At 32.9% G+C, this 57,671-nt stretch carries 50 protein-coding genes and 1 pseudogene (1 of these 51 running past the window's edge); 19 read left to right on the forward strand and 32 right to left on the reverse strand.

Going from position 1 to position 57,671, the window contains the following annotated elements; genetic code table 11:
* The 5 genes from B3R94_RS12935 to B3R94_RS12955 form a co-directional block, all read left to right on the forward strand.
* Nucleotides 1-547, forward strand: a 547-nt coding sequence (locus B3R94_RS12935; protein WP_291101315.1) for a hypothetical protein, incomplete at its 5' end; no start/stop codon positions are given.
* Between the two features lie 519 nt (nt 548-1,066).
* Entirely contained in the window at nt 1,067-2,422 is a 1,356-nt protein-coding gene (locus B3R94_RS12940; protein ID WP_180905449.1) for a hydroxymethylglutaryl-CoA reductase, read from the forward strand.
* Nucleotides 2,423-2,430: 8 nt separating this feature from the next.
* Entirely contained in the window at nt 2,431-2,862 is a 432-nt protein-coding gene (locus B3R94_RS12945; protein WP_180905450.1) for a pyrimidine dimer DNA glycosylase/endonuclease V, read from the forward strand.
* A complete protein-coding gene (locus B3R94_RS12950; protein ID WP_291101318.1) occupies nt 2,844-3,341 on the forward strand; it encodes a YkgJ family cysteine cluster protein in 498 nt (165 codons plus the stop codon). The genes B3R94_RS12945 and B3R94_RS12950 overlap by 19 nt, the downstream gene beginning before the upstream one ends.
* Nucleotides 3,342-3,629 carry a hypothetical protein gene (locus B3R94_RS12955; RefSeq protein WP_125348911.1) on the forward strand — a complete coding sequence of 96 codons (288 nt, stop codon included), beginning with the start codon at nt 3,342-3,344 and terminating at the stop codon, nt 3,627-3,629.
* A 30-nt stretch (nt 3,630-3,659) separates the two neighbouring features.
* Here B3R94_RS12955 and B3R94_RS12960 read toward each other — a convergent pair whose 3' ends face one another.
* From B3R94_RS12960 to mfd, 22 genes are all read right to left on the reverse strand, one after another.
* Nucleotides 3,660-4,148, reverse strand: a complete 489-nt coding sequence (locus B3R94_RS12960) for a hypothetical protein (RefSeq protein ID WP_221854702.1) — start codon at nt 4,146-4,148, stop codon at nt 3,660-3,662.
* Complete coding sequence (locus B3R94_RS12965; protein WP_221854703.1) at nt 4,148-4,597, reverse strand: hypothetical protein; 450 nt, start codon at nt 4,595-4,597, stop codon at nt 4,148-4,150. The genes B3R94_RS12960 and B3R94_RS12965 overlap by 1 nt, the downstream gene beginning before the upstream one ends.
* 154 nt (nt 4,598-4,751) lie before the next feature.
* Nucleotides 4,752-5,792 carry a PorT family protein gene (locus tag B3R94_RS12970; RefSeq protein WP_291101321.1) on the reverse strand — a complete coding sequence of 347 codons (1,041 nt, stop codon included), beginning with the start codon at nt 5,790-5,792 and terminating at the stop codon, nt 4,752-4,754.
* A gap of 29 nt (nt 5,793-5,821) precedes the next feature.
* A complete protein-coding gene (locus B3R94_RS12975) occupies nt 5,822-6,481 on the reverse strand; it encodes a hypothetical protein (RefSeq protein WP_125348908.1) in 660 nt (219 codons plus the stop codon).
* A complete protein-coding gene (locus tag B3R94_RS12980; protein WP_125348907.1) occupies nt 6,465-7,040 on the reverse strand; it encodes an RNA polymerase sigma factor in 576 nt (191 codons plus the stop codon). Before B3R94_RS12980 ends, B3R94_RS12975 begins: the two co-directional genes overlap by 17 nt.
* Before the next feature lie 144 nt (nt 7,041-7,184).
* The gene (locus B3R94_RS12985; protein WP_291101324.1) at nt 7,185-7,958 is read right to left on the reverse strand and encodes a type III pantothenate kinase; all 774 of its coding nucleotides are present in this window, start codon (nt 7,956-7,958) and stop codon (nt 7,185-7,187) included.
* Complete coding sequence (locus B3R94_RS12990; RefSeq protein ID WP_291101327.1) at nt 7,958-9,811, reverse strand: M1 family metallopeptidase; 1,854 nt, start codon at nt 9,809-9,811, stop codon at nt 7,958-7,960. Before B3R94_RS12990 ends, B3R94_RS12985 begins: the two co-directional genes overlap by 1 nt.
* Nucleotides 9,812-10,401: 590 nt before the next feature.
* Nucleotides 10,402-11,790, reverse strand: a complete 1,389-nt coding sequence (locus B3R94_RS12995; RefSeq protein WP_291101330.1) for an NADH-quinone oxidoreductase subunit N — start codon at nt 11,788-11,790, stop codon at nt 10,402-10,404.
* Between the two features lie 20 nt (nt 11,791-11,810).
* Nucleotides 11,811-13,229 (reverse strand): complex I subunit 4 family protein, encoded by a 1,419-nt coding sequence (locus B3R94_RS13000; protein ID WP_125348902.1) that lies wholly within the window; start codon nt 13,227-13,229, stop codon nt 11,811-11,813.
* A gap of 7 nt (nt 13,230-13,236) precedes the next feature.
* Nucleotides 13,237-15,129: an NADH-quinone oxidoreductase subunit L gene (gene nuoL, locus B3R94_RS13005; RefSeq protein WP_125348901.1), complete on the reverse strand. Its 1,893-nt coding sequence runs from the start codon at nt 15,127-15,129 to the stop codon at nt 13,237-13,239.
* A gap of 2 nt (nt 15,130-15,131) precedes the next feature.
* Complete coding sequence (gene nuoK / locus B3R94_RS13010) at nt 15,132-15,458, reverse strand: NADH-quinone oxidoreductase subunit NuoK (RefSeq protein WP_219034517.1); 327 nt, start codon at nt 15,456-15,458, stop codon at nt 15,132-15,134.
* Nucleotides 15,459-15,474: 16 nt separating this feature from the next.
* Nucleotides 15,475-15,993, reverse strand: a complete 519-nt coding sequence (locus B3R94_RS13015; protein WP_038333350.1) for an NADH-quinone oxidoreductase subunit J — start codon at nt 15,991-15,993, stop codon at nt 15,475-15,477.
* The gene (nuoI, locus tag B3R94_RS13020; RefSeq protein WP_038333352.1) at nt 15,993-16,493 is read right to left on the reverse strand and encodes an NADH-quinone oxidoreductase subunit NuoI; all 501 of its coding nucleotides are present in this window, start codon (nt 16,491-16,493) and stop codon (nt 15,993-15,995) included. The genes B3R94_RS13015 and nuoI overlap by 1 nt, the downstream gene beginning before the upstream one ends.
* 22 nt (nt 16,494-16,515) lie before the next feature.
* A complete protein-coding gene (gene nuoH / locus B3R94_RS13025; RefSeq protein WP_038333358.1) occupies nt 16,516-17,565 on the reverse strand; it encodes an NADH-quinone oxidoreductase subunit NuoH in 1,050 nt (349 codons plus the stop codon).
* 24 nt (nt 17,566-17,589) lie between these two features.
* On the reverse strand, nt 17,590-18,672 hold the full coding sequence (locus B3R94_RS13030; protein ID WP_115002357.1) for a 2Fe-2S iron-sulfur cluster-binding protein: 1,083 nt from the start codon (nt 18,670-18,672) through the stop codon (nt 17,590-17,592).
* A gap of 7 nt (nt 18,673-18,679) precedes the next feature.
* The gene (nuoF, locus tag B3R94_RS13035; protein WP_115002289.1) at nt 18,680-20,038 is read right to left on the reverse strand and encodes an NADH-quinone oxidoreductase subunit NuoF; all 1,359 of its coding nucleotides are present in this window, start codon (nt 20,036-20,038) and stop codon (nt 18,680-18,682) included.
* A complete protein-coding gene (gene nuoE, locus B3R94_RS13040) occupies nt 20,038-20,529 on the reverse strand; it encodes a complex I 24 kDa subunit family protein (RefSeq protein WP_115002287.1) in 492 nt (163 codons plus the stop codon). Before nuoE ends, nuoF begins: the two co-directional genes overlap by 1 nt.
* A 15-nt stretch (nt 20,530-20,544) precedes the next feature.
* The gene (locus tag B3R94_RS13045; RefSeq protein ID WP_038333370.1) at nt 20,545-21,786 is read right to left on the reverse strand and encodes an NADH-quinone oxidoreductase subunit D; all 1,242 of its coding nucleotides are present in this window, start codon (nt 21,784-21,786) and stop codon (nt 20,545-20,547) included.
* 2 nt (nt 21,787-21,788) lie between these two features.
* Nucleotides 21,789-22,328: an NADH-quinone oxidoreductase subunit C gene (locus B3R94_RS13050; RefSeq protein WP_038333373.1), complete on the reverse strand. Its 540-nt coding sequence runs from the start codon at nt 22,326-22,328 to the stop codon at nt 21,789-21,791.
* A 9-nt stretch (nt 22,329-22,337) separates the two neighbouring features.
* Entirely contained in the window at nt 22,338-22,910 is a 573-nt protein-coding gene (locus B3R94_RS13055; protein WP_038333376.1) for an NADH-quinone oxidoreductase subunit B, read from the reverse strand.
* A 29-nt stretch (nt 22,911-22,939) separates the two neighbouring features.
* Complete coding sequence (locus B3R94_RS13060; RefSeq protein ID WP_115002285.1) at nt 22,940-23,305, reverse strand: NADH-quinone oxidoreductase subunit A; 366 nt, start codon at nt 23,303-23,305, stop codon at nt 22,940-22,942.
* A 227-nt stretch (nt 23,306-23,532) separates the two neighbouring features.
* Nucleotides 23,533-26,901, reverse strand: a complete 3,369-nt coding sequence (gene mfd, locus B3R94_RS13065; RefSeq protein WP_291101334.1) for a transcription-repair coupling factor — start codon at nt 26,899-26,901, stop codon at nt 23,533-23,535.
* A 482-nt stretch (nt 26,902-27,383) separates the two neighbouring features.
* Here mfd and ilvD point away from each other — a divergent pair, with 482 nt between their 5' ends.
* The 5 genes from ilvD (at nt 27,384) to ilvA (ending at nt 34,403) form a co-directional block, all read left to right on the forward strand.
* Nucleotides 27,384-29,075, forward strand: a complete 1,692-nt coding sequence (gene ilvD / locus B3R94_RS13070; RefSeq protein WP_291101337.1) for a dihydroxy-acid dehydratase — start codon at nt 27,384-27,386, stop codon at nt 29,073-29,075.
* Nucleotides 29,008-30,768 carry a biosynthetic-type acetolactate synthase large subunit gene (gene ilvB / locus B3R94_RS13075; protein WP_291101340.1) on the forward strand — a complete coding sequence of 587 codons (1,761 nt, stop codon included), beginning with the start codon at nt 29,008-29,010 and terminating at the stop codon, nt 30,766-30,768. Before ilvD ends, ilvB begins: the two co-directional genes overlap by 68 nt.
* Before the next feature lie 6 nt (nt 30,769-30,774).
* Nucleotides 30,775-31,368, forward strand: coding sequence for an acetolactate synthase small subunit (ilvN, locus tag B3R94_RS13080; protein WP_260509569.1), 594 nt, complete (start codon nt 30,775-30,777; stop codon nt 31,366-31,368).
* A 42-nt stretch (nt 31,369-31,410) separates the two neighbouring features.
* A complete protein-coding gene (gene ilvC / locus B3R94_RS13085; protein WP_291101343.1) occupies nt 31,411-32,892 on the forward strand; it encodes a ketol-acid reductoisomerase in 1,482 nt (493 codons plus the stop codon).
* A 227-nt stretch (nt 32,893-33,119) separates the two neighbouring features.
* Entirely contained in the window at nt 33,120-34,403 is a 1,284-nt protein-coding gene (gene ilvA, locus B3R94_RS13090) for a threonine ammonia-lyase IlvA (RefSeq protein WP_291101346.1), read from the forward strand.
* A gap of 73 nt (nt 34,404-34,476) precedes the next feature.
* Here ilvA and thrC read toward each other — a convergent pair whose 3' ends face one another.
* The 5 genes from thrC to B3R94_RS13115 all read right to left on the reverse strand — a co-directional run bounded on the left by thrC (nt 34,477) and on the right by B3R94_RS13115 (nt 40,817).
* Nucleotides 34,477-35,784, reverse strand: coding sequence for a threonine synthase (gene thrC / locus B3R94_RS13095; RefSeq protein WP_125348892.1), 1,308 nt, complete (start codon nt 35,782-35,784; stop codon nt 34,477-34,479).
* A 2-nt stretch (nt 35,785-35,786) separates the two neighbouring features.
* Nucleotides 35,787-36,770 (reverse strand): homoserine kinase, encoded by a 984-nt coding sequence (locus B3R94_RS13100; protein ID WP_125348891.1) that lies wholly within the window; start codon nt 36,768-36,770, stop codon nt 35,787-35,789.
* Nucleotides 36,771-36,773: 3 nt separating this feature from the next.
* Nucleotides 36,774-39,227, reverse strand: a complete 2,454-nt coding sequence (gene thrA, locus B3R94_RS13105) for a bifunctional aspartate kinase/homoserine dehydrogenase I (protein WP_291101349.1) — start codon at nt 39,225-39,227, stop codon at nt 36,774-36,776.
* 216 nt (nt 39,228-39,443) lie between these two features.
* Complete coding sequence (locus B3R94_RS13110; protein WP_291101352.1) at nt 39,444-39,872, reverse strand: hypothetical protein; 429 nt, start codon at nt 39,870-39,872, stop codon at nt 39,444-39,446.
* A gap of 153 nt (nt 39,873-40,025) precedes the next feature.
* Complete coding sequence (locus tag B3R94_RS13115; protein WP_291101355.1) at nt 40,026-40,817, reverse strand: DUF2797 domain-containing protein; 792 nt, start codon at nt 40,815-40,817, stop codon at nt 40,026-40,028.
* A 52-nt stretch (nt 40,818-40,869) separates the two neighbouring features.
* Here B3R94_RS13115 and B3R94_RS13120 point away from each other — a divergent pair, with 52 nt between their 5' ends.
* The 4 genes and pseudogenes from B3R94_RS13120 (at nt 40,870) to B3R94_RS13135 (ending at nt 46,674) form a co-directional block, all read left to right on the forward strand.
* On the forward strand, nt 40,870-42,381 hold the full coding sequence (locus tag B3R94_RS13120) for a GH3 auxin-responsive promoter family protein (protein WP_291101358.1): 1,512 nt from the start codon (nt 40,870-40,872) through the stop codon (nt 42,379-42,381).
* Nucleotides 42,382-42,482: 101 nt separating this feature from the next.
* Nucleotides 42,483-44,982 (forward strand): annotated as a pseudogene (locus tag B3R94_RS13125) (phosphoenolpyruvate carboxylase).
* Nucleotides 44,983-45,012: 30 nt separating this feature from the next.
* Nucleotides 45,013-45,561 (forward strand): crossover junction endodeoxyribonuclease RuvC, encoded by a 549-nt coding sequence (ruvC, locus tag B3R94_RS13130; RefSeq protein WP_291101361.1) that lies wholly within the window; start codon nt 45,013-45,015, stop codon nt 45,559-45,561.
* A 54-nt stretch (nt 45,562-45,615) separates the two neighbouring features.
* Nucleotides 45,616-46,674 carry a glutaminyl-peptide cyclotransferase gene (locus tag B3R94_RS13135; protein ID WP_291101364.1) on the forward strand — a complete coding sequence of 353 codons (1,059 nt, stop codon included), beginning with the start codon at nt 45,616-45,618 and terminating at the stop codon, nt 46,672-46,674.
* Nucleotides 46,675-46,778: 104 nt separating this feature from the next.
* Here the strand turns inward: B3R94_RS13135 and B3R94_RS13140 are convergent, their stop codons facing one another.
* The 4 genes from B3R94_RS13140 to B3R94_RS13155 all read right to left on the reverse strand — a co-directional run bounded on the left by B3R94_RS13140 (nt 46,779) and on the right by B3R94_RS13155 (nt 49,476).
* A complete protein-coding gene (locus B3R94_RS13140) occupies nt 46,779-47,276 on the reverse strand; it encodes a hemerythrin domain-containing protein (protein ID WP_291101366.1) in 498 nt (165 codons plus the stop codon).
* 60 nt (nt 47,277-47,336) lie between these two features.
* Nucleotides 47,337-47,771 (reverse strand): RrF2 family transcriptional regulator, encoded by a 435-nt coding sequence (locus B3R94_RS13145; protein ID WP_038336279.1) that lies wholly within the window; start codon nt 47,769-47,771, stop codon nt 47,337-47,339.
* A 139-nt stretch (nt 47,772-47,910) separates the two neighbouring features.
* Entirely contained in the window at nt 47,911-48,495 is a 585-nt protein-coding gene (locus B3R94_RS13150; RefSeq protein WP_038336278.1) for a 50S ribosomal protein L25/general stress protein Ctc, read from the reverse strand.
* Between the two features lie 45 nt (nt 48,496-48,540).
* Nucleotides 48,541-49,476, reverse strand: a complete 936-nt coding sequence (locus B3R94_RS13155; RefSeq protein ID WP_038336277.1) for a ribose-phosphate pyrophosphokinase — start codon at nt 49,474-49,476, stop codon at nt 48,541-48,543.
* Nucleotides 49,477-49,696: 220 nt separating this feature from the next.
* On the opposite strand from B3R94_RS13155, the gene B3R94_RS13160 reads away from it, so the two are divergent.
* The 4 genes from B3R94_RS13160 (at nt 49,697) to B3R94_RS13175 (ending at nt 56,126) form a co-directional block, all read left to right on the forward strand.
* A complete protein-coding gene (locus B3R94_RS13160) occupies nt 49,697-50,944 on the forward strand; it encodes an OmpA family protein (RefSeq protein WP_280036212.1) in 1,248 nt (415 codons plus the stop codon).
* Nucleotides 50,945-51,050: 106 nt separating this feature from the next.
* A complete protein-coding gene (locus B3R94_RS13165; protein WP_291101371.1) occupies nt 51,051-52,991 on the forward strand; it encodes a polysaccharide biosynthesis protein in 1,941 nt (646 codons plus the stop codon).
* The gene (locus B3R94_RS13170; protein WP_180905477.1) at nt 52,981-53,742 is read left to right on the forward strand and encodes a polysaccharide biosynthesis/export family protein; all 762 of its coding nucleotides are present in this window, start codon (nt 52,981-52,983) and stop codon (nt 53,740-53,742) included. Before B3R94_RS13165 ends, B3R94_RS13170 begins: the two co-directional genes overlap by 11 nt.
* 2 nt (nt 53,743-53,744) lie before the next feature.
* Complete coding sequence (locus B3R94_RS13175; protein WP_291101374.1) at nt 53,745-56,126, forward strand: GumC family protein; 2,382 nt, start codon at nt 53,745-53,747, stop codon at nt 56,124-56,126.
* Nucleotides 56,127-56,177: 51 nt separating this feature from the next.
* On the opposite strand, the gene B3R94_RS13180 is transcribed toward B3R94_RS13175, so the two are convergent.
* The gene (locus B3R94_RS13180; protein ID WP_115002246.1) at nt 56,178-56,951 is read right to left on the reverse strand and encodes a TrmH family RNA methyltransferase; all 774 of its coding nucleotides are present in this window, start codon (nt 56,949-56,951) and stop codon (nt 56,178-56,180) included.
* Between the two features lie 154 nt (nt 56,952-57,105).
* Here B3R94_RS13180 and B3R94_RS13185 point away from each other — a divergent pair, with 154 nt between their 5' ends.
* A protein-coding gene (locus B3R94_RS13185; RefSeq protein ID WP_291101377.1) for a peptidase U32 family protein crosses the window boundary here: on the forward strand, nt 57,106-57,671 show its 5' portion. The gene runs 727 nt beyond the window's last position; only the first 566 of its 1,293 coding nucleotides appear in the window; it begins with the start codon at nt 57,106-57,108; its stop codon lies beyond the right edge, outside the window.

The following is a 57,671-nucleotide window of genomic DNA, read 5'->3' on the forward strand; positions in this document are numbered from 1 at the left end:
GTTTTTAGGGAAGATTACAGACTCATTTAAAAAAAATGAAATAATAAATAAAGAATTCTCTACATCAACTTTTGTAGATAAAATAAGTAACGGTTCTGTTTCTTTATTAAGTGAGAAATCTATCTCTTTAAATAAGAATATTTCTAATAAAAATAATCAAAACGAATATGACAATAATGGTGTAGAGATTATTTTAAAAAATGCTAATAATACAATAGTTAAAGTAACTACTTTTAAAAACTTAAAAAATGAAAATCAATTTCTATCAATTGTTGAAAATCAAGACCAAAAGAAGTATATAGAGTACGTTCAAAATATAGACTCTAATGGTAATGTATTAAACTACAACCTATTAGAAAAATCGGATAATATAATTCAAAGTAGAGATGGAAGAAGTTGGTGGCAATGTATGGGAGATGGTTTTCAAAATAGAGATTTCGCTACAACCGTAGGTATTTTAGGTGCTGCTGGTGGTGCTGGGTGTGTTGCCTGTGGTATAGCAGGTGGTGCTATTGTCGGTGTTTTAGCTTTAGGATGTTTGGGATAAAATTATGTTGAATAATATTTCTAAATTTATATCTTCTACAATTCTACTATTGTTAATTTATTTTAATTTTAGAGAAAATTTATATATAAAAATTTTATGTGTAATAATTTTTATTATTTCTGTTATTTTTTTTTTAAAAAAAATCTTTTGTAATAAAGATCATTTATAGAGCATTGCTTGCCAATGCTATTAATTCTATATTATAATTTCTTATTGTTTTAATATTTTCACTAAAAATAATCTTATTTTTTCACCTTTCGTAGAATAACCTAATAATAATTCAAAAAATATCTATAACACCTTTTATGTTAAGTAAAAGGTGTTTTTTATATTTTAGAATATCAATTTTGAAGTGGATATTTTCTTCAAAAAGTTATAGTACAATAACTAATTCTATATTTATTGTGTTTAACCAAATCCTCTACTCTACTAAATCGTTAAAAATTAATCAAAAAACAGAAGAAGTATCTTATAACATTCAAAACGTTTGTAATTTTGTCTTATAAAAAAGTATCCAATATGAAGCATCAAGTAGTAGAAGGTTTTTCGAAATTATCGAAAGAAGGAAAAATTGAATGGGTTGTCAATGAATATTTGAATGGTGATGAATCTGCCATCAAAGTATTGAAACAATATTGGAATGATGATGCAGATTTACAAAAACTGCACGACGAATTTTCAGAAAATACAGTTTCTAATTTCTATATGCCGTTTGGTTTAGCGCCAAACTTTTTAATCAACGACGAATTATACGCTATTCCAATGGCGGTTGAAGAGTCTTCTGTTGTTGCTGCTGCTTCTAAAGCTGCCAAGTTTTGGCAAACACGTGGAGGTTTCAAAACAACTATTTTATCAACAACAAAATTAGGTCACGTGCATTTTATGTACGAAGGTGACAAAGAAAAGTTGCAAAATGCATTTGAAACGACGATTAAAAATCAATTAATCAAAACGACAAATGATATCACAAAAAACATGCGTGCGCGCGGTGGTGGTATTTTGGCTTTGGAATTAATTGATAAAACAGCTGATTTAGAAAACTATTATCAAATAAAAGCTTCTTTCGAAACAATGGATTCGATGGGTGCAAACTTCATCAATTCATGTTTAGAGCAATTTGCCAAAACATTACGAAACGAAATCGAAGCTGATTCTACTTTTACAGATGATGAAAAAGATTCAGTTCAAATCGTGATGTGTATTTTATCGAATTATACGCCAGATTGTATTGTTCGTGCAGAAGTTTCTTGTCCTGTTGAGCAATTAGCAGAAGGGAATGTAACCTCAGAAGAATTTGTCGAGAAGTTTTCTCGTGCGGTTCGAATTGCAGAAATAGAGCCTTATCGCGCAACAACGCATAACAAAGGAATTATGAACGGAATTGATGCGGTTGTGATTGCAACAGGTAACGATTTCCGTGCTGTAGAGGCTTGTGCGCATACATATGCCGCAAAAGATGGTCAATATTCTTCATTAACACATTGCGAAGTAAAAGATGGAATTTTCCGTTTTTGGATTGATTTACCAACTGCTCTTGGAACAATTGGTGGATTGACAGCTTTGCATCCTTTAGTAAAATTAGCGATGGGAATTCTTGGAAAACCAAATGCTAAAGAATTGATGGGGTTTGTTGCTGTTGCTGGATTAGCGCAAAACTTTGGTGCGTTGCGTTCTTTGGTTACAACTGGAATTCAGAAAGGTCACATGAAAATGCACTTGATGAATATCTTGAATCAATTGGAAGCAACAGAAGAAGAAAAGAAATATTTTGTCAATTATTTTAAAGATAAAACGGTTTCTCATCACAATGTCATCGAAGAGTTTTGCAGATTACGTGGTGTAGAAAATGTAGAAGACATCAAAAAAGATAAATAATCTAACAAATGCGAATTTGGTCTGTTCATCCGAAATATCTCGATGCAAAAGGAATTGTAGCACTATGGCGCGAAACGCTTTTGGCAAAAAATGTTTTGGAAGGCAATACAAAAGGTTATAAAAATCATCCGCAATTAATTCGCTTCAAAGCTGTCGAAAAACCGCTTGAAGCGATTAATCAATATTTAGCAGAAGTTTGGGACGAAGCCACAAGACGAGGCTATAACTTTGACCGAAATAAAATTGATTTTGATTTCAAAAAGATTAAAATTGACGTCACAATAGGTCAAATGCAATATGAATTCAACCATTTATTAAAGAAGTTAGAACAAAGAGATCCTGAGCGATTCAAACAAGTTGAAAACCTCAAAATGGTTGATTGCGCTGAGATTTTCGAAGTAAAAGAAGGAGAAATAGAAAAATGGGAGATCATTTCTTAGAAGAATATTTTGCGAAAGCAAAAGAAAAACAACGCGAACACAAAAAGTTTTTGGAGAAGTTGAAGAAAAAACCACCTAAAAACTTGGATCAAAAAATGGAAGAAATTCATGAAGATGTTTTCAGTCGCATCGATTGTCTTTCTTGTGCGAATTGTTGCAAAACAACTGGTCCGCTTTTTACACAAAAAGATATTGAGCGTTTAGCGCATGTTTTTCGTATCAAACCAAGTCAATTTATTGATAAATATTTACGAATTGATGAAGATAACGACTACGTTTTGCAGCAAGTTCCTTGTCCGTTTTTGGATAGTGAAAATTATTGTTTGGTTTACGAAGATCGCCCGAAAGCTTGCCGTGAATATCCACATACAGATCGCAAAAAGTTTTATCAAATTAATCATCTTACCATAAAAAACACGCTAATTTGTCCTGCGACTTACGAAGTTGTAGAACAAATGCAGAAAGAAATAAAAGTATAAATGGAAACACCTCTAAAAATAATCGCATTTATTATGTTGATATTTCCGACAATTTATCAAGGAATTGCTGGATTTAGAACCAAAGATGCTACTGTTGTAAAAAAAATTGCTTGGCGCGCCGTTTTGATGCAAATCATGGGAACGCTTTTGGCTTATTTTATCTTCATAAAAATTGGTCAAGACAAACAAGTTGCCATTTATGTTGGCTTTATGTTTTTTACGTCGCTTGCAATTTTAGTCCTAATACAAAACATTTTGATTTACTTAAAAAATAATAGTAATAATTAAAACGTCGCTCTATGAGCGACGTTTTTTAATTTATAATTGGGTTTCTATCATTTTGATTTTATCAGAATCTGAATTGGATTTTAGAACATATAAATAATCATCTTCAAAATTGAAGATAAATATTCTTTGATTTACATTCTCAAGTATTTGAAACATATTCGTAATGTCAGAAAAAGTATTTTTATTATTTAGTTTGAATTTTACTCCAGATTTTTCAATATTATTTTTTTGCAGTTTTTGAATTAATTCAGCATAATAAACTGCATCTGTTTTATTATAATTCACTTTTAAAAATGTTGAATCGTATTTGTATACAGGATCCCTCCAGTAATAATATATTTGATAAAGAGAGTTATCTTCTTGTTTATCTATTTTTGGAGCTGTACTTAAATAATAAGTTCTTTGAGATAATTCTTTTCTTTCTCTAATAATTTTTACAATACAAAATATAGACAACACAATTAATATTGTCCATCTTATCGCAACATCAGCTTTTATAGTTGATTTTTCGATACCCATTAAGCCAATAAATTAACGTATTGTTCTGCTTTTTCGGTTAGTTTAGTTTTTACTTGATCATAATTTGAATCAAAAAAACTGCGTAATCTGAACTTTGATTTTTTGGTTTGAATAGTTAGAATTTGATTGCGATTCAAGCGAAAAATATCTTCTTCTTCGTACAAATAATAAATTGCTCGATATGGAATTTCATCTCTTTTGAAAATTGTTCTGATTTCGAACGTTTCTTCTTTTAACGTAAATAAGGTCAAATTAAACGTTAAATCGTATAAAATAGACATCGATGCAAGTAAAGAAATCATGAAAACGCCAATGCGTAAAAAAGGTTCGTCTATCCAAAAATTTCCTCCAAACCAAAAAGCTTTGACAAACGTGAAGTTAACCATCATTAATAATAGAAAAATGATGACGAGAAGAAGTGTTTGCCAACTAAGTTTAGATTTTACCATCTCTCATTGGATTTGTACTAATTTACAATTTTTTTGAACAGGTTTAGAAAATTTTTCTACAAATAAGAAACCTCAGATAAATCTGAGGTTCATTATATTAAAAAAAATGTTATGTTATAAAATTTCAATACTAAAACTATGATTGAGATAATTGTTATAATCCAAGATTTATGCCAAACTGAATCATTTTACGATTATCAAATGTGTTATCTTTAAAATAATTGTTCAAATCTTTTCTTACAAAAACATCAATCAATCCTAAACCAATTGTTATTTCAGCTCCGTAGATAAAATTATTCACGTTATAATTTCCACGTTCTTTGTTGCGAACACCATCTCCTTTGTAAATATTATTCGATGATAACAACGTTCCTCCATACATATACGCTGCGATATAGTGTTTTCCTTGCGGACGATATGCAAAATCATCGGTAATATTTTTGACTTTCGAAAAGTTGTATTTAAATCCAACCGGAACCATAAAATAGGCCGAACGCAATTTCGATTTATCTAACGATTTATCACTTTTTACCAAGCCAACATTTCCATTTTCATCACGATTAAAGCGCATATCATCGTCGATGCGATACGTTCTCCACGAAAATAATCCTCCTGCCAAAAAGTTAACAGGACTTGTTAACGATAATTGTCTTTCGTACATTAAACCTACTGTAATGTTGCTCGAAAACTTCTCGTGTTTGTTCAATTCCTCATCTTTTTTTCCTGTAAACGCCATGTATCCAAAAGAAGCATAACCATTAATTTGATTCGCAATTCGGTAACGTTTCGTCACATCTTGTTTCGTTTTTGGCGTAATTGGATCTTCGCCGTTCATAATCGAAAATGCAACTTGTTGTTTGATGATATCATCTAAATTGAAATTTACCTCCTGAATACGATCATTTATCGTTCCCGAATACACGCTCGCAATCGCTTCTTTCTTCGCTGTAGCCTCAGAAGCATTCAGTTTTCCTTCTGCTAATTCTTTGTCAACTGCCGCAATTTTCTTTTCCATTGCAGATTTTTCTTCCTGAACAATTTGACGAATCACTAACGTAAATTCGCTGATGCGATCTTTTACAATTGGACTGATTTTTTCTTCATTTTTATCATTCAAATCAAATGTAAATTTTTGAGCATATAGTGATGTAGCTGATAAGCATAATAATCCTGCTACGATAAGTTTTTTTATCATAATCTTGCTAATTTAGGGATATTAATGTTTTATTTGAAGCCGATAGAAACCACGCGCGATTGGTTTGACTCCTTTAGATTTTCTTTATTTTCGATCGAATACAACAACATATTTGGATCTACAAAATTCTTCTTCTTTTTGTTCACTTTTACAGAATCTAATGTTGTGTTAGCTGCAATATTTTTCTTTGGTTGAGCTTCTGATTTTAACTCTTCTTTCTTCTCTGCAATAGCTTCTTTCTTCGTTGGAAAAGCCATTTCAACTTGTTGAGATTCTTCATTTATTGCAACCTGAACTTTACCATGTTGAATCGGTTTCTTCTCTTCTTGTGGTTGGGCTTCAATTTCTTTAGAAGAATCAATCTTTTCATTATTCGCTAAAATAGATTCTGAAGAGTGAATTGTATTCGAATCTAATTGAACTTTTTCAGAATTACTTTTTTCTTGATGATTTACAAATTCTTTTGGTTGATCATTTTTAGATTGATTCGAGAATAAATAAACCGACGTAGTAACTGTAAACAACGCCACAACCGCAGCAGACAACCACCATTTATAGTTTGATTTTTGTGGTGATGGAGCGACATCCATACGAGCTTGAATTCTGTCCCACGCATCATGAGAAGGATTCAATTCACGATTTTCTAAATCGTCTTTTATATAGTTTGATATTTTATCGTTGTTTTTCATTTGTCATTTTCTTTTTACTTAGAACAATTTCTTTCAGTTTTGCCTTTGCTCGAAACAATTGCGTTTTGCTGGTCGATACCGAAATATTCAGCATTTCTGCAATTTCTTGATGCGAATAATCTTCGAGAATATGAAGATTAAACACCAATCGATAAGGTTCTGAAAGTTGATCTAACACGTCTTGCACATTAAAATTTAACCACGCTTCCTCTACTTCTTCATCCGCTTCATCATAATTAGAAACTCTTACATCATCAACATAAATCAATGTTTTATTTGCACGTAAAAAAGTTAAACATTCGTTGACCATAATTCGACGCATCCAACCTTCGAAACTTCCTTTATTTTGAAATTTCTCGATATGATTAAAGACTTTACAAAAACCGTTAATCATACAATCTTCTGCATAATGCATGTCTTCGATGTAACTTCTACAAACGCTCAGCATCTTTTTGGAGTTTTGTTCGTAGAGTTCTTTTTGCGCCAAAGCATCGTTCTTTTTTAGTCGTTCGACTAAAATTTCTTCTTTACTTTTTCGATTTAGTACAAATAATTTCACGTGTGTTAATTGCTTTCTTACTTAATAGACTCAAGGTTTGTAAAAAGGTTACAGAAAATTAAACATTTTTTTTGAAATGATTTGATATAGAACGAAAAAAGCTCGCAATTAGCGAGCTTTTTAATCATATTTATCAAAAATAAATTATTTCTGAAACGAATCTTTATTCAATTCGTATAATATTTTAAGACCTTTTATTGTGTGTAAACGATCATCAATATCAATTTTATCTGTCAACGATTTGTAAACACCGCCAACTCCTCCTGTCGAAATCACATAACATTGTTCTCCTTCTTCGGCATTGATACGATCAATCATTCCTTCAACCATACTCAAAAAACCATAAACCATTCCTGATTGCATGCAAGATTCTGTATCTGATCCTAAAACAGTTTTAGGTGCTTTCAGTTCGACTGTTGGTAATTGAGCTGTTTCTCCCACCAACGAATTTAAGGCAGTAATAATTCCAGGAGCAATTACTACTCCACCAACACTTGCCGATTCGTCGATGCCTAAGAAAGTTAGCGCAGTTCCAAAATCAATGACAATTTTTTTACCTTGATAATTTTGATAATGTGCAGCTACCGCATTCGCATATAAATCTGTTCCAATTTGGTTTGACTTATGCTTGATTGCTGATGGTGTATTACGATCCACAACCATTGGTTTGAACTTGTGAATTTTTTGTAAAGCAATCTTAACACTTGCTGTAAGTGGTGGAACAACCGAACCAATCACAATATCTGTAATATCATATTTCTCAATTCCGAAAGGTTCGTACATGTTCGAGAATTTTGCAAAAAATTCGTATTCGGTACGATAAGGTTTTGAATTGATTGTCCATGTAATAATCTCCGTTTCACTTTTGAAAACCGCGAAACGAAGATTAGTATTTCCAATATTTACTGCTAATAACATTATTTTGTAAATACGTTATTTTTATCGTTTACATCTGCCAAACGTTTTGTTGGATCGATGGTAACTTGTTTAACTTCTTTCGAAACTTTAACATCATAGGTAGGTTTTGTCCAGAACCAATCTTCTAAAATAGTTCTTTTTGCACCTTGATATTCTACTAAGTTTTCTGTTGGTTTTTCTCCACGCATTTCACGTAAAGGAATGTAGAATAATTCTTTTGAACCATCTGTATATTCTACCAATAAATCAATAGGCATTGCAAAATCTGATTTGTTTGCAATTGTGATTGTGTTTCCGTTTACAGCTTCTACAGCGTAATCAATTTTGCGTGTTGTGTTCAAGAATAAATTAAAATACCATTTAAGATTAATTCCAGAAACTTCTTCTGCTACACGTTTGAAATCATTCCCTGATGGATGTTTGAATTTCCATTGTTTATAGAATTCTAGGAATGTTTTGTTTAAATTATCATTTCCAATAATATATCCCAATTGAATTGCTAAAACTTGACCTTTGTAATACGCTTCTAAAGAGTATGCATAATTTGTATTATAATAGTCTGCTAATAAACTTGCAGGTTCTTCTTTACCAGAAAGTGCTAAATTAATATATCCTTTGTAGGCATCTGGATTTGGATTTGAAGGCATTACTTTTAATTTATCTACAACATTAAGGTGCGCCATTTGCTCTACATATGATGTAAAACCTTCGTCGAACCACTCGTTGTATGTTTCATTGATACCAAATAATTGTTGGTACCAAGAGTGAGCTGCTTCGTGGAAAATAGTTCCGATTAAGCTATTTAAATTACTTCCTCCAGCAATTAAAGTTGCAGTACCATATTCCATACCACCGTCACCACCTTGAATAATTGAATATGTTTTCCAAGGATATTCGCCAAAGTGTTCAGAATTATAATCGAAGAAACCTAATGCGTAAGGCATTGCTTGTTTCCATGCAGAAGATTTATCATTGTCTTGGTAAACTAAATATACTTCAACACCATGCTTTGATTTTGCATGTTCTACAATAAATTCTTTATCCGCAGCCCAAACAAAATCGTGAATATTTTCAGCTTTGAAATTCCAAGCTACTTTTCCATTCTTTGTTTTGATTGTTGGATTTTTTACATAACCTTTTACACTATTTGGATTTTGTAATTCTCCTGATGCTCCCACAACATAATCTTTATCGATGTTAATTGTGACATCAAAATTACCAAAAGGAGCAAAAAATTCGCGACCAACATATTCATCTAAATGCCAACCTTCTGGATCGAATTCTGCCATTTTAGGATACCATTGCGCCATAGAAAATTCTACACCATCTTTCGAATTACGTCCAGAACGACGAATTTGTTCGGGAACTTGTGCATTCCAAACCATATCGAAAGTAGAAGTTTGTCCTTCTGCAATTGGTTTTGCTAACGTAACTTCTAAGATTGTTCCATCAACTTTATACGAAACGGCTTTACCGTCTTGCTTAAGAGAAGTCACTTTTTGGTAACCAATTTGATCTGGTTTTAATTCAGAAATACGGCTAACATATTTAGGATTTTCTTTTGTTCCAACATTCGTTGCCATTCTTTTATCAGGATCTGGAATGTTTTGCAAACGATTATCCATCATACTTCCTGGTTGAAAAGCATTAAAATACAAATGAAAATAAACTTTATTCAGGCTTTGTCCCGAATTGTTCGTGTATTTCAATTGCATTTTTCCATCGTATTGATATGCTTTTTCTTTCATATCAACATCAATCTTATAATCTACCTTTTGTTGCCAATATCCTTTGCGTTGCGCAAAAGCAAATTGTACCAAACAAAGGCAAATTAGTAAAGTAAATTTTCTCATTTCTAACTAATCATTAAACTTTAACTTCAAAAATACAAAAAAGATTGAGATTAAGGTGAAGGTTGGGGGGTGATGATTTTATTGAGTTTTTTTTAATTATTTTTCATTTTTGTTTTTATAAGTTGGTATTTATATTCCTCTAATTCCTCTTGAGAGGGGATTTTCTGTTACTTGTTTTTGTCAAAAAAAAGTAAACAAAAAAGATATGGTTGTAGATTGATTTTATTTAACTTTTACCTTGATGCAAAAGTTACAAAACATCAAGGCTGTGATTTTCGACGGTCAAAATAGTTTTAGTCATTGAATGTTTTAAATCATTTGCTACGCAAACAGTAAAACATTCTAACCATGATTTTCAACTTTTTTACACTCGTCTGCAAATCAAAAGCCTTTTTAAAATTTGGATATAATTTAGTGGATTGGCTTTACATTTCCCTAACATCTCTTGAGAGGTGAAATATTTATTCCTATATAGAGTGTGTTGTATCTTTTTTTGACGAAAATATAACCAAAAAAAAGCTCGTGTCAAGTACTTGACACGAGCTTTTAAATAATAAATAATAAAAAACTATATAATAATCATTCTACAATTACCACATTGGCGTTTGCAAAAATGAAGATAATATTCCTGGAAAAATTCCCATCACAATTAAGATAACCATTCCAACAATTAAAAGGAAATTCGTTAATCCGTCTTGTGTTTTCAATTTGTTTTTCCCTTTTTTGAAATACATGTAGTTGATGATTTTGAAGTAATAATACATACTCAAAACTGCCATAACCAATGCAATTACAATCAAAAATAGGTTTTTATCGTTTGTTCCTCCAATACTTAATGCCATAAATTTAGCGAAGAAACCTCCTGTTAATGGAATACCTGCTAATGAAATTAACGAAATTGTCATCGCTGCAGCTAAAACTGGATTTGCTTTTCCTAAACCAATAAAACTTTCAAATTTTGGATTTTTGAATTGATCAATCGTATAGAAAATAATGAAATTCGCAACCGAATAAGCAATCGTATAGAACATCAAAGCCTCTTTAGATGATGAATTGATGTTAAACAAAACAAATAACATGAAACCTGCTTGCGCGATTGATGAATAAGCCATCAAACGTTTGACAGATTTTTGAGAAACTGCTCCGAAGTTTCCGATAAATAACGTCAAAATGATGATTGACGCAAATAATAAACGGTAATATTCGGCATATTCTACATTTGTTGGGAATGATTTTAAGACTAAAATAAATCCTAAAAATGATCCTCCTTTGATGATTGTCGACATAAACGATGTAAACACAGTTGGTGTTCCGTCGTAAACGTCTGGTGTCCATGCGTGGAAAGGAGCTGCAGAAACTTTGAAACAAAATGCAAAAATGATCAAACACCATCCTGCGTAATAAATTGTTTCGAAATCTTTGTTATAGTTTACCAATTGATCAACCATAAAAGTTCCTGTTGCGCCGTACAAAAATGTTACACCTAACATCAAAATTCCTGTTGAGAAAGCTCCCATCAAGAAATATTTTACAGAAGCTTCTGTACTTCTAAGACTTTCTTTGTTTGTTCCTGCAATAATGTACATTGGAATTGACATTAATTCGATTCCTAAGAACATAATTACTAAGTTGTGGAATTGTGCTAAAACTGCGATTCCTGTAAAAGAGAAGAAAATTAAGGCATAATATTCTGCCACATGTTTTCCTACTTTTCCAAACGAATCTTTGTTCAACAATAAGTAAAAAATTGCCAATCCTGCCAATGCGATAAAGAACGAAACGCCGTAAAGCGATTGTCCAATCATATTATCGAATTTTCCTGCGAACATTGAGCAACCTTTCAAGTCGAAAATTCCTCCTACAATCATTCCGAAAAACAGAACAACAGAAAGTATATTTAAGGCACGATTATTTTTGATGTAGAATCCACTAAACATCAAAATAATACCTGAAAGTGCTGATAAAATAATCGTATTCATATCTATTTATTCAAAAATGATTAATGTGCTAATAAATTAAAAATTGGTGTTGGATAAACTCCTAAAATAATCACGATGATTGCGATTACAGAAATAACTGCAATTGGTCCAAAACCTCCTTTTTGAGCATCTTTTTGTTTGATGTTTTTCACTTCTCCAAACAATAATGCGCTTGATAATCTCAACGTATAAACGGCAGATAAAATAACACCTAAACAAGCTACTACACATAAAACTGGATTGTGTGTAAATAATGCAGAAAGCATCATAAACTCTCCGATGAATGAGCTTGTCAATGGTAATGCTACGTTTGCTAAACCGAATATCATGAATAAGATAGATAATGTTGGATCAACTTTTGCTAAACCACCAATCGATTTGATGTCTGTCAAATCATATTTTCTTTCCATAATATCTACACATAACCATAATCCTAAAACAACTAAACCATGTGAAAACATTTGGAAATAAGCTCCTGCTACACCATTTGCTAATTCAGAAAATAATGACACAAAAATTAAAGCTAAGTGAGCAATCGAGCTATATGCAATAATTTTCTTCACATTTTTTGCACTCAAAGCTATTAACGAGGCATAAACTAATCCGAAAATTGCTAAATAAGTAATGTATTTGAACAATTCTGAAATCGTTGGAAACATTCCCAAATACCAAGTAACCACTGCAAATAATCCCATTTTCGCCATCAAAGCTGAAAGTACAACTGTTAATGGAGTTGGTGATGTTTTATAGATTGTTGGTTGCCATGTATGAAATGGAAAGATTGGAATTTTAATCACAAAAGCGATTAAGAATAACAATGCCAACGCTGTGTTTGTTGAATAATGCGGTCCTGTAACTTGTACAACATCTGTTAATAAAAATGATGCTGGTTGTAAGAAAAATCCGATGTAAATAATTCCTCCTAACATAAACATCGATCCTAAAATCGTATATAAGAAGAATGTCATATTTGCGCGAATTTTGTCTTTTCCAATTCCAAATAATCCGATTAAGAAATAAACCGGAATTAAGACAACTTCCCAGAAGAAATAGAATAAAATTAAATCTTCTGCTAAGAAAACTCCGTTTAATCCTGCTAAAGTGATTAACAATAATCCATAGAATGTATTGCTATATTTTTGTTTTGTTGTTGATAAATAAACAAAAAGAGCTAAGTAAGTAAGGTTAGTTAATAGAATCATTAATCCTCCCAAACCTTGAGCATTTAACGCGAAATAAGTTTTAACGCTGTTGAAATTGAACCATTGTGTTTGAAACGTTAACTCGTTGTTTCCACCTTTGCAAGTGATAAACAAGTACAACGCCAACAACGCTCCACCAACGAATGCTCCTAACCATCTTTGTGGTTTTTGACCTTGCATTAATAGCATAAAAACTCCTACTATTAATGGTAAAATGATAAATAAAGATAAAAGCATTACTAACCTATTTTGAAATTAAATACCCCATAAAAAAGATTGCGATACCTGCCACGATTCCTACAACCATTAGCATAATATAGAATCCTACATTTCCGTTTTGTAGCTGACGTACATTTTTTGATGCGCGACCAGAAACAGTTCCAACTCCTAAAACAAAAGCTGCAATTCCTGCTTTTTCTACATATTTTTTCAAGACATCACCCAACTCGAACAATGGTTTTACAATTGCATTGTCATATAACTCGTCGATGTACCATTTGTCTTCAAAGAATTTTGCAATTCCTGTTGCTTCACCATCTACATGGTTTGTGTATTTCTTGATTGCATAATAAATTGCACCAAGTACACAAAGTAATAAAGCTCCCATCATCATCCATTCTGTTGCATGAGAAACATGATGAGCTTCTCCGATTGATACAACTCCACTTAAGAAAGTTTGAAGTTTATGTCCGTCTTGCATAAACAACGCTGGAATTCCGATATAACCTGCAAAAACAGAAAGAACTGCTAAGATGATTAATGGAATTGTCATTGCAGCTGGACTTTCATGCGGATGAGCTTCTTTATCTCTTAAATCTCCTAAGAAAGTCATTGCATATAAACGGAACATATAGAATGCTGTCATCACAGAAACGATAAATCCGATTCCGTAAACAACTGGATTAGAAACAAACATTCCTAATAACATTTCGTCTTTCGAGAAGAAACCTGATAAACCTGGAATACCAGCGATTGCCAAACATCCAATCAAGAAAGTGATATGTGTAATTTTCATGTATTTGCTCAAACCTCCCATTTTGCGCATATCTTGCTCGTGGTGCATTCCGTGAATTACAGAACCTGCCCCTAAGAATAATAATGCTTTGAAAAATGCATGCGTCATTACGTGGAAAACTGCTGCGATATACGCTCCAGATCCAATTGCTGCGAACATTAATCCTAATTGAGAAACTGTAGAATAAGCCAATACTTTTTTGATATCGTTTTGACGCATTGCAATCGTTGCAGTAACAAAAGCTGTTGCAATTCCTACGTACTGAATAACTTGTAATGTGATTGGCGCTGCCGAAAATAATTCGTTGCAACGTGTAATCATAAAGATACCTGCCGTTACCATTGTTGCAGCGTGAATAAGTGCTGAAACTGGCGTTGGTCCTGCCATCGCGTCTGGTAACCAAGTAAATAATGGTAATTGAGCCGATTTACCTGTTGCTGCTAAGAATAACAATAATGTGATTCCTGTTAATACAAAACCTGTAAATGCAGATGGATCAATTGCTAATTGGCTGAATACTTTTACATATTCTAACGTTCCAAATTCTTTGAAAATCCAAAACATTGCCAATAAGAATCCAACATCTCCAATACGGTTCATGATGAAAGCTTTCTTTGCTGCTTTGATATATTCTGGATTTGTAAACCAAAAACCAATTAATAAGAATGAACAAAGTCCAACTCCTTCCCATCCAATAAACATCATTACGAAATTGTTTCCCATCACAAGAATCAACATGAAGAAGATGAATAAATTTAGGTAAGAAAAGAATTTTGCAAATCCTTTGTCTTCGCTCATGTAAGCCGAGCTGTACACGTGAATTAAAAATCCAACTCCTGTAATAATTAACAAGAACAAACTCGTTAATGCATCAATTTGAAATGCAAACGGAACTTGTAAAGTTGGAATATTGATAATATCAAATGCCTTAAAAATTAATGGTTGTGCATCTGCTCCTGATGGAACTGACATAAAAACCATGATTGATAAAATGAAACTTGCTAAAACTGCTCCACTTCCGATGAAAGTAACTAAGCTTTTTGAAAGTACATTTCGTCCTAAACCGTTAATCAAAAATCCTATGAATGGAATCAAAGGAATTAACCATATATACTGCTCCATTCTTAACCTTTTAAACGATTTAACACATTAATATCTACCGAGTATACTTTGCGGAACAATAAAATTATCACTGATAATCCTACAGCAACCTCAGCCGCGGCTACAACCATAATAAAGAATACTAAAAGTTGTGCATCTGTTCCTTTTTCTAATGCTGGATTTGCATGATAGTGCATTTTTGAGAACGCTACTAACAACAAATTCACAGAATTTAACATCAATTCTATACACATAAAAATGACAATTGCGTTACGACGTAGCATAACACCTGCCATTCCTATTCCGAATAGGATTAATGATAAAGTAATATAATAACTGATTGGTAACATCTTTTACTTTTTATATTTAATCCAATAATTCTTCGTCCTTTTTCGATAACATCACCGCTCCAATCATTGCAGAAATAAACAAAATACTGCTCAACTCGAATGGTAAAACATATTCTGAATACAACAATGATCCTAAGTTGTGAATCAATCCTAAATCACCTGTTCCCATTTCTACAGCTGTGTTTGCAGAAGCTTGATTTTGTGAGAAAATACCAATTGTCAAGGCAACAAATAACAAAGAGATTAAACTCGCTGCTAATATTTTTGCTGGTCGACCAAATGATTTCTTTTCACTATTCAAGTTCATCAACATCACCACGAATAAGAACAATACCATAATTGCTCCGGCATAGACAATGACATTTACAATTGCCAAAAACTGTGCGTTTAGCAATACATAATGTCCGCTGATGCAGAAGAATGTTACGATTAAATATAAAATGGAATGTACAGGATTTTTACTGAACACCATTAGTAGCGCACTTAACACCGTTAAGCTCGACAAAACATAGAATAAAATGATAGGTAATTCCATTAATTTGTAGCTTTTTTCGGGATTAATAAATCTTCTTTCGAATAGATAAAGTTTTGACGTTTGAAACTTGCTGGAGGAACTGTTTGCGATAAATAAACAGCATCTTTTGGACAAGCTTCTTCACAGAATCCACAGAAAATACAACGTAACATGTTAATTTCATATTTCGCTGCATATTTTTCTTCGCGGTAAAGATTTTCTTCGCCAGGAAGTCTTTCTGCCGCTTCCATTGTAATCGCTTCTGCTGGACAAGCCAAAGCACAAAGTCCACAAGCTGTACAATTTTCGCGATCTTCTTCGTCTCTATTCAAAACGTGTAATCCTCTAAATACAGGACTAAACGGTCTTTGTTTTTCTGGATAACTAATTGTTGCTTTCTTCGAAAAGAAGTGCTTCAATGTAATCATCAACCCTTTTGCGATAGAAATCAAATAGATACTTTCCCAAAAAGTAAGGGGTTTACGTTCTACTTGTTTTACTCTATTTGTAATTGGTTTCATACTTTTAATGATTTTGATGATTCTACTTGTTTAATAATAAAATCACTAAGCCTGTAATTAACATATTGATTAATGCTAAAGGCAATAATTTTTTCCAACCTAAATCCATTAATTGGTCATATCTGAAACGAGGAATCGTCCAACGCACCCACATATAGAAGAAGATGAAGAAACAAGCTTTACCGAATAATGAAAGGAAATTAAGAATTGCCGTTCCATTCACTCCGATAGAGTTTACTAATGTTGCATCGTCTACAAATGGGATATCGTATCCACCAAAATATAAGGTAGAAATTACTACAGAACTGATAAACATGTTGATGTATTCTGCGAATAAGAAGAATCCCATCTTCATCGAAGAATATTCTGAGTGATAACCTCCAATTAACTCATTTTCTGCTTCTGGTAAATCGAACGGAGTACGGTTAGTTTCTGCGAACGAACAAACCAAGAAAATAATAAATCCTAATGGTTGTAATAAGATAAACCACGCATGCTCTTGTTGATAATGTACAATATCACTCAATTTTAAAGAACCTGTCATCATCAAAATTGTGATTAACACTATTCCCATCGGTAATTCGTACGAAATAATCTGCGAAGCTGCACGCAAACCTCCCATTAAAGAGTATTTGTTGTTCGATGCCCAAGCACCAATCATAATTCCATAAACACCTAAACTTAATACACCTAAAATGTATAAAAATCCGATGTTAACATCTGCAATTTGAGGAACAACTACACGATCTCCAATCTCGAAAGCTGTCGACCATGGAATAACTGCACCTGTCATACAAGCTACAATCATTGCCAAAGATGGACCTAAGATGAATAAAAATTTATTCGAATCTTTTGGTGTAATTTCCTCTTTCGAGAATAATTTTAAACCATCGGCAAGCGGTTGTAATAAACCAAAAATACCTGCACGGTTTGGTCCGATACGATCTTGTAAGAATGCTGCAACTTTACGCTCAGCCCAAGTAGAGTACATGGCAACAACTAATGCAAAACCAATCATTACGCCTACTAAAGCTAACTTTTCTAATGCATCAGCAATAAATTCTTCTGTCATTTTGTTAATTTTATTTACGAATGATTAATCTTTAAAATCTTTACTTGTTGCTGGTCCATCAATTTTAGATAAATCACGATTTGGTTCATTTACTTCTGAAACCGAGTGAATATCTAATAAAATCTTTGGATCGCGTTTGATTACTTTCGGAAGTGTTTCTTTTGGCTCCACTTTATTCTCAAAGTAATGACCTTGACGAACAACAGAATCTTTAGAAATTTCTGATGGTTTTTCTAACGTCCAATCGTTGATATCTTTTTTATCGAAACGACATGTGTTACAAATCCAATCTTTTACTTCGTTAAATTCATCTTTGCGAGCTGTTACACGGAAAACTTCGTTTCCACGGAACCACACTTGTGCTTTACCAGAACAAGTCGGACAATCGCGATGTGCATCAACTGGTTTCAAGAACCAAACACGATTTTTGAAACGGAACGTTTTATCTGTTAGAGCTCCAACTGGACAAACATCAATAATATTTCCGATGAATTCGTTATCTAAACTTTTGTTGATATGAGTTGAAATTTCTGCGTGATCTCCACGATTCATTACACCATGCTCACGACAACCTGTGATTTGATCCGCAGTTTTTACACAACGATAACATAAAATGCATCGGTTCATGTTCAACTGAATATTTGGACCTAAATCTTCTTTTGGGAATGTACGACGATCAAATTCGTAACGTGTTGCTTCTGCTCCGTGCTCGTAACTTAAATCTTGTAATTTACATTCTCCTGCTTGATCACATACTGGACAATCTAAAGGATGGTTGATTAATAATAATTCAACAATACCTTTACGTGCCTCAACTGTACGCTCAGACGTTTTATTGCCTACAACCATTCCGTCCATAACTGTTGTACGACAAGACGGAACCAATTTTGGCATTGGACGAGGATCTGCTTCACTTCCTTTTGATACTTCTACCAAACATGTTCTACAGTTTCCTCCTGTATTTTCTAATTTACCGTAGTAACACATCGCTGGAGGTGCTACTTCTTTACCAACCATACGAGCGGCTTGAAGGATCGTTGTTCCCGCAGGTACTTCAATCGTTTCGTTATCGATGGTAACTTTAAATAATGGTGTTTCTTCTGCCATCTTCGTATTAATTTGCGGTTTCTTTAATTTCGATTGGATCAGCATAATGTGCTAAACCAAAATTACGCATCAAACATTCTTCCGGATTATTAATATGCCATTCAAACTCATCACGGAAGTGACGAATTGCCGCTGCTACTGGCCAAGCCGCTGCATCTCCTAATGGACAAATTGTATTTCCTTCGATTTTACGTTGAACATCCCATAACAATTCGATGTCAGACATTTTTCCTTTTCCTTCATCGATTCGTTTCAAGATTTTTTCCATCCAACCTGTTCCTTCACGACAAGGTGAACATTGTCCACACGATTCGTGACGATAGAAACGAGCTAATGTATACGTGTGGTAAACAACATCTTGATCTTCATCTAAAACAATAAATCCTCCGGAACCCATCATTGTTCCTGTTTGGAAACCTCCTTCTGATAAACTTTCGTAATTCATGTAACGAGGTTTACCTTCTGCAGTTTTTAACAATAAGTTTGCTGGAACAATTGGCACAGAACTTCCTCCAGGAATACATGCTTTAAGGCGTTTTCCATTTGGAATACCTCCACAATATTCGTCTGAATAAATAAATTCTTCAACCGTAATTGTCATATCAATTTCATAAACGCCTGGTTTATTAATATTACCACAAGCTGAAATTAATTTTGTTCCTGTTGAACGTCCAACTCCAATTTTAGAATATGCTTCTCCTCCAATCTCAATAATTGGAACAATAGCTGCAATTGTTTCTACATTGTTTACAACCGTTGGTCTTCCCCATAAACCTTTAACAGCTGGGAAAGGTGGTTTTAGACGTGGATTTCCACGTTTACCCTCTAACGATTCTAACAATGCCGTTTCCTCTCCACAGATATAAGCTCCACCTCCACGTTGAACATAAATTTCGCAATCGAAACCTGTTCCTTGAATGTTTTTACCTAACCAACCAGCAGCTTTTGCTTCGTCGATTGCTTCTTCTAAAATTTCTGCAACCCACGCATATTCTCCACGGATATAAATAAATGATGTATTAGAACCTAAACAGAATGATGAAATCAGAACTCCTTCAATTAATAAATGAGGAATATATTCCATCAAGAAACGGTCTTTGAACGTTCCTGGTTCAGATTCGTCTGCATTTACCACTAAGTGTCTTGGAACACCTTCTGGCTTTGCCAAAAAGCTCCATTTCATTCCAGTTGGGAAACCTGCACCACCACGACCTCTTAAACCAGAAGTTTTTACTTCTTCTAAGATTTCATCAGTTGTCATTTTAAATGCTTTTTCAGCATTTGCATAACCACCGTTTTCGCGGTAAGCTTGATACTGACGAATTCCTGGAACATCAATATTTTTTAACAGTAATTTTTGTCCCATTATGCTAATTTTTTCAATTCCTCGATTAATTCGTCTACTTTCTCGATCGTTAAATTCTCACGATACGTTTTTCCTAACTGTAGCATTGGCGCGTAACCACATGCTCCTAAACATTCGGCTGGTTTTAATGTAAATAAACCATCTGCCGAAGTTCCACCAGCTTCAATATTTAATTTTGTTTTGATGTGTTCAATAATTTTGTCTGAACCTCTTAACATACAAGGTCCAGTTTGACAAACTTCTAACACAAATTTCCCTACAGGATTTAAGTTAAACATCGAATAAAATGAAGCTACTTCGTAAACTTCTACTGGTAAAATTTCTAATACTTCTGCAACATAATCTAAATGAGGAGTGTCTAACCAACCACCAAACTCAGCTTGTGCGACATGAAGTAAAGGAATCAATGCACTTTGTTTTTTATCCGATGGATAACGTGCAATGATTTTATCTACTTTTTGTTGTGTTTCTTCTGAAAATTGAATTGCCATTTTTAATAATTTTTATTAAGCATCTAATTCTCCAGCAATCAAATTCAAACTACTCATTGTGATAATGGCATCTGAAATCATTGATCCTTCAATCAATTCTGGATAAGCTTGATAATAAATGAAACAAGGTCTACGGAAATGTAAACGGTATGGCGAACGTCCACCATCAGAAACGAAATAATAACCCAACTCACCATTTGCAGCTTCGATTGAATTATAAATTTCTCCTTTTGGCATATCTACCTCTCCCATAATAATTTTGAAGTGATAGATTAACGCTTCCATTTTTGTGTAAACATCTTTCTTTAGTGGTAAATAAAAGTCTGGAGCATCAGCATGATATTGCGTTGCTTCTTCTCCTTCTAATGCATCAATTTTTGCAATTGCTTGTTTAATGATACTTAAACTTTGCCACATTTCTTGACCACGAACTAAGAATCTATCGTAACAATCTCCCGTTGTACCAACTGGAATATCGAATTCGAATTCTTCGTAACGAGAATATGGTTTCGCTACACGAACATCATAATCTACACCAGCCGCACGTAAATTTGGTCCTGTGAAACCATAATTTAATGCACGTTCAGCCGAAATTCCTCCTACTCCTTGCGTACGATCCATAAAAATACGGTTACGTAAAAATAAGTTTTCAAACTCTGTTAAGACATCTGGAAACTCTCTCACGAAACGATGGATTTTTGTCCAAGCAACTTCAGAAAAATCACGTTCGAAACCACCGATACGACCAATATTTGTTGTTAAACGAGAACCACAAATTTCTTCGTAAATCTCATAAATCAACTCGCGGTATTTCATCATATAAAGGAATCCTGTAAATGCTCCTGTATCAACACCCATAATCGAGTTACATACAATATGATCTGCCATACGAGCCAATTCCATAATGATAACACGCAAATAAGAAACACGTTTTGGAACTTCAATTCCAACGAATTTCTCAACTGTCATGTGCCAACCTAAGTTATTTAACGGCGCCGAACAATAGTTCAATCGGTCTGTTAAAGGTGTAATTTGGTACAAAGGTTTGCGTTCAGCAATTTTCTCAAAAGCACGGTGAATATACCCAACTGTAGGAACCGCAGATTTGATGATTTCACCATCAATCTCTAAAATATTTTGAAATACCCCATGTGTTGCAGGATGCGTAGGTCCTAAGTTTAAGGTAATTGTGCTTTTTTCTAACGAACCATCTGGAAGATCAAGATGCTTTAATTTTTTAGTTTTCTCTTTTCCCATGGTTAATTTGCTTTTACATTAAAACCTCCGTAATTAAAATCTCCACCACGACCAAACATATCGTCGTCTTTGTCTTTACGTGTTTGATCCTCTAATGGGAACTCTTTGCGTAACGGATGATAATCCATTTCTGGAACATTCATGACACGAATTAAATTTGGATGTCCTACAAAATCAACTCCATAGAAATCATACGCCTCGCGCTCTAACCAGTTAGCTGTTTCGAATAATTTAGTTGCGGTAAAAATCGAAGGTTTTTCGATTGGTAAAGCAAATTTTAATCGAACCTCAACTCCTTCATATAGATTATAAACTAAATAGGTTACAACCAATTCTTCTCCAACATTATTAGGATAATGAATAGCAGTTAAATCCTTCAAAAATTTGAAAGATAATTGCTCATCATCATATAAATATTGTAAAATCTTTAGATTGAAATCTTTGTTAGCGTATAAAGTCAATACACCGAAATGCTCTTCGTATCCGTATATATTTTCTTGAAACTTCTGAACCAAACGGTCTTTTATAAATGAATTGTCCATTATTTCAACTTATTTAATTCCATAACTTGCTAAAAGTTGTTGATATTCTTCGCTACTTCTGCGACGAACACTTTCGCTCTCTACCAACTCCTGAATACGCATTACACCATCGATAATTGCTTCTGGACGAGGCGGACAACCTGGCACATATACGTCTACTGGAATTACTTCATCAATTCCTTGTAAGACCGAATATGTATCAAAAATTCCTCCCGAACTTGCACAAGCACCAACAGCAATCACCCAACGAGGTTCTGCCATTTGGATGTAAACTTGCTTCAGAACTGGCGCCATTTTTTTAGAAATTGTACCCATTACCATCAACAAATCGCACTGACGAGGCGTAAAAGCCAAACGCTCAGATCCAAAACGTGCCAAATCGTATGTCGAACCCATAGTCGCCATAAACTCGATTCCGCAACAACTTGTCGCAAATGGTAAAGGCCAAATAGAGTTTTTACGCGCTAATCCAACTACTTTTGATAGTTGCATCGCCATAAAACCTTCACCTTCAAAACCTCCTGGAGACTCTACAATCTTCACATTGGTATTGTGTGTTACTGGTCTTTTATTATGAATCATTATACTATTATTTTAGAATTTTAATCGCTCTATTTTTCCCAATTAAGAGCTCCTTTTTTGCGTACATACAAGTACATCACAAAGAATAATCCAACGAATGTTACAACTGCTGCAAAACCTTCCCAACCTAACTCTTTAAAATTCGCTGCATATGGGTAAAAGAAGATTACCTCTACGTCGAATAACACGAATAAAATGGCTACTAAGAAGTATTTAATTGCAAATGGCTGTCTTGCATTTCCAACTTTCTCAATCCCAGACTCGAAATTCTCTAATTTTTCGTCTGTCTTTCTCGATGGCCCAAGAAAATGTGTCGCAACGATAGTACCCGCTACAAACGCAAAAGCAATCACAAAAAGAATGAGAATAGGAATATAACTTGATGCTGTTTCCATAACTACTTTACTATTTTTCCAACTAATATTTTATCGATAAAAATAATAATAAAATATCATATTATTTATGTAAATTAGTTTTCAGCTAGTTATAGTTCTTTATATGATAAATTATATATTATTTATCTATATCGGAAGTTTAATGATTGAATAAAAAAAGGAGAACTAACAACTTGGTCAATTCTCCCTATGTATTTTATTAGATTACTAATTAAAACTTAAAAAAGTTAATGAATTAATAAATTTTGTAGATTTTGCAGTGCTTCATGCACAGTTTTAATATGTTCAAATCGTACTAACAATGTTGGATACTCTTCTCCTTTTTTGGGTGATTTTTCCTTAAAATTGATGTTTTTAGGGTTATTTTGAACGTAATTTAAAATTAATCTAAATTCATCTGACTGATAAAATTCGCTTTGTGGTTTATTAATAAAATAAGCCAATAAAACACCATTTTTCATCACCAAACGTTCGAAACCTAATTTTTTACTGATCCATTTCAGTTGAATTGATTCCAATAAATTTTCGGCTTCAATTGGTAATTTTCCAAAGCGGTCAATCAAATTATTTTTAAACGTTTGTAAATCTGTTTCAGTTTCGACATCAGCTAATTCTTTGTACAACAATAAACGTTCTTCCGAACTTTCAATGTATTCGTCGGGGAACATAATTTGTAAATCCGAATCAATTTGCACATCCGATACATACGATTTTACTTCTTCCGATTTTTGATCTTCGAACAAATCTTTGAAATCTGTTTCTTTCAATTCTTCAATCGCTTCATTCAAGATTTTTTGATACGTTTCGAAACCGATATCCATCATAAATCCTGTTTGTTCAGCACCTAAAAGATTTCCAGCTCCACGAATTTCTAAATCTTTCATCGCAATATTGAATCCTGATCCTAAATCAGAAAACTGCTCAATTGCTTGCAAACGTTTACGCGCTTCGTCCGTTAAAACCGAAAGTGGCGGCGCAACCAAATAACAGAACGCTTTGCGGTTACTACGACCAACACGCCCACGCATTTGATGCAAATCTGCCAAACCGAAATTCTGCGCATCATTAATTAAAATCGTATTCGCATTCGGAACATCCAAACCAGATTCGATAATCGTTGTTGATACAAAAACATCATATCGACCATCAATAAAATCGAGCAATACAGCCTCTAATTCTTTTCCATCCATCTGTCCATGACCAATCGCCACACGCGCATCAGGAACTAATCGTTGCACCATTCCTGCAATATCTTTCAACGATTGCACACGATTGTGAATGATATAAACTTGTCCACCACGTTGCATTTCGTACATAATCGCATCACGAAAAATCTCTTCATTGAAACCAACCAATTGCGTATCGACAGGCTGTCTATTTGGCGGAGGCGTTTTGATTACTGACAAATCTCGCGCAGCCATCAACGAGAATTGAAGTGTACGCGGAATTGGCGTCGCTGTCAACGTTAATGTATCAATATTTTCGCGAAGCGTTTTCAATTTATCTTTTACACCAACACCAAATTTATGCTCTTCATCCACAATTAATAAGCCTAAATCTTTGTACTCAATTTTTGGATTAACCAATTGATGCGTCCCAATCACAATATCAACTTGACCAGATTTTAAACCATCTAAAACGGCCTTTTTCTTTGCTCCTGTTACAAATCGATTGAGATAAGCAACTTTCACAGGCAAATCTCGTAAACGCTCTGAAAATGTTTTGAAATGTTGAAAAGCCAAAATCGTTGTTGGAACCAAAACAGCAACTTGCTTTCCATCTACTGCAGCTTTCATCGCCGCACGAATCGCGACTTCCGTTTTCCCGAAACCTACATCACCACAAACCAGGCGATCCATCGGGCGTTCAGATTCCATATCAGCTTTCACATCTTGCGTCGCTTTGTACTGATCGGGCGTATCTTCATAAATAAAAGAAGCTTCCAACTCATTTTGCAAATACGTATCAGGCGAATACGCAAAACCTTTTCTGGCACGACGTTTCGCATATAATTTAATCAAATCGAAGGCAATTTCTTTTACTTTCGCTTTGGTTTTATTCTTTAAATTTTTCCAAGCTGGCGAACCAAGTTTCGAGATTTTTGGCTCAGCGCCATCTTTTCCTCTAAACTTCGCAATTTTATGCAACGAATGAATATTAACGTACAAAATATCATTATTTTGATAAATCAATTTGATTGATTCTTGCGTTACGCCATTATTATTCAACCGTACCAAACCGGCAAATTTTCCGATTCCATAATCGATATGCGTCACAAAATCACCAACTTGCAACGAATTGATTTCCTTTAGCGTAATCGCTTCTTTTTTGGAAAATGAATTTCGAAGATTGAATTTATGATAACGTCCAAAAATCTGATGATCGGTATAACATGTTAATTTGATTTCTTCATCAATGAAACCTTGATAAATAGAACCCAAAACTGGAATATATGAAACCTCTTTTCCAATATCTTCAAAGATTTCTTCGAAACGTTTGATTTGTGTTTCACTTGAACAAATCAGTGCATTTTTGAAACCTTCCGTTTTGTGTTCATTCAAATCATCAATTAATAATTCGAATTGCTTGTTAAAACTTGGTTGAGGTTTGAATGGTGATTCAATTTCTTCAACTGTTTCAAAATAAGACTTCATCGAACACTCAATCACACCAAAAGATGAAATTTGTTGAAGAAAAGCATTTTCATTCAAAAATAATTGATTCGGTTCTGCTTGTTTAATTTCTCCTTTTAATTCAGCAAAAGCAGTTTCAGCTTGTTCAAAATTCTTGGTGATTTGTTTCGCTAAAACAGAAATATTTTTCGCGATAACTAAACTATCTTTCGAAATATATTCTAAGAAACTTTCTCGTTTTTCGTTAATCGATTTACTCTCAAGATTTGGAATAATCGTAATTTCTTTTGTCGTTGCAATGGACAATTGATTCTCGATATCAAACGTTCTGATGGTTTCCACCTCATCACCAAACAACGAAATTCGATAAGGATGCTCATTCGAAAACGAAAAAACATCTATAATTCCACCACGAATCGAGAATTCTCCCGGTTCAGAAACAAAATCAACACGATGAAAATTATAAGAAGATAAAACCTCCGTTAAGAAATCAATTCCTAAATCATTTCCAACCTTCACTTTAAGTGTATTCGTAGAAAGCGCTTTTTTTGTCACTACTTTTTCAGACAAGGCTTCCGCATATGTCACCACAATTTTTGGGCGTTTCGAATGCGATAATACATTTAAAACCTCTGTTCTAATAACAACATTTGCATTATTTACTTCCTCAATTTCGTAAGGACGCTTATAAGAAGACGGAAAAAATAGAATTTGTTCTTTATCAAACAAAGTTTCCAAATCATTTAACACATAAGCCGCTTCTTCTTTATCATCAAAAATTAGAATCGTAGGACGCGCAACACGATCATATAAATGACCAGTTATAATGCTCAATCCTGAACCTAAAAAACCTTTGATATTGACTTTATGCTGTGGATTATTTTTAAAATTGACAATAAGCTTCTGTACGAAATCTGAAGAATCGTATAAGCTAAAAACGTTGTGAATAGTTTTCTGTTCCAAAGTTTTGCAAATATAAAATTTTATAAACTTATTTTTAAACAATCTTTAAAAAAAGCAATGTTAAAATGCGAATTTTCAATTAATGAAAATTTTTCGGAAAATTTATAAAAAAAGTTGAGCTAAGTTAAAAAAATTAATCCTAGCTTTGGCTTATCAAAAAAAGAAAATGAAATTAGTTCACAACATTATCAACTTGATTATTTTAGTCATTCTTATCCCAGGGAGTGGTAATTAGTTGTGTACGTACAAAATAACAATTAAAGCCACTTCTTAACGAGGTGGCTTTTTTTATGGAGAAAAATTAATTAAACAATATTATGCAAAACAATTTCGTCATTATTATCATTATTATTTTAGTCTTGGTCTTACGATTAGGAAAGGTGGTTTTATGACAAATTTTTTGAACGATTTTTTATGAGCCACCTTTATTCAGGGTGGCTTTTTTTTATGTTTTTAATACAAACAATGTCAAATAAATAGTGATGAAAAACAACAACAAAGCACTAAACAAACATAGTCGAACCGTTACGCAAGATGACACTTTACCCGCGTCACAAGCGATGTTACATGGGATTGGCTTAACAAACGAAGACCTTAAAAAACCATTAATCGGAATTGCAAGCATGGGGTACGATGGAAATACTTGCAATATGCACCTAAATCAATTTGCACAGTTGGTACAAGATGGAATGAAAGCCGAAAACCTAATCGGATTGAAGTTCAACACTATCGGAATTAGCGATGGAATTACCAACGGAACTTCAGGAATGCGCTACTCTTTAGTAAGTAGAGAAATCATTGCAGATTCTATCGAAACTGTTTGTGCAGGACACTTTTACGATGGCGTAATTACTATTCCTGGTTGTGATAAAAACATGCCAGGATCGATTATGGCAATGGGACGTTTAAACCGTCCTTCGATCATGATTTATGGTGGAACAATTGCTCCGGGACATTACAAAGAAGAGGAATTAAACATTGTTTCTGCTTTCGAAGCATTAGGAAAAAAATTAAACGGAAATCTTGATGACAAAGATTTTTGTGGAATCATTCAGAATGCTTGTCCTGGTCCAGGTGCTTGTGGCGGAATGTATACAGCAAACACAATGGCAGCGGCGATTGAAGCAATGGGAATGAGTTTACCTTATTCTTCGTCTTACCCTGCTCTTAGTCAAGAAAAGAAAAACGAATGTACAACTGCGGCACATTATCTAAGAATTTTATTAGAAAAAGATATTAAACCAAGTGATATCATCACGAAGAATTCTTTAGAAAATGCTATCAAAGCGATTGTTGTTTTAGGCGGAAGTACAAATGCTGTTTTGCACTTATTAGCAATTGCTGCCACAATGAATATCAAATTATCATTAGACGATATACAAGCAATCAACGATAAAACACCAGTAATAGCGGACTTAAAACCTAGCGGAAAATACTTGATGGAACATTTGAGTAAAGTTGGTGGAGTTCCTGCTGTTTTAAAATATATGTTACAAGAAGGCTTAATTGATGGAAGCTGTTTAACGGTTACTGGAAAAACATTAGCAGAGAATTTAGTATCAGTTCCTGATTTAGATTTCTCTAAACAAAATATTATTCGTCCATTATCTAATCCCGTAAAAGAAACTGGACACTTACAAATGCTTTACGGAAACCTTGCTCCAGGCGGATCGGTATCAAAAATATCTGGAAAAGAAGGTTTCTATTTCAAAGGAAAAGCACAAGTTTTTAATAGTGAAGTTGAAGTTTTAAAAGCAATTGAAGATTTAAAAATCAAAGCTGGAAGCGTTATCGTCATTCGAAACGAAGGTCCAAAAGGAGGTCCTGGAATGCCAGAAATGTTGAAACCAACCTCTGCCATCATCGGCGCTGGATTGGGAGATAAAGTCGCTTTAATTACTGATGGACGATTTAGTGGCGGAACGCACGGATTTGTCGTCGGTCACATCACACCAGAAGCTTTTGAAGGAGGTCCAATCGCATTAGTCGAAAATGATGACCTCATCGAAATTGACATCAACAAGAATGAATTGAATCTTTTGGTTGATGAAAAAACATTAGAAAATCGAAAAAATAACTGGAAACAACCCGCATTAAAAGTAAAAAATGGAGTCTTATACAAATACGCAAAGCAAGTCGGAAACGCTTCAGAAGGATGTCTTACTGACCAATAAACCAACTCAAATTTCAGGTTCACAAGCGATTATTAACGCTTTATTGTCCGAAGGAGTTACAACAGTCTTTGGCTATCCTGGTGGCGCAATTATGCCTATATATGATGCTTTGTATGATTACAAAGATAAATTAGAACACATTTTAGTTCGTCATGAACAAGGAGGCATTCACGCTGCGCAAGGTTATGCAAGAACTTCAGGAAAAGTAGGTGTAGCTTTTGCCACGAGTGGTCCAGGCGCAACGAATTTAGTCACTGGAATTGCAGATGCCATGATTGATAGCAATCCTATTGTATGTATCACAGGGCAAGTTTTCGCTTCTCTTTTAGGAACGGATGCTTTTCAAGAAACTGACGTTATCAATATTACTAATCCTATCACGAAATGGAATTATCAAATTACTGATGCAGAAGAAATAAATGATGTTCTAGCAAAAGCATTTCATATTGCTCGCTCTGGAAGACCAGGACCTGTCTTAATTGACATTACAAAAAATGCTCAAATACAACTTATCGAAAAGAAAAAGTATGAGAAATGCACGCATGTTCGCAGTTATAGACCAGAACCAGAGATAAGAACTGAATATATAAAAGCTGCTGCTAAACTTATTAATCAAGCAAAAAAACCATTTGCGATTATTGGTCAAGGAATATTACTTGGAAAAGCTGAACAAGAATTAAACGATTTCTTAGAAAAATCTGGAATTCCTGTAGCAACAACTTTGATGGGATTAAGTTCTTTAGATACTGATCATCCACAATATGTAGGTTTATTAGGTATGCATGGTAATTATGCACCTAATGTTAAAACAAATGATTGCGATGTATTAATTGCCATAGGAATGAGGTTTGATGATCGCGTAACTGGACGCTTAGACAAATATGCAAAACAAGCCAAAGTGATTCATCTTGATATTGACCCAGCAGAGATTGGTAAAAATGTAAAAGTTGCTGTCCCTGTTTGGGGAGATTGTAAAAAAACACTTCTGTTATTAACAAATTTGATTCATCCTAATGATCATTCTCAATGGTTAAAAGAATTTAGAGATCTCGAAAAAGAAGAACGTACAGAAGTTATTAATAAAGAATTCCATCCAACAACTGATGTGATATCTATGGCTGAGGTTATCAATACCTTAAATGAATTAACTAAAGGAGAAGCCGTTATTGTGACAGACGTAGGACAACATCAGATGTCGGCTTGTCGTTACGCGAAATTCAAAGATTCTAAGCTTTTGGTTACATCAGGAGGATTAGGAACAATGGGATTTGGTTTACCTGCTGCAATTGGAGCGTGGTATGGAGCACCTGAAAAAGACATTGTCATGGTTTGTGGAGATGGTGGTTTCCAGATGACGTTACAAGAAATGGGAACGATTATGCAATTTGGAGCAAAAGTAAAGATGTTAATCCTAAACAATAGCTTCCTTGGAATGGTTCGTCAATGGCAAGAATTATTCAACGACAAACGCTATTCATTCGTAGATATTACAAGTCCAGATTTTGTTGCGCTTGCAAAAGCTTATCAAATAGAAGGTCAAAAAATAGAAGCAAGAAACGACTTGAAAAATGCATTAAAAGAAATGTTAGAACATGATGGTTCTTACCTTTTAGAAGTAGTTGTAGGAAAAGAAAACAATGTATTTCCTATGGTAGAGCAAGGTACAAGTGTTTCTGAAATTAGATTAAAATAAATGATTATGGACTCAAAACGAGAATATACAATTACGCTATATACAGAAAATTCCATAGGAATTTTGGGAAGAGTTGCAGGAATTTTTACTCGACGAAAAATTAATATTGAAAGTTTAAGCACTTCTCCATCAGAAATAGAAAATGTACACCGATTTACAATTGTTATTGAAGAATCTGAAGAAGTTGTTCGAAAACTTTGCATGCAAATCGAGAAACAAATCGATGTTCTTAAAGCTTATTTCAATAATAATGATGAATTAATTTGGCAAGAACAAGCTTTATACAAAGTGCCAACGAATATTATTGCAGAAAAGGCATATGTAGAACGTTTACTGCGTCAATATGGTGCAAATACAGTCGTTATCCGCAATGATTATACAGTTTTTGAAACAGCTGGTCATCGTGAAGAAATTGATAATCTGACACAAGAATTGACGAAATATGGCTTAATAGAATTTGTTCGAGGAGCAAGAATAGCAATTATCAAAGCAAGTGCCGGTTTTCATGAAAAATTATTACAATTCGAGAAAGACGAGCCATCAAAAGAAGTAATCGAAAATGAATTCCTAAACGAAGGAAACTCAGTTTTCACAATGTAAAGACAAACAATTCATCAAATAATTTTATTAAAAAACACAAAAATGACTAATTACTTTAATTCTCTATCATTAAGAGATCAATTATATCAACTAGGACAAGCAGAATTTCTAAATAACTCTGAATTCACAAAAGGTACAGAAGCTTTAAAAGGCAAAAAAATTGTAATTGTAGGTTGCGGTGCTCAAGGTTTAAACCAAGGATTAAACTTACGCGATAGTGGTTTAGACGTTTCGTATGCCTTACGCAAAGAAGCAATTGAAAATCAAAGAGATTCTTGGAAAAATGCAACAAGTCATAATTTTACAGTAGGAACTCTCGAAGAATTAATCCCAAATGCTGATGTTGTTGCGAATTTAACGCCAGACAAACAACACACGCAAGTAGTTAATACTATTCAACCTCTTATAAAAGAAGGCGCTACACTTTTATATTCTCATGGATTTAATATCGTAGAAGAAGGTGTGCAAATTCGTAAAGATATTACGGTAATCATGGTTGCTCCAAAATGTCCTGGTTCAGAAGTTCGTGCAGAATATTTAAGAGGATTTGGAGTTCCAACATTAATTGCCGTTCACCCAGAAAATGATCCCGAAGGAAAAGGACTTGACCAAGCAAAAGCATATTGTGCAGGAACTGGTGGTCATAGAGCGGGAGTTTTAAAATCGTCATTTGTTGCGGAAGTAAAATCTGATTTAATGGGAGAACAAACCATTTTGTGCGGTCTTTTACAAACAGGTTCTATTCTTTCTTTTGATAAAATGGTTGAAAACGGAATTGACCCAAGTTACGCTTCAAAATTGGTTCAATATGGTGTGGAAGTAATTACAGAAGCCTTAAAACATGGTGGAGTTAGCGGTATGATGGATAGATTAAGCAATCCTGCCAAAGTGAAAGCTTTTGAATTATCAGAAGAATTAAAAGACATTATGCTTCCATTATTCCAAAAACATCAAGATGATATTATTTCAGGAGAATTCAGTAAAACAATGATGGAAGATTGGGCGAATGATGATAAAAACTTATTAAAATGGAGAGCTGAAACTGGTGAAACTGCTTTTGAAAAAACACCAGCAGGCGATGCAAATATTACTGAACAAGAATATTTTGACAATTATACCTTAATGGTTGCTTTTGTTCGTGCTGGAGTTGAATTAGCTTTCGAAACTATGGTGGAAGCAGGCATTAAACCTGAATCTGCTTACTACGAATCATTACATGAAACACCATTGATAGCGAATACAATTGCTCGTAAAAAATTATTCGAAATGAATCGTGTGATTTCTGATACAGCAGAATACGGTTGTTATCTTTTCGATCAAGCTTGTAAACCTTTGTTAAAAGATTTTATGACAAAAGTAAACGTAAACGTTGTCGGTAAAAATTACAATGAAGGAAAAGACAATGCTGTTGACAATGCGACATTGGTACATATAAATGATGTTTTACGTAGTCATCCTGTCGAAACTGTAGGAAAAAAACTTCGTAAAGCAATGACTGCTATGAAAACGATAAAAACGGCGTAGTCAAATATTAAAATAAACATCTTATGCATTTTGAATTAAAATTCGTCAATTCGAGTGATTTTTAGTTCAGTACAAACTGAATAAAAATTGTATCGAGAATAGAATTTTGACTTCTAAAACCATGTTCTCGATACAAAATTCTTACAGAATTCCACTCGAACTGACGGTTTTATTGCTAAAATTATCAAAATGCATAATGAGTTAAAACAACTAAGAAAGAGTGAATTATGGCAAATGGACTTAGAAATGAAAAAACTGAGACCTTAGGCGTTTCGCTTGACGAAGTAAACTTAGCACAAATGAATTTGAAAGGAGTTGCCAAAAATACTCCTTTCGATTTCAATGAAAATTTAAGTCGTCAATTTGAAGCGAATGTCTATCTAAAACGAGAAGATTTACAAGTCGTCCGTTCATACAAATTACGTGGTGCTTATAATAAAATCGTTCAGTTATCAGAACAAGAAAAAAATAATGGTGTAATCTGCGCAAGTGCAGGAAATCACGCACAAGGTGTGGCGTATTCGTGTCAACAATTAAATATCAAAGGTAAAATTGTGATGCCAACGACGACACCTCAACAAAAAATAAAACAAGTAAAATGGTTTGGGAAAGATCAAATCGAAATCATTTTACATGGTGATACATTTGATGATGCATCGGCTTTTGCACATCAATTATCCCAAGAAGGAAATATTACATTTATTCATCCTTTTGATGACGAAAAAGTAATCGCAGGACAAGGAACTGTTGCTTTAGAAATTTTGAATCAATGCAATCAACCAATCGATTATATTTTCGTGCCAATTGGCGGTGGAGGTTTAGCATCTGGCGTTATTTCTGTGATGAAAACACTTAGTCCAAACACCAAAATTATTGGCGTAGAACCGAGTGGCGCAGCAAGTATGGCAGAAGCTATCAAACAAAAACAATCTGTTGCATTAGCGAAGATTGACCCTTTTGTAGATGGCGCAGCTGTAAAAAAAGCAGGTGAAAAAACCTACAAAATCTGTGCAGAAGGTTTAGAAACAACTTGTGCTGTTCCAGAAGGAAAAGTTTGTTCGAGCATTTTGCGTTTGTACAATGAAGACGCAATTGTTGTAGAACCAGCAGGCGCTTTGAGTGTTTCGGCTTTAGATTTTTTCAAGGAAGAAATCAAAGGAAAAAATGTGGTTTGCGTGCTTAGTGGAAGCAACAACGACATTACGCGAATGGAAGAAATAAAAGAAAGAAGTTTGCAATATGAAGGTTTGAAACATTATTTCATTATCAATTTTCCTCAACGTGCCGGTGCTTTAAAAGAATTAGTGAACGAAGTTTTGGGTGAAAATGATGACATTACCTATTTTCAATACACACAAAAAAATAACAAAGAAACAGGTCCAGCAGTAGTTGGCATTGAACTAGACAAAAAAGAGGATTTAGATGGTTTAATTTTTAGGTTAGAAAATCATCATTTCGAATATCAATATCTTAACACAGACAACACACTTTTTTCGTTAATGATTGGATAATTTTTCCATCATTAATATACTATTCAAAAAAAGCAAAGCTTCTATTTAGTTAGAAACTTTGCTTTTTAATTTATTAATTATTCAACAACCAATTTTTCAACTCATCAAAATTATTGCTCATTTCAACTTTATTCGATTGTTTCGATTTCAATTCTTCTACTTCTTTTGGATAGACAATTTTATCTTGTATTTCTTTCGGAAAAACTTCAGGAAATTTACACGGATGCGCTGTCGATAAAAACACCACTAACTCTTTTTCATCTTGCTTTTTCGCTTGGTATTCCTTCGCCGCCAACCAGGCAATTGACGTATGAGGACAAGCAATATAATTGTATTCTTGATTAATTTCTACGATTGCATTTATTGTTTCTACATCAGAATAAGCTTTTGAAACCATTTTTGATTTTAATTGCTCCACATCTTGCTCAAAAAATTCCATCACGCGAACCCAATTACTCGGATTTCCAACATCCATTGCATTCGATAACGTTTGTACAGAAGGTTTTGGTTGATAATTTTCGGTTTTTAAAAATGAAGGAACTGTATCATTCGCATTCGTAGCCGCAACAAATTGTTCCACTTCCAATCCTAATTTTGAAGCTAAAATACCTGCCGTAATATTCCCAAAATTTCCACTCGGAACAACAAAAGAAACTTTCTCAAAACCTTTTCTTTTTGCTTGGGCAAATGCCTCGAAATAATAGAAAGATTGCGGAATTAAGCGAGCAATATTAATTGAATTTGCTGAGGTTAAGTTTAGATTTTTCATTAAATCTTTGTCTAAAAAAGCTCGCTTGACCAATGCTTGACAATCATCAAAAGTTCCGTCGATTTCTATGGCACGAATATTTTTTCCATTCGCCGTTAATTGCAATTCTTGTATCAGCGACACTTTTCCTTTTGGATACAAAATCGTTACTCTCGTTCCTTCTACTCCCAGAAAGCCAAGTGCTACAGCGCCTCCTGTATCGCCAGAAGTTGCGACCAAAACATCTAACAATTGATTATCTTTTTTTGAATAATGTGCCATCACGCGACTCATAAATCTTGCTCCAAAATCTTTAAAAGCAAAAGAAGGTCCGTGAAATAATTCCAAAATAGCTAAATCATCTTCTAAAAACACCAAAGGCGCAGGAAAATTAATTACATCATCAATTAAATTATTAATCGTTTCTTCAGAAAAATCATCTTTTAATAAGTGATTTGTCACCTTTTTCGCAATCTCTTGAAATGAATAATTTTCAATAGAATTCAACCAATTTTCATCTAATTTTTCCAACGACAAAGGCATATACAATCCTTTATCTTCTGGCAAAGATTGGAAAACCGCTTGTTTAAAATCGACTCTGTTATTATGATTATTTGTACTATATAATTTCATTTTTAGTGTTTTATGTAAGGTCCTTGTTGATTAATTTTAGAGACAAATGATAAATGTTCAATTTCTTTTATCGTCAAAAAATTATTTAATTTTTGTTCGATATTTTCTGCATCCAATTTACTTTTAGATAACGCCATAACTGTTGGTCCAGAACCAGAAATACCGAATGTTAATGCATTATTTTCGAGCGAAATACTTTTCATTTCATTAAAATACGGAATCAATAAAGAACGATTTGGTTCGACAATATCATCCTGCATCGAACGACCAATTTCTTCGTAATCATTCTCATAAAGCGCCGCAACCAAACTTGCAATATTCCCCCATTGTTTTATTGCTTTACTCAATTGCACTTTATCTTTAATTAATTTGCGCGCATCCTTTGTTGGCACTTCTACTTTTGAGTAAATCAGTGTGACATATAAATTTTCAGGAACAGGTAAAGAACGCACCAAAATCGACTCATAAGAAGGAATCAACGTAATTCCACCAAACAACGATGGCGCAACATTATCCGCATGAGCAGCACCACAAGCCAATCGTTCGCCTTCCATACAATAAGGTAAAAGCTCATTTTTAGAAAGTGGTTTTCCTAATAATTCATTCAATGCAAAAAGTCCAGCAACTGTACTCGCCGCGCTTGAACCTAAACCACTTCCAATTGGCATTTTTTTGTGTAATTCTATCGATAATCCAAAAGAATCTTGTAGACCTAAATCACAAAATAATTTCCATGCCGAATGAGAAACTGTATTTTTCATCGCATCCAAAGGCAATTTCCCCTCGTCACCTGTAATTGTCAGAATTTCGATTCCTAACTTTTCTGTCTTTTTCATGATTACCTCATCACCTGGATAATCCACCGCAAAGCCCAAAATATCATATCCACAGATCATATTGGCAACTGTTGCAGGAGCAAAAACATGTACTTTTTCTAAAAACTTCGCTTGATCAAGCTTATATTTATTTTCGATTATTTGATTCATCTTTTATCGTATTGAACTTATATTAACTAAATCTGCAAAAACGCCAGCTGCCGTAACTTCTGCACCAGCTCCAGGTCCTTTCACAACCAAAGGACGTTCCTTGTAACGCGCTGTTGTAAACGAAATAATATTATCGCTTCCAGACAAAGCATAAAACGGATGTTGATTATCAACCAATTCTAACGAAATTGATATTTTTCCATCTTCTAAAATCCCGATGTAACGAATCACTTTCTGCTCCTCATCTGCTTGATGTTTTATCTTTTCGAAATAATCATTTTCGTTGACTAATTCTTGATAAAAATCTTCTACAGTTGCAGCTTCTAAACAAGATTTAGGCAAAATAGAATCGATTTTTACATCTCCCGCTTCAATTTCGTAACCATTGTCACGAGCAAGAATCAACATTTTTCGCATAAAATCTATTCCACTCAAATCATCGCGAGGATCTGGTTCTGTATAACCTAATTCTTGCGCTTTCTTTACAATTTCGGCAAATGTATTTTCACCTTTAAAATGATTAAATATATACGAAATTGTTCCTGATAAAATTGCTTCAATTTTTAAGATTTGATCTCCACTCATTCTTAAATCTTTCAACACGCTAATAATTGGTAAACCTGCTCCAACATTCGTTTCATAAAGGAAATCAATGCCATATTTTCGAGCAGTTTCTTTCAATTTTTTATACTCTTGATAAGAAGATGAATTCGCAATTTTATTACATGTTACAACCGATATGCTGCTTTCGAAAATTTGTTTGTAATAATTTGGCAAATCAGAACTCGCAGTATTATCAACAAAAACACAATTTGGTAAATTATACTGTTTCATTTTTTGAATAAATTCATTCAAATCAGCTGATGAAGAAGAATTTTCTAATTCATTTTTCCAATTCGATAAATTGATTCCGTTTTCATCAAACAGCATTTTTTTAGAATTTGATAATCCAACCAATTTTATCTCGATATCATTATTTTTTGCTAAAAAATCTTTCTGTTTTTCTAATTGATTTAAAAATGTCGAACCAATATTTCCTACTCCAACATTGAAAACATGAATTGTTTTTTTCAAATGATTAAAAAACGCATCATGCACGGCATTTAAAGCTTTTGACAAATCATTTTCGTTAATCACAACCGAAATATTATACTCCGAAGAACCTTGCGCAATCGCTCTGACATTGATTCCATTTCGTCCTAATGCATAAAATAACTTGCCCGAAACACCAACTGTCTTTTTCATGTTTTCTCCAACAATTGCAATAATTCCGAGATTTTCTTCAACTTCAATTGGCTCCAACCATTTTGCCGCAATTTCTAGACAAAACTCTTCTTCAATTAATTGCTTCGCTTTTTCAACTTCGTTATGATGAATCGCAAGCGTGATACTGTGCTCTGACGAAGATTGCGTAATCAACACAATGTTAATATGATGCTGCGCTAAAAGTGAAAAAAGTTTCCCGCTAAAACCTAATTTTCCGACCAAACCGCTTCCTTTTATATTGACTAATGCAATATCTTTAATTGACGAAATTCCTTTGATTGGAAAATCTGTTGGTTGAGAATCAAACTGAATTTTTGTTCCTTCGAAATCTGGCTGAAATGTATTTTTAATTAAAATCGGAATTCGGAGTTTAAAAGCCGGAGCCATTGTAGGTGGATAAATCACTTTTGCACCGAAATACGACAATTCCATCGCTTCTGTATAAGACAAATTTCCTAACGAAAAAGCCTTGTTTACAAAACGAGGATCCGCCGTCATCATTCCATTTACATCTGTCCAAATTTCAATTTGTTCTGCATGTAAAGCCGCACCAATCAAAGCCGCAGTATAATCAGAACCTCCTCTTCCCAAAGTCGTCACTCGCCCTTCTTCATTCGCCGCAATAAAACCAGTTACAACCAATAATATATCCGAATGATCTTTTGCCAATTGTTGAATATTCTGAAACGATTTTTCCTCGAAAACATTCGCTTGACCAAAATTATGATCTGTCACAATATAATCTGATGCATTAATTGCCAATGAATCTCCAACATGTTCTTGCATTACTTTTGCGATTAATAAAGCGCTACATCTTTCGCCAAAACTCAAAATCAAATCTTTTGTTTGCGGACTTAATTCTTTCAAAATTTCTACTCCTTCTAATAATGCTTCCAACTCATTCATCAACAATTTCAATTTTGTTAAAATCGGATTTTGATTTGGCACATCGATTAAAGCTTTTACGATGTCAAAATGTTTTTCTTGAAAAAGTTTTAAATCATTTTCATCAAAACTTCCTGATGAAGCTTCTTCGGACATTTTGGTTAATAAATTGGTCAAACCAGAAATAGCAGACACAACCAAAATAATCGAGTTATTTTGTTGCCTTTCTTGTTTAACAATTTCTACGACCGCGCGGATACTTTCTACCGATCCGACTGATGTTCCTCCGAATTTTAAAACTTTCATAATTTAAATTTTGATCATAAAAAAAGCATCTTCCTTTTGAGAAGATGCTTTTGCATTATTTTTTTAGAATTAAATACATAACAAGACTCCTCTAAGTGTGAACACTAGAAGTCGTCGTAATTGAAATGATTGTATTTAATCCGTTTTGTTTCATTATTGATAACGAATATACAAACTTTTTCAATAAATCATTGCGTATTTATTATTTTTTTATATTTATTTCACCGAATCCTTTTTAACGGCCAAAGAATCTGACTGAGCAACTATAGGTTTTACATCACTTGCATAGCCAACAACAATTCCGTCTAACTTATCAATTTTTCGTACTTTAAACGTTTCTGTTCCTTCAGCTCCTTTAAAAGAAACTTTATAAACTGCTTCGTAAACTGTTTTGTCACCATCTTCAAGAGGCGTCATTTTCTCAAAGTTGTAGACATCAACTGGTCCATATTGTTTAACCACCTCATTCAAATCATCCACATTTACGCCTTCTACTTTGGAAAAAAGTGAATCTGGTTTATCTGCCCTGTATTTGTAAACATCTAAAACGGCTTCTTTCACCTTATAATCTGGCAAATCTGATTTTTTATTACATGCTGTTAAAGCCAAAATACCGCCAACCATAAGTAATGCACTTGCTTTCATAATTCCTATTTTTTTGTGTTAATTGATTATAACTAATGTAAAAATAAATAAGATGAAAAACAAGTATTTTTATTGAAATCAAATAGATAGAAACAAAAAAGTCGATTCTGTTATAGAATCGACTTTTGAATATCTTTTATTGTAAAATGAATTTTACAATTCAAAATTCACATAAAAACCTTCGTGACCTCGAACATTGAAAACTGTATTGTCTTCAAAAATCAAGTATTGACCTTTTATTCCTTTCAAAACACCTTCTATTTCTGGCGTTTTTTTCAGGTTTAATGATTTTACTTTTTCTGGATAAGATAAAACTGGATATTCAAACTTCCAAACTACTGGCTCATCAACCAAAAATTGTTGAAAATCTGGATTCACTTCATTTCTGATTTCGTGATACTTTTCGAACAGATTAATTTCTGGTACATCATTTTTTAACATTCTTTGCCAATTCGTTTTATCAGCAATAACATTTTTCAACGAAACCTCTATCATTCCAGCTTCGTAACGATTATCCGTTCGCGCAATAATAATAGCTTCTGAAGCTCCTTGATCGATCCAACGTGTCGGCACTTGCGTTAAACGCGTTACACCAACTTTTATTCCTGATGAATTTGCCAAATACACAATATGCGGTTGCAATTCGAATTTCGTTTCAAACTCTAAATCACGTTGCACAATTCCCAAATGTGCCGTAGAAAGTTCTGGATTGATGATACTTGGATTAGCTTCTGGAATTGTAAAAAAACAATCTTTACAATATCCCATCTGATAAATCTCTTTGTCCTCGTGACAGTTTAAACATTCGTAGTGATCAAAGTTAATCTTGATTTTTTTTCCTAACAATTGATTCATAACAATAAAATCATTCTTGAAATTCCAATAATAATTGATTGGCGTTCCATTTTCAGTTGTCATTTTACGAATTTGTCCTTCAAACTGCATCTTGCTAAAAAAGTTTAATTAATTTTGTGTAAATCTACAAAACTTTTAGCGGATGGGAATAGTCAATAAGATTATGGAAATTATGATGCGTAGCCGAATGAATATCATCGAGGAAAGTATCAAAAATCCAGTTGGTACGCAACAACGTGTGTTATTTGAGAATATCAAAAAAGCCAAATCGACTATTTACGGAAAAGAATTTCATTTTGACGAAATCAAAACGACACATAAATTTCAAGAGCAAGTCCCTGCAGTGCATTACGAGGATTTTCAACCTTATATTGAATTAGCAAGAAAAGGTGAAAAAGATGTTACTTGGCATGGAAAAATAAAATGGTTTGCGAAATCTTCTGGAACAACAAATGCCAAAAGTAAATTTATTCCGATTAGTAATGAATCCTTAGAAGATTGCCATTACGCAGCAGGAAAAACAATGTTTGCATTGTACTTAAATGCTTATCCCGAAACGGATATTTTTATGCACAAAAACTTAAGAATTGGCGGAAGTAGTGAACTTTATCAAAAATATGATACGCGTTTTGGTGATTTATCAGCTATTCTGATTGATAATTTACCTTTTTATGCAGAAATGAAAAACATTCCAAATCGTGAGATTTCTTTAATGTCTGATTGGAATGTAAAGATGAATGCTATTATTAATGCAACAAAAAATGAAGATGTTGGTTCTTTAACTGGTGTTCCTTCATGGATGTTAGTCGTTTTGAATAAATTATTAGCCGAAACTGGAAAGAATTATTTGGACGAATTATGGCCAAATCTCGAAGTGTTTTTTCATGGTGGAATCAGCTTCAAACCTTATGCAGAAAATTATAATTTAATTACTCAGAAAAAATTAAATTATTTCGAATTATATAATGCTTCCGAAGGTTTTTTTGGAATTCAGGATCAATTAAATAGTAAAGAGTTGTTGTTATTATTAGACAACGGAATCTTTTACGAATTTATTCCAATGGAAGAATTTGGTTCAGAAACTCAACGATTTTTAACAATTGGAGAAGTTGAAGTTGGTAAAAATTACGCCATGGTAATTACAACAAATGGAGGTTTGTGGCGCTATATCATTGGTGATACGGTTCGTTTTACCTCAATTAATCCACACAGAATTGTTGTTTCTGGACGAACAAAACATTATATCAATGCATTTGGAGAAGAATTGATGATAGAAAATGCAGAAGAAGCTTTGAAACGTGCTTGTATGCAAACAAATTCGATCGTTTCTGAATATAGTGCTGGTCCAATTTTTATGCAAGGAAAAGAAAAAGGCGCTCACGAATGGATGATAGAGTTTGATAAAGATCCTGAAAATTTTGAGCAATTTATTGATTGTTTAGATAAAGGTTTGCAAGAAGTTAATTCCGATTACGAAGCAAAACGTTACAATAATATGACACTTAATCGACCGATTGTACACAAAGCACACAAAAAATTATTCATCGAATGGATGGCTTCTCGTGGTAAATTAGGTGGACAAAATAAAGTTCCGAGGCTAGCAAACACACGCGAATTTATAGAACCATTAATTGAACTAAATAATCGATCATAACAAAAAAGAGAATCATATGATTCTCTTTTTTTGGTTTAAAATAAATAGGATAATTACCTCGAAACAAGTAAATTTACTATTAAGAGAAAAAATACCTATTAATGCGAAGTACGAATTTATCTGAACTTAAATTCCACCAAATTGTGGAAAATAAGTTTCAAATTTACAACAGTCTCTTTATGAGTCTGCCCTACGAAAAAATGCAAAACATTGGATCGTTGATTCCGTTTTTGTACGATGAAAGTCAAAAAGGTTTACCAGAAGGTAAATCGCCTAATGAAATCATCAACAATTTTTTTGAGAAATACACCGATTTAAAAACAGAACAAGAACAAATCGATTTGATGTTTCGAATGATACAATACATCGAGCGACAAGTTGTTTTGTTTGATAGTATCGAAGATGCTGCATTTCCGTCATTACATTCCGAAAATGAAAAAGGAAGTTTGGAAAGCATTTACCATATTGCACAAGCGCAAGGTAAAATGGAGCAAGTAAAAACCAGAATCGAAGATTTTGTAACGAGAGTTGTTTTTACAGCGCATCCAACACAATTTTATCCAACAAATGTCCAACAAATTATTCAGGATTTACGCGATGCAATTCAACAAGATTCGGTAAGTAAAATTGATTTATTGTTACAACAATTAGGAAAAACACCTTTTATCAACGAAGAAAAACCGACACCATACGACGAAGCGGTTTCGATTATTTATTATTTACGAAATGTGTATTATCAGACAATTGGACGATTGTATAACGAAATCAATCAATTGTTTTTTACAGAAAGTGAACCTCTAAAATCTCCTGTCATTCAATTAGGTTTTTGGCCTGGAGGTGATCGCGATGGAAATCCTTTCGTTACAGCAGAAATTACGTGGAAAGTAGCAAGTTTGTTACGAACAAGTATCTTAAAAAATTATTACAATCATCTAAAAATTGTTCAAAGACGATTAACCTTCAAACATGTTACAGAGCCTTTAAAAGCGTTGAGTAATTTGATTTACGAAAATATGTTCAATGAAAATGGAACGATTACAATTGATGAAATCAAAACGCGCTTACAAACGATTCGTACAATTTTAATTGAACAACACAATGGTGTTTTCTTAGATATTTTAGATGATTTTATCACACGTGTTGATATTTTCGGGTTACATTTTGCTTCGTTGGATATCCGTCAAGATTCGCGTGTTCATCAAAAAGTAATTAACCAAATTGTTGAAAAATATACTGGAATTAATCTGAAAGATTTAAGCGAAGCAGAACAAATCGAATTGTTAACAAATCCTTCTTTTACAGCTAAACCAGATGATTTTGAAGATGATATTGTGATTGATACGATCAGAAATGTTTATCAATTAAAAACGATTCAACAACGAAATGGTGAATTAGGTGTTAACCGATACATTATTTCAAATTCTGAAACCATTTTCGATGTCTTAAATGTTTATGCTTTATTCAAATTTTGCGGCTATAAAGACGATGAAATTAAGTTTGATATTATGCCACTTTTCGAGACGATTAGAGGTTTNNCAACATTTAGAACGTAGAAAACAGCGTCAATCGATTATGCTAGGCTTTTCGGATGGGACAAAAGATGGCGGTTACATCAAAGCGAATTGGGAAATTTATCGCACCAAAGAAATCCTTTCGAATGTTTCGGATAAAAATCAAATCGAAGTTATTTTCTTTGATGGTCGTGGTGGACCTCCTGCACGTGGCGGTGGAAAAACACACGAATTTTATGCTTCTCAAGGGAAAACAATTGCGAATCACGAAATTCAAATTACGATTCAAGGGCAAACAATTACGTCGAATTATGGAACAATGCCGCAGGCAAAATATAATTTTGAACAATTGTACACGGCTGGTATCATTTCGGATGTTTTCTCTACGAGCACAAGTCAGATTTCGCCTGATGAACGTGTATTGATTGATAAATTGGCCACAATTAGTTATCAGAAATATGAAGATTTGAAAGCGCATCCTTCATTTTTACCTTATTTGGAAAACATGAGTACGCTTAACTATTATGGGAAAACAAATATCGGAAGCCGTCCGAGTAAACGAGGTAGTGACAAAAAATTAGAATTTGATGATTTGCGTGCTATTCCATTTGTGGGCTCTTGGAGTCAATTAAAACAAAATGTTCCGGGATATTTTGGTGTTGGAACGGCTATAAATGAATTAAAAAAACAAGGTCATTTAGATGATGTAAAAGATTTATTCAAAAATTCGAGCTTCTTCAAAACATTGATTCAAAATAGTATGATGTCGATGGAAAAAACTTATTTTCCATTAACTTCTTATATGAAAAATGATCCTGAATATGGTGAATTTTGGAATATTTTACACGATGAATTTGAATTATCAAAAGCATTATGTTTAGAAATTTCGGGTTACACAGAATTGATGCAAGACGAACCATTGAACAAATCTTCGGTACAAATGCGCGAAAAAATTGTTTTACCATTATTAACAATTCAACAATTTGCGTTGAACAAAATTCATCATGAAAGTGAGTTCAAATCAATTTATGAGCAAATTGTGATGCGTTCGTTATTCGGAAATATTAATGCGAGTCGAAATTCGGCTTAATTTTCAGAATATCTTAATACCTTCGCAACGATGGAAAAGATTATTTTAGGGATTGATCCTGGAACAATGGTGATGGGTTTTGGTTTGATTGAAGTCAAAAATAACAAAATAAAGTTGATTACTTTAGACGAATTGTTGTTGCACAAACTTCCGAACCAGCAAACTAAATTGAAAAAGATTTTCGAAAAAACTTTAGCCATTATCGATCAATATCATCCTGATGAATTAGCCATTGAAGCGCAGTTTTTTGGCGTTAATGTTCAGTCTATGTTAAAACTTGGACGTGCTCAAGGCGTTTGTATTGCGGCTTGTCTACATCGCGATATGCCTGTGGTAGAATATGCGCCAAAAAAAATTAAGATGGCGATTACCGGAAACGGAAATGCCTCGAAAGAACAAGTTGCGGGAATGTTACAACATTTACTTGGATTGAAAGAAATTCCGAAGCGTTTGGACGCCACAGATGGTCTTGCCGTTGCGGTTTGTCATTATCTAAATTCGGGTAAAACAACTGAAACGCCAAGTTCTTATTCTAGTTGGGATGCTTTTGTAAAAAATAATCCGAATCGAACAAAATAAAATATATTTGTAGTAGAATTAGCAACCTAATTCATAAAACATAAAACACATCAAATGAAAAAATATTTAATCGCTGCCTCAGTTTGTGCAACAGTTTTCTCTTCAGTATTATTTTCTTGTAAAGATTCTACAGGAAAAAACAATACTGCAATCACTGAAATTGTTTCGAAAATTGAACAAAACAAATACAAAATTGGCGACAAAATCAATATTCCTTTAACTAATTTAGATGGAATTACGAAAGTTGTAGTTTCAGTGGATGGACAAGAAGTTCCTGCTGATTTTACGATTGACGGGAAAACAATTGGATTAGGAAATCATACGGTTAATTTGAAATTCTTCAAAGGAGAAGAAGAAACAAATTCGCGCGATTTTACGTTTGTGGTTTATGCAAATGAGCCGGCTGCGCAATGGAATTATGAAATTGTAGGAACTTATCCACATAATCCAGATTATTTTACGCAAGGTTTTTATTTCAAAAACGGAAATATTTTCGAAGGAACTGGACTTCGCGGAGGAAAAACACGTTTGATTGAATATAAATTGGGGGCAACTGAACCTACAAAATTATATCAAATTAAAGACGATGTTTTTGGAGAAGGAATTACAGAACTGAATGGTTTTATTTATCAATTAACATGGCAAGATCGTGTCATTTATAAATATGATTTGAACTTTAATCAAGTTGAAAAATTTGATATGCCAGCTCAAATTATCGAAGGTTGGGGAATTACTACTATTGGTAAAGAATTAGCTGTAACAGAAGGCTCACAACGTATTCATTTCTTCGACGAGAAATTTAACTACCTTAGAACTGTTCAAGCTTTTGATAGCACGCAACCATATAGTTATTTGAATGAAATTGAGTATCACGATGGTTTAATTTATGCAAATGTTTACCTAAAATCTGGACATGCAGATAACAGTAATATTGTGGTAATTGATCCGCAAACTGGCGCTGTAAAAGCGGAGTTTAATTTCGCTGAATTGAAAGGAAAACAAGGAAATCCACAAGCACAAGAATTGAACGGAATCGCTTTCAAAGACAACGGAAATATGTTATTAACAGGTAAAAACTGGGACAAAATCTTTGAAATTAAGATTAAGAAGTAACTATCTTAATCTATAAAAAACAAAAAGCTCGACCTGCAAAATCGAGCTTTTCTTTTCAAAAATCATCTAAAAAATTATAAGTAAAAATTTTTAGCTATAAAGATCTATAACCAAAATTGATCTTTCCAATCTGTGTTAGTTAAAAGTGAATTAAATTGTTCTTTAATTACTTTTAACTTTTTTTGTGTTGCATTTTTCTCAAATTCAGGAAACATTTGTTTCTCCTCAAATCTGATATGCAAATCCAATTCTTCTTCGATATAAATCAAACTTTTCATCGGATTTTTTGTATCTATCTTAAACAAGCGTCTCAAACGTCTATGTTCTTTCAATGATCTTTTTACCAAGTAATGGTCTTCATCCAAAAGCGAAAACAAGTAATTCTCTTCTATCTCAAATTTTTTGAATAACACTTTTTCCCCATACCAATTTACATAATCAACAATTCGTTGAATATCGACTCCTTTATCTATTCCAGCACGAATATTCCAACAAAAAAATAATGTCTTATGATGTCTTTCGCACGCTTCATTTAGATTTACTGTTACAGTATAACTCATATGAGAAGCAGTTGTTTGAGGAAGTTCTATTAATAGGTTCATTGTTGTAATTTTTTAATTCGGATAATCGGATATTTTTATCTTATTTTTAATCAATTTTTTTTAATGCTTAAGAAAAGCAATTCCTTTCTCTAGATCATCAATCAAATTAAACATCGATGTCTTTTCTAGCATTCCTCGCAAATCATTACGAATTGCAAAAACACGGCTATGTAAAGCACAAGGTTTGTTAGCATCGCACTCTACTAAACCTAAAATGCAACTGTGATAAAGACCATCTCCATCAATCGCTTTGATGATATTCACTAATTTGATATCTTCTAAATGCGCTGCATCCATTTGGAAACCTCCCATTTTTCCTTTGACAGATGAAATCACATTTGCTTTAACTAATTGTTGAAGAATTTTGGCTGTGTAAGCTTCTGGAGAATTAATCGAATTTGCAATTTGTTTTAAATTGACTCTCTTTCCTTCTACAGATTCTTGTGCAATAAACACACAAGCCTTAATTCCATATTCGCACGCTTTAGAAAACATTAATTTCTTTTATTCATTATAAATTATGAAGCAAATATACAACTAATTTTAATTCGGACAAATTTATCTTATTAAATTTTTAAAAATAAAAAAACCACTCAAAATTGAGTGGTTTAATGTTATCTGAAAAGAAAATTTCTTAATCCTCGTCTTCGTCTTGATCAGCATCCTTAACAGCGTTACGAGAAGTACGAATAGCTACTACTACTGCGTTATCTGGATGAGCGAATGTGTAGTTATCATTTTTCAATGTTTCTACATACATTTTGTGACCAATTCTCATTGGAGTGATATCGATTTCGATTTCGTCTGGTAAGTTTGCTGGAATAGCACGAACTTTTAATTTACGCATGTTGAAACGTAAAACCCCACCAGCTACTAAACCACGAGCACGTCCTACTAAACGAACTGGAACTTCCATAGTTACTGGTTTGTCCTCGTTTAATTGGTAAAAATCTACGTGTAAGATTTTATCCGTTACTGGGTGAAATTGGATGTCTTGTAAAATTGCTTGAATTTTAGCTCCATCAGCTAACTCGATAGTTGCTGTATGAGCATCTGGAGTGTAAACTAATGATTTGAATGCTTTTTCATCAGCTGAAAAGTGGATAGGCTCTCCAGAACCGTAAACCACACAAGGTACTTGTTCAGCATTACGTAGGTTACGTGTAGCCACTTTACCTAAGTCTTCTCTTTTTACACCTTGAATTGTAATTGACTTCATAATAATATGTATATAATAAAAATAATTTAAATTTAAGTTAAATCATTAGATAACAAAACGTTGGCTAATAGATTTATTGCTATGTACTAAATGCATAACATCAGCAAAAAGCGGAGCGCAAGATAATACTTTTATTTTAGATACGGAAGTATTTTTTAATGGAATACTATCAGTTATAGCAATTTCCGTTAACAAAGAGTTATCAAGACGCTCATAAGCTGGTCCAGATAAAACTCCGTGCGTTGCAATTGCACGAACAGATTTTGCTCCTTTTTCCATAATCAATTCAGCAGCTTTAGCAAGTGTACCCGCTGTATCAATCATATCATCTACTAAAATAACATTTTTACCTTCTACCTCACCGATTAACATCATGCTATCAACTTGGTTTGCAACTTTACGTTCTTTGTGACAAATTACGATATCTGCATTAAGGTATTTAGCATATGTATTTGCACGTTTAGCACCTCCCATGTCTGGAGAAGCGATACAAATATTATCTAAACCTAAACCTTTGATATATTCAACGAAAATTGTTGAAGCAAATAAATGATCAACAGGAACTTCAAAAAATCCTTGAATTTGATCAGCGTGTAAATCCATAGTCATTACACGAGTTGCTCCAGCTGTCATTAACATTTTTGCAACTAATTTTGCTCCAATTGGTACACGTGGTGCATCCTTACGATCTTGACGAGCAAAACCAAAATAAGGAATAACAACTGTAATACTTTTAGCAGATGCGCGTTTTGCTGCATCACACATTAAAAGTAATTCCATTAAATTGTCTGTTGGTTGCATTGTAGAACCGATTAAGAAAACGCGAGCTCCGCGAATTGGCTGTTCAAAAGCGGGTACAAATTCTCCGTCGCTAAATTCTACAATTTTAGATTTACCAAGTTCTTGACCATATTGATCGGCAATTTTTTGTGCTAATTCTAATGATCCTCTGGTCGAAAAAAGAAATGCTGATTGTTCCATTGTTTGTTTTGGGAAATATTTATGCAAAAATAATTTAAATGATTCAAACATGGTACAAGAAAAATGAAAATTAATTTCGGCACAATTATTGAAGTCTTTTTTTGGACGTTAAAATAATCACAAAAAAATATTATGACTTTCGTTAGTTGTAAGCTTTTTTAACATTATTTATTTATTCGTTTTTAACAATTTATATAATCTTGTAATTAAATTTTTCCTCATGAAAAAGATTTCATACCTATTAAGTGTAATTGGATTAGGGATTTTTGCTCAAGCGCAAGAAGTTACTGAAACAGTTAACAATGATTACAACAAATGGTCTATTGAGGCCAATGGTGGAGCAAACAAAGCAACTAAAGGTTTTTCTAATGGTTACTTTATGCAAACTCCAAGTTTTTACCATGTAGACTTAGGTGTTCGTTATATGTTTAATCCTAAATTTGGTTTAAAATTAGACGGAGCTTATGATCGTTTAAAAGAAGGTGAAGATTCTAAAAGATTTAGAACAAACTATTACCGTGTAGACTTACAAGGAGTAGCAAATCTAGGTCGTATTATGAACTTTGAAGATTGGACTAAATCTATTGGTTTATTAGCACATGCAGGTGCTGGTTACTCTTGGATGACAAGAGAAGATGATGGTTTGTTTGATAATGCAGATAATATGGGTAATATTATTGTAGGTTTAACACCTCAATTAAAATTATCTGATCGTATTGCATTAACAGGTGACGTTACTTACATCAGAAACATTCGCCAACAAAACAATTATGACTTCACTTCTAAAATGGATACAAGAGGTTTAGATGGCGATATGTGGAATGCTACATTAGGTTTAACATTCTATCTTGGAGGTAACCAGAAACATGCCGATTGGACTTTTGAAACTACAAGAAAAGATTTAGAAGACAGAATTGCCAACATCGAACAAATGTTAAAAGATACTGATGGAGATGGTGTTGCTGATTACTTAGATCAAGAGCCAGATTCAGCTCCAGGCGCTGTAGTTGATACTAAAGGTGTTACTATTGATCATAATGGTAATGGTATTCCAGATAATATTGAAGAATACATTAAACAAAATGCAGGAGGAAATACAACTATCGTTAACGATGCTGATTTCTTAGAGCAAATGATTAATTCAGGTATCATCAATGTATACTTTGATTACAATTCTGATAAACCATATCAACAATCTGTTGGAGGTATTAAATTTGTATCTGAATATTTAAAAGCTAAACCAAATGCTCAAATTGACATTTTAGGTTACGCTGACCCAGTTGGAAGTGATTCTTACAACAAAGATTTATCTCGTAGAAGAGCAGAAAATGTAAAAGCTATTTTAGTTAGTCAAGGAGCAAATGCTTCTCAATTAACTACAGTTGGTGAAGGTGAAGATAAAGAATTCAAAAATTCTCAAGTTTCTTCTCATCAATTAGCAAGAAGAGTTGTTTTCAGAGTAAAATAATTCTCTCTTAATTTAAGATATTAATCAGGGATAGATTTTTCCATTTTTTGGAGTCTCTATTCCTGATTTTTTTATTATCTTTATCACCACTTAAATTACTAAAATATTGAATCCTTTTAACCAACACTTTAATGCTCCTAGATGGGTCGTATTAGTGCTAGACATACTTATAGTTTTCTTTAGCTATGTAATAACCAATTTTATACTTAATAGTTTTCTAAATTCTTTTAGTTTAGAAAAATTATTATTTAAATTACCATTTGTTGTAGCAGCATATACTCTATGTTTTTTGTATTTTAAAACATATAAAGGAATTGTAAAAAAAACGGGGTTAAAAGATGCTGAAAATGTATTTGTATCTAATACTACGGCTTTTCTGATTCTTTTCTTCATCTCTTTTATCTATAGACAATTCATTGAATCTAATCTTTCGGAGAACACTCCTGTTTCATATGTTTTCAGAATGTCTTACTCTGTTATCTTTGTCCATTTATTTATTTCAACAGTAATAATGGTTATTGCCAGATTATATTATAAATGGATTTATAATTATTTTTTCTCAAAAAATAAGGAACAACAAAAAATATTAATTTACGGTGCAGGAGATTCAGGATTAATCACTCGAGATATTTTACAAAACGATACTCAATTTAACTATAAAGTAGTAGGTTTTATTGATGACAAACCTTCTAAAATTGGAACGTTTATCGATGGCGCTAAAATTTATTCTATAAATGATGTTGATGATAAATTCATTGAACGAAATGATATTTCAGAAATCATTATTTCTATTCAAAATATTAAAACTAATGAGTTATTAAACCTTTCTAAATCTTTAGAAGATTTAAATGTTAATATTAAAATAATTCCTCCTATTTCTAATTGGATTGATGGTACATACAAGCCTGCTCAAATCAAACAATTAAAAATTGAAGATTTATTAGGGCGTGAATCAATTAAGTTGAAAAACCCTATTATTAATGAAAATGTACAAGGTAAGGTAATACTTGTTACTGGTGCTGCAGGTTCTATAGGAAGTGAAATTTCAAGGCAACTTGCTATGATGGATTTTGCTCAACTAATTTTGATTGATCAGGCAGAATCGGCTCTATATGATGTTCAACAGTCTTTAAAAAATGAAATTTCTGAAGAAAAACAAAATAGAATAGATTATATCGTTTCGAGTGTAAGAGATCGAAAACGAATGTTAAGCCTTTTTGATAAATATCATCCGCAAATTATTTTTCATGCAGCTGCATATAAGCATGTTCCGTTGATGGAAAAATTTCCTTATGAGGCAATCAACACAAATATTTATGGAACAAAAATAATTGCTGATTTAGCAAATGAATTTGGTGCTGAAAAGTTTGTAATGGTTTCTACTGATAAAGCTGTAAATCCTACAAACGTGATGGGCGCAACTAAACGAGTTGCCGAAATTTATGTAAATTGTACAAATGAAATTTCTAAAACTAATTATATTGTTACCCGATTTGGTAATGTGTTAGGATCTAATGGATCTGTAATACCTTTATTCAAGCGTCAATTGGAAAACGGAGGTCCATTAACTGTAACTCATCCTGATATTACACGTTTTTTTATGACAATACCAGAAGCGTGTCAGTTAGTACTTGAAGCAGCAATAATGGGAAAAGGTGGCGAGATTTTTGTATTTGATATGGGCGAGTCTATGAAGATTATTGATCTTGCTAAAAGGATGATTAGACTTAGTGGATTTAAATATCCTGAAGAAATTGATATAAAAATTGTAGGTTTACGTCCAGGTGAAAAAATTTATGAAGAATTATTAGCCAATGATGAAAATACAGTTAAAACACATCATGAAAAAATAATGATTGCTAAAGTAAATACTTCAAAATGTCAAGATAATAAAAAGTTGATTGAAGAACTATGTTTAATGTCTTCAACGATAGAAAAACATGAGCAAGTCATGCATTTAGTAGCTAAAATAAAAGAGATTGTACCTGAATTTAAATCTCAAAACTCCGAATTTGAAAAACTTGATAACTTAATTTATGAAAAATAAAATTTTTAATATACTATTTGTAATAGTTGTACTCACAATATCATCTTGTGCATCAAAAAAGGAATTAGTTTATTTAAGTGGAGACCAACAGTCTACTACAAATTTCGAACAGTATATCCCTAAAATTCAATCTTCTGACATATTAGCTATTAGTGTCAGCGCTGCTGATATAAAAGCTACAGAACCTTTTAATCAACAAAGTGTTTATCAAGTAAATTCTGGAATGCAAAATAATCCTTATGCAAAAGTGTATACTGTTGACGAAAATGGTTATATTAACTATCCTTTAATAGGTAATGTAAAAGTTGGAGGATTAACTAGAGCAGAAGCTGAAAACGAATTAAAATCTAAGATATCAAAGTACATTGTAAATCCTGGTGTTAATATAAATTTCACAAATTTCAGAATCACTGTTTTAGGTGAAGTTGTTAGACCTGGTAATTTTACAATTCCAAATGAAAGAGTAAGTATTCTTGATGCATTAGGAATGGCAGGAGATTTAACAATTAATGGTGTAAGAAAAAATATTATGGTTATCCGTGAACAAAATGGACAAAAACAAACCTATAATGTCGATTTAACATCTAAAGAAATACTAAACTCCCCTGTTTACTATTTAGCACAAAATGATGTTGTTTATGTAGAACCAAATAATGCAAAAATTTCATCATCTAAATTTACACCAAACTATTCTTTATGGATATCTGTTGCTGGTGTTATAATATCTGTAATTGCTGTTATTTCTAAATAAAAATGAGTAAAAATAAAAACAAAGTAGAAGACCAATACTTCGATGAGCCTGAAGAAACTATTAATATCAGGCAAATTTTAGAGCAATATTTATACTATTGGAAATGGTTTGTTTTTGGAGTCATTATTTCTTTAATTATAGCCTTTTTATATGTTAAATATACACAAAAACAATATCAAGTTTCAGCTAAAATATTATTGAACGAAAAAGAATCTTCAACAGGAGAATTAGCTGGTTTAATGGATCAAGCTATGCTTGGAGGTGGTTCTGGAGGAAGCGCTGAAGTTGGTGATCAAATTGATGTTTTAAAATCGAGAAGATTATTAACTAAAGTAATTCAAAAAAACAACTTTAATATACAATATTTTAGTGTTGGTCGTGTTGCAGAAATTCAATTACAACAAGAAAAATCTCCCATAAAATTCATTTTATTAAATGAAAACGATAAAGCCAATGAAAGCTTAGACAATAATAGTTTTATTGTAAGTATATTATCGAACACTAAATTTAAACTTGAAAATAAAAAAACAAGTGTTATAAAAGAATATTCTTTTGGACAAAAGATTACAGAAGACTTTGGAAGTTTTATAATTAGTCCAAATGGAAACTTAGGAAAACATATTGGTTTTGAATATCAAATTAATGTAAATTCTATTGATAGAATTGTTAATGCATATCAAAACTCATTGAGTATTTCTCCAAATACTGAGAAGAGTTCAAAAATTATTAATTTTTCTTTGGTTGGTCCTGTTCCAGATATATCTAAGAAGTTAATAAATGATCTTATTACAACTTATAATGAAGATTTAGTAAGTGATAATCATAAATTAACAGAAGCTACCTCTAAATTTATTGATGATCGCCTACAAATTGTTACAAACGATTTACGTGGAGTTGATAAAAATCTTGAACGTTATAAAGTTCAAAATAATATTACAGATGTTACTTCAGAAGCGAATATCTTTTTAGAAAGTGCCGCAGATAACGAAAAGAAACTTTTAGAATCATCTACTCAACTACAATTAGTTGACTATATGAACTCTGCTCTAAATTCTTCTAAGACTGATTTACTACCTTCTAATATTGGATTAGAAGATAAATCTATCTCAGCAGAAATATCTTCATACAATGAATTAGTTCTCGCTAAAGAAGATATGTTAAAATCTGTAACAAAAGATCACCCTAACGCGATCAAATTACAAGAGCAAATTAATGATGTAAAAAGAAACTTGAAGAATAGTTTGAGATTATATAGAAATAACACTCAAACAATGTTAAATTCTGTTCAATCTAAACAAAATCAAATTGCGAGCAGAATTCAAAAAGTACCAAGTCAAGAACGTGGTTTTAGAGATATTTCTCGTCAACAGCAAATTGTTGAAGCTTTATATTTATTCTTATTACAAAAACGTGAAGAGAACGAAATAAAAGCAGCTGCTACACCAGATAATATAAAAGTTATTGACTATGCTTATGATTCTAAGATTCCCGTTTCACCTAAGAAAAGTATTATATTATTAGGAGCTCTAATTCTAGGATTAGTTATTCCATTTATATGTATATATATTTATAAATTATTGAATAATAATGTAAACTCTAAAGAGGATGTTGAAGATGCAGTTGGAGCTCCAATTGCTGGACAAGTACCTAAAAGTGATATTTCTATTATCGAGCAAAATGATAATTCTAGTGTTGCTGAAGCTTTTAGAATTCTTAGAACAAACATGAATTTTTTACTTAAAAATTCAACAGATCCTCAGTCTATCTATATAACTTCTACTACAAGCGGAGAAGGTAAAACATTTATATCAACTAATTTAGCTCAAATATTAACAATGTCAGGTAAATCTGTTTTATTAATTGGAGCAGATATTAGAAGTCCTAAAGTTTTAGATTATTTAGGAATTACTGATCAATACAGACACAAATATGGTGTTACAGAATATTTGATTTCAAATGATATTAATATTAGTGATATCATCATCAAAAATCCTGCTGATTATAAATTTGATGTTATTTATTCTGGACAGGTAGCTCCAAATCCTTCAGAGCTATTGATGAACGGACGTTTTGATGATATTGTCAAATATGGAAAAGCAAACTATGATTATGTATTAATAGATACTGCCCCTGTTAGTTTAGTTACTGATACTTTATTAATTTCTGACAGTGCAGATATTACAATGTACGTTGTTCGTGCTAATTATTTGGACAAACGAATGCTGGCTATTCCTAAAGAATTATATCAAGATAACCGTCTTAAAAATATGGCAATGGTTGTTAACGATGTTGACTTTACAAAAGAATACGGATATGGGTACGGATATGGTGAAAATCATAATAAAGGAAACTCTTTCTTTAGTAAACTATTCGGTAAAAAATAAAAATAAAAGCCACTTCGAAAGAAGTGGCTTTTATTTTTATTATAATCTATCTTATTGTCTTTGCCTCACAGCTTCGTAAACACAAATCGCTGCTGCGTTACTCACATTTAGCGAATCTACAAAACCTAACATCGGAATTTTAATCAACGAATCTGAATGATCAGCCCAAAAATCAGAAAGCCCTGTTGCTTCTGTTCCTAAAATAATGGCAGATGATTTTGTAAAATCAGTTTCGTATAAATTTTTCGTTTCATCTCTCAAAAATGTGGAAACAACTTGAATTGAATGAGATTTTAAAAACTCTAAAACAGCCTCTTTACTCGCCGATGCAATTTGATTAGTAAACAATGTTCCAACCGAAGAACGAATCACATTCGGATTGAAAAAATCAACTGTTTCATCACAAACAATTACAGCATCTACTTTTGCTCCATCTCCTGTTCGTAAAACTGCACCAAGATTTCCAGGCTTTTCTACCGCTTCCAAAACAACAACCAATGCATTTTCTGGCAATTGTAAATCTGTCAATGTCGAAGATTTCGTTTTATAGACACCAATAATTCCACCTGTCGATTTTCTATACGCAAGCTTCTCAAAAACTTGTTTGGTAATTGTAAATACTTTTACTTGTCCAAAATCTATTGATTTGTTATAAATATCTTCGCAAATATAAATTTCAACCGCTTCGTAACAACCTTTTACAGCTAATTCATTTTCTTGTGTTCCTTCCACAATAAATAAACCTTGATTTTTACGTTCTCTTGATTTTTCTTGCAATTTCAGCAAGTTTTTAATCCTTGGATTTTGAAGACTTTCTATTAACATTTTGCAAAATTAATTCTTTTTCAGTCAAAAAAATATAGAATTTTCATTTAACATTTTTTATCAGTTAAAAAACTCATTTTCAATCATATTTAATTTATATTCAGTATAAACTTATATTTTTTGTACCTTTGCACCTTAAAATCAGAATTTTCGTATGACCAAAGATGGAAAAATGGAGTTGATGGCTCCTGCTGGGAATTTCGAATCGTTACAAGCGGCTTTAGATAATGGAGCTGATTCTGTATATTTCGGAGTTGAGCAGTTGAATATGCGTGCGAGAGCATCAATAAACTTTACAATGGACGATTTACCAGAAATCGTAAAACGTTGTGAGGAAAAAGGTGTGCGTTCTTACCTTACTTTAAATACAATTATATACGATCACGATTTATCTTTAATCAAAAACTTATTGGACAGAGCAAAAGAAGCTAATATTACGGCTGTTATTGCGATGGATCAATCGGTTATTGCCTATGCAAGACAAATTGGGATTGAGATTCATATTTCGACACAAATTAACGTTACGAATATCGAAACAGTAAAATTCTATGCAATGTTTGCTGATACAATGGTATTGTCGCGTGAATTGAGTTTGAAACAAGTGAAAAAGATTTGTGAACAAATTATTAAAGATGATGTTCGTGGACCAAGTGGAAATTTAGTTGAAATCGAAATTTTCGGTCATGGAGCATTGTGTATGGCTGTTTCAGGTAAATGTTA

The sequence above is a fragment of the Empedobacter sp. UBA7611 genome (assembly GCF_002484365.1).
GTDB classification, from domain to species: Bacteria; Bacteroidota; Bacteroidia; order Flavobacteriales; family Weeksellaceae; genus Empedobacter; species Empedobacter falsenii_B.

Bases quoted from the DNA above. Each gene is read 5' to 3' on its own strand.
- B3R94_RS13100 (WP_125348891.1), bottom strand. From the start codon at position 36,770: ATGAATCAAATAATCGAAAATAAATATAAGCTTGATCAAGCGAAGTTT.
- B3R94_RS13055 (WP_038333376.1), bottom strand. From the start codon at position 22,910: ATGATTCATAATAAAAGACCAGTAACACACAATACCAATGTGAAGATT.
- ilvD (WP_291101337.1), top strand. From the start codon at position 27,384: ATGAAAAACAACAACAAAGCACTAAACAAACATAGTCGAACCGTTACG.
- B3R94_RS13175 (WP_291101374.1), top strand. From the start codon at position 53,745: ATGAGTAAAAATAAAAACAAAGTAGAAGACCAATACTTCGATGAGCCT.
- B3R94_RS13145 (WP_038336279.1), bottom strand. From the start codon at position 47,771: ATGTTTTCTAAAGCGTGCGAATATGGAATTAAGGCTTGTGTGTTTATT.
- B3R94_RS13170 (WP_180905477.1), top strand. From the start codon at position 52,981: ATGAAAAATAAAATTTTTAATATACTATTTGTAATAGTTGTACTCACA.
- B3R94_RS12955 (WP_125348911.1), top strand. From the start codon at position 3,342: ATGGAAACACCTCTAAAAATAATCGCATTTATTATGTTGATATTTCCG.
- B3R94_RS12990 (WP_291101327.1), bottom strand. From the start codon at position 9,811: ATGAGAAAATTTACTTTACTAATTTGCCTTTGTTTGGTACAATTTGCT.
- B3R94_RS12940 (WP_180905449.1), top strand. From the start codon at position 1,067: ATGAAGCATCAAGTAGTAGAAGGTTTTTCGAAATTATCGAAAGAAGGA.
- B3R94_RS12950 (WP_291101318.1), top strand. From the start codon at position 2,844: ATGGGAGATCATTTCTTAGAAGAATATTTTGCGAAAGCAAAAGAAAAA.
- B3R94_RS13030 (WP_115002357.1), bottom strand. From the start codon at position 18,672: ATGGCAGAAGAAACACCATTATTTAAAGTTACCATCGATAACGAAACG.
- B3R94_RS13155 (WP_038336277.1), bottom strand. From the start codon at position 49,476: ATGGAACAATCAGCATTTCTTTTTTCGACCAGAGGATCATTAGAATTA.
- nuoL (WP_125348901.1), bottom strand. From the start codon at position 15,129: ATGGAGCAGTATATATGGTTAATTCCTTTGATTCCATTCATAGGATTT.
- ilvB (WP_291101340.1), top strand. From the start codon at position 29,008: ATGGAGTCTTATACAAATACGCAAAGCAAGTCGGAAACGCTTCAGAAG.
- nuoK (WP_219034517.1), bottom strand. From the start codon at position 15,458: ATGTTACCAATCAGTTATTATATTACTTTATCATTAATCCTATTCGGA.
- B3R94_RS13015 (WP_038333350.1), bottom strand. From the start codon at position 15,993: ATGGAATTACCTATCATTTTATTCTATGTTTTGTCGAGCTTAACGGTG.
- B3R94_RS12970 (WP_291101321.1), bottom strand. From the start codon at position 5,792: ATGATAAAAAAACTTATCGTAGCAGGATTATTATGCTTATCAGCTACA.
- B3R94_RS13160 (WP_280036212.1), top strand. From the start codon at position 49,697: ATGAAAAAGATTTCATACCTATTAAGTGTAATTGGATTAGGGATTTTT.
- thrA (WP_291101349.1), bottom strand. From the start codon at position 39,227: ATGAAAGTTTTAAAATTCGGAGGAACATCAGTCGGATCGGTAGAAAGT.
- B3R94_RS12975 (WP_125348908.1), bottom strand. From the start codon at position 6,481: ATGAAAAACAACGATAAAATATCAAACTATATAAAAGACGATTTAGAA.
- ruvC (WP_291101361.1), top strand. From the start codon at position 45,013: ATGGAAAAGATTATTTTAGGGATTGATCCTGGAACAATGGTGATGGGT.
- nuoE (WP_115002287.1), bottom strand. From the start codon at position 20,529: ATGGCAATTCAATTTTCAGAAGAAACACAACAAAAAGTAGATAAAATC.
- B3R94_RS12945 (WP_180905450.1), top strand. From the start codon at position 2,431: ATGCGAATTTGGTCTGTTCATCCGAAATATCTCGATGCAAAAGGAATT.
- ilvA (WP_291101346.1), top strand. From the start codon at position 33,120: ATGGCAAATGGACTTAGAAATGAAAAAACTGAGACCTTAGGCGTTTCG.
- B3R94_RS12985 (WP_291101324.1), bottom strand. From the start codon at position 7,958: ATGTTATTAGCAGTAAATATTGGAAATACTAATCTTCGTTTCGCGGTT.
- nuoI (WP_038333352.1), bottom strand. From the start codon at position 16,493: ATGAAACCAATTACAAATAGAGTAAAACAAGTAGAACGTAAACCCCTT.
- B3R94_RS13045 (WP_038333370.1), bottom strand. From the start codon at position 21,786: ATGGGAAAAGAGAAAACTAAAAAATTAAAGCATCTTGATCTTCCAGAT.
- ilvN (WP_260509569.1), top strand. From the start codon at position 30,775: ATGGACTCAAAACGAGAATATACAATTACGCTATATACAGAAAATTCC.
- B3R94_RS12995 (WP_291101330.1), bottom strand. From the start codon at position 11,790: ATGAATACGATTATTTTATCAGCACTTTCAGGTATTATTTTGATGTTT.
- B3R94_RS13050 (WP_038333373.1), bottom strand. From the start codon at position 22,328: ATGGACAATTCATTTATAAAAGACCGTTTGGTTCAGAAGTTTCAAGAA.
- nuoF (WP_115002289.1), bottom strand. From the start codon at position 20,038: ATGGGACAAAAATTACTGTTAAAAAATATTGATGTTCCAGGAATTCGT.
- B3R94_RS12960 (WP_221854702.1), bottom strand. From the start codon at position 4,148: ATGGGTATCGAAAAATCAACTATAAAAGCTGATGTTGCGATAAGATGG.
- B3R94_RS13060 (WP_115002285.1), bottom strand. From the start codon at position 23,305: ATGGAAACAGCATCAAGTTATATTCCTATTCTCATTCTTTTTGTGATT.
- B3R94_RS13140 (WP_291101366.1), bottom strand. From the start codon at position 47,276: ATGAACCTATTAATAGAACTTCCTCAAACAACTGCTTCTCATATGAGT.
- ilvC (WP_291101343.1), top strand. From the start codon at position 31,411: ATGACTAATTACTTTAATTCTCTATCATTAAGAGATCAATTATATCAA.
- B3R94_RS13150 (WP_038336278.1), bottom strand. From the start codon at position 48,495: ATGAAGTCAATTACAATTCAAGGTGTAAAAAGAGAAGACTTAGGTAAA.
- B3R94_RS13135 (WP_291101364.1), top strand. From the start codon at position 45,616: ATGAAAAAATATTTAATCGCTGCCTCAGTTTGTGCAACAGTTTTCTCT.
- B3R94_RS12965 (WP_221854703.1), bottom strand. From the start codon at position 4,597: ATGGTAAAATCTAAACTTAGTTGGCAAACACTTCTTCTCGTCATCATT.
- nuoH (WP_038333358.1), bottom strand. From the start codon at position 17,565: ATGACAGAAGAATTTATTGCTGATGCATTAGAAAAGTTAGCTTTAGTA.
- B3R94_RS13120 (WP_291101358.1), top strand. From the start codon at position 40,870: ATGGGAATAGTCAATAAGATTATGGAAATTATGATGCGTAGCCGAATG.
- B3R94_RS13110 (WP_291101352.1), bottom strand. From the start codon at position 39,872: ATGAAAGCAAGTGCATTACTTATGGTTGGCGGTATTTTGGCTTTAACA.
- B3R94_RS13000 (WP_125348902.1), bottom strand. From the start codon at position 13,229: ATGCTTTTATCTTTATTTATCATTTTACCATTAATAGTAGGAGTTTTT.
- B3R94_RS13180 (WP_115002246.1), bottom strand. From the start codon at position 56,951: ATGTTAATAGAAAGTCTTCAAAATCCAAGGATTAAAAACTTGCTGAAA.
- thrC (WP_125348892.1), bottom strand. From the start codon at position 35,784: ATGAAATTATATAGTACAAATAATCATAATAACAGAGTCGATTTTAAA.
- B3R94_RS13115 (WP_291101355.1), bottom strand. From the start codon at position 40,817: ATGCAGTTTGAAGGACAAATTCGTAAAATGACAACTGAAAATGGAACG.